Origin of the sequence: Actinoplanes sp. M2I2 (genome assembly GCF_023544445.1) — a bacterium.
Taxonomy (GTDB): domain Bacteria; phylum Actinomycetota; class Actinomycetes; order Mycobacteriales; family Micromonosporaceae; genus Actinoplanes.
In genome coordinates, this window is the sequence record NZ_JALPVJ010000001.1 from 166,316 (window position 1) to 222,199 (window position 55,884).

At 71.4% G+C, this 55,884-nt stretch carries 54 protein-coding genes and 1 pseudogene (2 of these 55 only partly in view); 33 read left to right on the forward strand and 22 right to left on the reverse strand.

The genetic code is table 11. From position 1 onward, the window contains the following. The 3 genes in view from HJC40_RS00870 to HJC40_RS00880 are tightly spaced (at most 52 nt apart) and all read left to right on the forward strand, a layout consistent with a single transcriptional unit that may run on beyond the window. Window positions 1–448, forward strand: the 3' portion of a protein-coding gene (locus tag HJC40_RS00870; RefSeq protein WP_308200834.1) for a replication initiator. The gene continues 140 nt to the left of window position 1, outside the view; 448 of the gene's 588 nt are visible here — the last part of the coding sequence; its start codon lies beyond the left edge, outside the window; the stop codon is at window positions 446–448. A gap of 52 nt (window positions 449–500) precedes the next feature. Further along, window positions 501–689 carry a helix-turn-helix domain-containing protein gene (locus HJC40_RS00875; RefSeq protein WP_249997660.1) on the forward strand — a complete coding sequence of 63 codons (189 nt, stop codon included), beginning with the start codon at window positions 501–503 and terminating at the stop codon, window positions 687–689. Between the two features lie 2 nt (window positions 690–691). Beyond that, window positions 692–1,945 carry a site-specific integrase gene (locus HJC40_RS00880; RefSeq protein ID WP_249997661.1) on the forward strand — a complete coding sequence of 418 codons (1,254 nt, stop codon included), beginning with the start codon at window positions 692–694 and terminating at the stop codon, window positions 1,943–1,945. Between the two features lie 99 nt (window positions 1,946–2,044). Here the strand turns inward: HJC40_RS00880 and HJC40_RS00885 are convergent, their stop codons facing one another. The 5 genes from HJC40_RS00885 to HJC40_RS00905 form a co-directional block, all read right to left on the reverse strand. Beyond that, window positions 2,045–2,692, reverse strand: a complete 648-nt coding sequence (locus tag HJC40_RS00885) for a uridine kinase (RefSeq protein ID WP_249997662.1) — start codon at window positions 2,690–2,692, stop codon at window positions 2,045–2,047. Window positions 2,693–2,721: 29 nt separating this feature from the next. Next, complete coding sequence (locus tag HJC40_RS00890; protein WP_249998199.1) at window positions 2,722–3,633, reverse strand: threonine/serine dehydratase; 912 nt, start codon at window positions 3,631–3,633, stop codon at window positions 2,722–2,724. Window positions 3,634–3,645: 12 nt separating this feature from the next. Beyond that, on the reverse strand, window positions 3,646–4,704 hold the full coding sequence (locus HJC40_RS00895; RefSeq protein ID WP_249997663.1) for a type I glyceraldehyde-3-phosphate dehydrogenase: 1,059 nt from the start codon (window positions 4,702–4,704) through the stop codon (window positions 3,646–3,648). Window positions 4,705–5,091: 387 nt separating this feature from the next. Then, window positions 5,092–5,520 carry a MarR family transcriptional regulator gene (locus HJC40_RS00900; protein WP_249997664.1) on the reverse strand — a complete coding sequence of 143 codons (429 nt, stop codon included), beginning with the start codon at window positions 5,518–5,520 and terminating at the stop codon, window positions 5,092–5,094. Between the two features lie 68 nt (window positions 5,521–5,588). Continuing rightward, a complete protein-coding gene (locus HJC40_RS00905) occupies window positions 5,589–6,818 on the reverse strand; it encodes an MFS transporter (protein ID WP_249997665.1) in 1,230 nt (409 codons plus the stop codon). Window positions 6,819–6,884: 66 nt separating this feature from the next. Here HJC40_RS00905 and HJC40_RS00910 point away from each other — a divergent pair, with 66 nt between their 5' ends. The 3 genes from HJC40_RS00910 to HJC40_RS00920 all read left to right on the forward strand — a co-directional run bounded on the left by HJC40_RS00910 (window position 6,885) and on the right by HJC40_RS00920 (window position 9,638). Further along, window positions 6,885–7,775 (forward strand): LysR family transcriptional regulator, encoded by an 891-nt coding sequence (locus HJC40_RS00910; protein WP_249997666.1) that lies wholly within the window; start codon window positions 6,885–6,887, stop codon window positions 7,773–7,775. Between the two features lie 68 nt (window positions 7,776–7,843). Further along, on the forward strand, window positions 7,844–8,977 hold the full coding sequence (locus HJC40_RS00915; protein ID WP_249997667.1) for an ABC transporter permease: 1,134 nt from the start codon (window positions 7,844–7,846) through the stop codon (window positions 8,975–8,977). A gap of 76 nt (window positions 8,978–9,053) precedes the next feature. Next, window positions 9,054–9,638 carry a M15 family metallopeptidase gene (locus HJC40_RS00920; protein WP_249997668.1) on the forward strand — a complete coding sequence of 195 codons (585 nt, stop codon included), beginning with the start codon at window positions 9,054–9,056 and terminating at the stop codon, window positions 9,636–9,638. Between the two features lie 19 nt (window positions 9,639–9,657). Here the strand turns inward: HJC40_RS00920 and HJC40_RS00925 are convergent, their stop codons facing one another. Further along, a complete protein-coding gene (locus HJC40_RS00925; protein ID WP_249997669.1) occupies window positions 9,658–10,455 on the reverse strand; it encodes a class I SAM-dependent methyltransferase in 798 nt (265 codons plus the stop codon). Window positions 10,456–10,567: 112 nt separating this feature from the next. On the opposite strand from HJC40_RS00925, the gene HJC40_RS00930 reads away from it, so the two are divergent. The 4 genes from HJC40_RS00930 to HJC40_RS00945 all read left to right on the forward strand — a co-directional run bounded on the left by HJC40_RS00930 (window position 10,568) and on the right by HJC40_RS00945 (window position 15,554). Further along, window positions 10,568–11,590 carry an aspartate-semialdehyde dehydrogenase gene (locus tag HJC40_RS00930; RefSeq protein WP_249997670.1) on the forward strand — a complete coding sequence of 341 codons (1,023 nt, stop codon included), beginning with the start codon at window positions 10,568–10,570 and terminating at the stop codon, window positions 11,588–11,590. 138 nt (window positions 11,591–11,728) lie between these two features. Next, window positions 11,729–11,932 (forward strand): hypothetical protein, encoded by a 204-nt coding sequence (locus HJC40_RS00935; RefSeq protein WP_249997671.1) that lies wholly within the window; start codon window positions 11,729–11,731, stop codon window positions 11,930–11,932. Between the two features lie 134 nt (window positions 11,933–12,066). Then, window positions 12,067–14,049: a hypothetical protein gene (locus HJC40_RS00940; RefSeq protein ID WP_249997672.1), complete on the forward strand. Its 1,983-nt coding sequence runs from the start codon at window positions 12,067–12,069 to the stop codon at window positions 14,047–14,049. A gap of 86 nt (window positions 14,050–14,135) precedes the next feature. After that, window positions 14,136–15,554: an RNB domain-containing ribonuclease gene (locus HJC40_RS00945; protein WP_249997673.1), complete on the forward strand. Its 1,419-nt coding sequence runs from the start codon at window positions 14,136–14,138 to the stop codon at window positions 15,552–15,554. A 28-nt stretch (window positions 15,555–15,582) separates the two neighbouring features. Here the strand turns inward: HJC40_RS00945 and panB are convergent, their stop codons facing one another. Next, the gene (panB, locus tag HJC40_RS00950; RefSeq protein WP_249997674.1) at window positions 15,583–16,413 is read right to left on the reverse strand and encodes a 3-methyl-2-oxobutanoate hydroxymethyltransferase; all 831 of its coding nucleotides are present in this window, start codon (window positions 16,411–16,413) and stop codon (window positions 15,583–15,585) included. A 215-nt stretch (window positions 16,414–16,628) separates the two neighbouring features. Between panB and HJC40_RS00955 the strand changes: the two genes are divergently transcribed. The 3 genes and pseudogenes from HJC40_RS00955 to HJC40_RS00965 all read left to right on the forward strand — a co-directional run. Further along, complete coding sequence (locus HJC40_RS00955; protein WP_249997675.1) at window positions 16,629–17,981, forward strand: glutamine synthetase family protein; 1,353 nt, start codon at window positions 16,629–16,631, stop codon at window positions 17,979–17,981. Between the two features lie 95 nt (window positions 17,982–18,076). Continuing rightward, complete coding sequence (locus HJC40_RS00960) at window positions 18,077–18,502, forward strand: DUF350 domain-containing protein (RefSeq protein ID WP_249997676.1); 426 nt, start codon at window positions 18,077–18,079, stop codon at window positions 18,500–18,502. A gap of 63 nt (window positions 18,503–18,565) precedes the next feature. After that, a pseudogene (locus HJC40_RS00965) lies at window positions 18,566–18,916 on the forward strand (GNAT family N-acetyltransferase); the annotation flags it as partial. Here HJC40_RS00965 and HJC40_RS46520 read toward each other — a convergent pair. After that, a complete protein-coding gene (locus tag HJC40_RS46520) occupies window positions 18,903–19,829 on the reverse strand; it encodes a DMT family transporter (protein ID WP_374271041.1) in 927 nt (308 codons plus the stop codon). The pseudogene HJC40_RS00965 and the gene HJC40_RS46520 overlap by 14 nt on opposite strands. 28 nt (window positions 19,830–19,857) lie before the next feature. Here HJC40_RS46520 and HJC40_RS45025 point away from each other — a divergent pair, with 28 nt between their 5' ends. Genes HJC40_RS45025 through HJC40_RS00980 form a run of 4 tightly spaced genes read left to right on the forward strand, consistent with a single transcriptional unit; the run spans window position 19,858 to window position 24,036 of the window. Beyond that, entirely contained in the window at window positions 19,858–19,989 is a 132-nt protein-coding gene (locus tag HJC40_RS45025; RefSeq protein WP_284042509.1) for a hypothetical protein, read from the forward strand. Window positions 19,990–19,991: 2 nt separating this feature from the next. Then, a complete protein-coding gene (locus HJC40_RS00970; protein ID WP_249997678.1) occupies window positions 19,992–20,777 on the forward strand; it encodes a type 1 glutamine amidotransferase in 786 nt (261 codons plus the stop codon). 3 nt (window positions 20,778–20,780) lie between these two features. Next, a complete protein-coding gene (locus HJC40_RS00975) occupies window positions 20,781–23,792 on the forward strand; it encodes a bifunctional [glutamine synthetase] adenylyltransferase/[glutamine synthetase]-adenylyl-L-tyrosine phosphorylase (RefSeq protein WP_249997679.1) in 3,012 nt (1,003 codons plus the stop codon). A 49-nt stretch (window positions 23,793–23,841) separates the two neighbouring features. Further along, a complete protein-coding gene (locus HJC40_RS00980; RefSeq protein ID WP_249997680.1) occupies window positions 23,842–24,036 on the forward strand; it encodes a hypothetical protein in 195 nt (64 codons plus the stop codon). A gap of 213 nt (window positions 24,037–24,249) precedes the next feature. Here the strand turns inward: HJC40_RS00980 and HJC40_RS00985 are convergent, their stop codons facing one another. The 3 genes from HJC40_RS00985 to HJC40_RS00995 are packed head-to-tail and all read right to left on the reverse strand — an operon-like array spanning window position 24,250 to window position 25,675. Beyond that, entirely contained in the window at window positions 24,250–24,507 is a 258-nt protein-coding gene (locus HJC40_RS00985; protein WP_249997681.1) for a hypothetical protein, read from the reverse strand. A 41-nt stretch (window positions 24,508–24,548) separates the two neighbouring features. Then, window positions 24,549–25,433, reverse strand: a complete 885-nt coding sequence (locus HJC40_RS00990) for a helix-turn-helix transcriptional regulator (protein WP_249997682.1) — start codon at window positions 25,431–25,433, stop codon at window positions 24,549–24,551. A 17-nt stretch (window positions 25,434–25,450) separates the two neighbouring features. Beyond that, window positions 25,451–25,675 (reverse strand): hypothetical protein, encoded by a 225-nt coding sequence (locus HJC40_RS00995; protein ID WP_249997683.1) that lies wholly within the window; start codon window positions 25,673–25,675, stop codon window positions 25,451–25,453. Between the two features lie 627 nt (window positions 25,676–26,302). Between HJC40_RS00995 and HJC40_RS01000 the strand changes: the two genes are divergently transcribed. After that, complete coding sequence (locus HJC40_RS01000; RefSeq protein WP_249997684.1) at window positions 26,303–26,671, forward strand: hypothetical protein; 369 nt, start codon at window positions 26,303–26,305, stop codon at window positions 26,669–26,671. Window positions 26,672–26,796: 125 nt separating this feature from the next. Here the strand turns inward: HJC40_RS01000 and HJC40_RS01005 are convergent, their stop codons facing one another. Further along, a complete protein-coding gene (locus HJC40_RS01005) occupies window positions 26,797–28,470 on the reverse strand; it encodes a hypothetical protein (protein ID WP_249998200.1) in 1,674 nt (557 codons plus the stop codon). Between the two features lie 140 nt (window positions 28,471–28,610). Here HJC40_RS01005 and mptB point away from each other — a divergent pair, with 140 nt between their 5' ends. Genes mptB through HJC40_RS01020 form a run of 3 tightly spaced genes read left to right on the forward strand, consistent with a single transcriptional unit; the run spans window position 28,611 to window position 33,285 of the window. Beyond that, window positions 28,611–30,050, forward strand: a complete 1,440-nt coding sequence (gene mptB, locus HJC40_RS01010) for a polyprenol phosphomannose-dependent alpha 1,6 mannosyltransferase MptB (protein WP_249997685.1) — start codon at window positions 28,611–28,613, stop codon at window positions 30,048–30,050. Next, on the forward strand, window positions 29,974–31,152 hold the full coding sequence (locus HJC40_RS01015) for a glycosyltransferase 87 family protein (protein ID WP_249997686.1): 1,179 nt from the start codon (window positions 29,974–29,976) through the stop codon (window positions 31,150–31,152). Before mptB ends, HJC40_RS01015 begins: the two co-directional genes overlap by 77 nt. A 9-nt stretch (window positions 31,153–31,161) precedes the next feature. Further along, complete coding sequence (locus HJC40_RS01020; RefSeq protein WP_249997687.1) at window positions 31,162–33,285, forward strand: esterase-like activity of phytase family protein; 2,124 nt, start codon at window positions 31,162–31,164, stop codon at window positions 33,283–33,285. Window positions 33,286–33,307: 22 nt separating this feature from the next. Here HJC40_RS01020 and HJC40_RS01025 read toward each other — a convergent pair whose 3' ends face one another. From HJC40_RS01025 to HJC40_RS01035, 3 genes are all read right to left on the reverse strand, one after another. Beyond that, the gene (locus HJC40_RS01025) at window positions 33,308–36,232 is read right to left on the reverse strand and encodes a BTAD domain-containing putative transcriptional regulator (RefSeq protein ID WP_249997688.1); all 2,925 of its coding nucleotides are present in this window, start codon (window positions 36,230–36,232) and stop codon (window positions 33,308–33,310) included. 153 nt (window positions 36,233–36,385) lie between these two features. Beyond that, entirely contained in the window at window positions 36,386–37,009 is a 624-nt protein-coding gene (locus tag HJC40_RS01030) for a DUF5701 family protein (protein WP_249997689.1), read from the reverse strand. A gap of 164 nt (window positions 37,010–37,173) precedes the next feature. After that, on the reverse strand, window positions 37,174–37,887 hold the full coding sequence (locus HJC40_RS01035; protein ID WP_249997690.1) for a MerR family transcriptional regulator: 714 nt from the start codon (window positions 37,885–37,887) through the stop codon (window positions 37,174–37,176). A 59-nt stretch (window positions 37,888–37,946) separates the two neighbouring features. On the opposite strand from HJC40_RS01035, the gene HJC40_RS01040 reads away from it, so the two are divergent. After that, entirely contained in the window at window positions 37,947–39,116 is a 1,170-nt protein-coding gene (locus HJC40_RS01040) for an erythromycin esterase family protein (protein ID WP_249997691.1), read from the forward strand. Here HJC40_RS01040 and HJC40_RS01045 read toward each other — a convergent pair. Next, window positions 39,101–39,676, reverse strand: a complete 576-nt coding sequence (locus HJC40_RS01045; RefSeq protein WP_249997692.1) for a dihydrofolate reductase family protein — start codon at window positions 39,674–39,676, stop codon at window positions 39,101–39,103. The two genes, HJC40_RS01040 and HJC40_RS01045, sit on opposite strands and share 16 nt — an antisense overlap. A gap of 47 nt (window positions 39,677–39,723) precedes the next feature. On the opposite strand from HJC40_RS01045, the gene HJC40_RS01050 reads away from it, so the two are divergent. From HJC40_RS01050 to HJC40_RS01070, 5 genes are all read left to right on the forward strand, one after another. Then, the gene (locus HJC40_RS01050) at window positions 39,724–40,290 is read left to right on the forward strand and encodes a TetR/AcrR family transcriptional regulator (protein ID WP_249997693.1); all 567 of its coding nucleotides are present in this window, start codon (window positions 39,724–39,726) and stop codon (window positions 40,288–40,290) included. A 119-nt stretch (window positions 40,291–40,409) separates the two neighbouring features. Further along, the gene (locus HJC40_RS01055; RefSeq protein WP_249997694.1) at window positions 40,410–41,108 is read left to right on the forward strand and encodes a hypothetical protein; all 699 of its coding nucleotides are present in this window, start codon (window positions 40,410–40,412) and stop codon (window positions 41,106–41,108) included. Further along, window positions 41,105–42,067 (forward strand): esterase family protein, encoded by a 963-nt coding sequence (locus HJC40_RS01060; protein WP_249997695.1) that lies wholly within the window; start codon window positions 41,105–41,107, stop codon window positions 42,065–42,067. Before HJC40_RS01055 ends, HJC40_RS01060 begins: the two co-directional genes overlap by 4 nt. Window positions 42,068–42,129: 62 nt before the next feature. Continuing rightward, window positions 42,130–42,813 (forward strand): SGNH/GDSL hydrolase family protein, encoded by a 684-nt coding sequence (locus HJC40_RS01065; protein ID WP_249997696.1) that lies wholly within the window; start codon window positions 42,130–42,132, stop codon window positions 42,811–42,813. A gap of 485 nt (window positions 42,814–43,298) precedes the next feature. Then, on the forward strand, window positions 43,299–44,009 hold the full coding sequence (locus HJC40_RS01070) for a DUF427 domain-containing protein (RefSeq protein WP_249997697.1): 711 nt from the start codon (window positions 43,299–43,301) through the stop codon (window positions 44,007–44,009). A 6-nt stretch (window positions 44,010–44,015) separates the two neighbouring features. Here the strand turns inward: HJC40_RS01070 and HJC40_RS01075 are convergent, their stop codons facing one another. Together HJC40_RS01075 and HJC40_RS01080 are read right to left on the reverse strand one after the other, a co-directional pair. Beyond that, complete coding sequence (locus HJC40_RS01075; RefSeq protein WP_249997698.1) at window positions 44,016–44,318, reverse strand: GNAT family N-acetyltransferase; 303 nt, start codon at window positions 44,316–44,318, stop codon at window positions 44,016–44,018. A gap of 4 nt (window positions 44,319–44,322) precedes the next feature. Next, window positions 44,323–44,844 carry an adenylyl-sulfate kinase gene (locus tag HJC40_RS01080; RefSeq protein WP_249997699.1) on the reverse strand — a complete coding sequence of 174 codons (522 nt, stop codon included), beginning with the start codon at window positions 44,842–44,844 and terminating at the stop codon, window positions 44,323–44,325. Between the two features lie 23 nt (window positions 44,845–44,867). Here HJC40_RS01080 and HJC40_RS01085 point away from each other — a divergent pair, with 23 nt between their 5' ends. Further along, complete coding sequence (locus HJC40_RS01085) at window positions 44,868–45,338, forward strand: MSMEG_6728 family protein (RefSeq protein ID WP_249997700.1); 471 nt, start codon at window positions 44,868–44,870, stop codon at window positions 45,336–45,338. Between the two features lie 9 nt (window positions 45,339–45,347). Continuing rightward, on the forward strand, window positions 45,348–45,818 hold the full coding sequence (locus tag HJC40_RS01090; RefSeq protein ID WP_249997701.1) for a phosphoribosyltransferase: 471 nt from the start codon (window positions 45,348–45,350) through the stop codon (window positions 45,816–45,818). Here HJC40_RS01090 and HJC40_RS46525 read toward each other — a convergent pair. Beyond that, on the reverse strand, window positions 45,808–47,796 hold the full coding sequence (locus HJC40_RS46525; protein ID WP_374271042.1) for a DUF222 domain-containing protein: 1,989 nt from the start codon (window positions 47,794–47,796) through the stop codon (window positions 45,808–45,810). The two genes, HJC40_RS01090 and HJC40_RS46525, sit on opposite strands and share 11 nt — an antisense overlap. Before the next feature lie 789 nt (window positions 47,797–48,585). Here HJC40_RS46525 and HJC40_RS01105 point away from each other — a divergent pair. Beyond that, the gene (locus tag HJC40_RS01105; RefSeq protein WP_249997702.1) at window positions 48,586–48,903 is read left to right on the forward strand and encodes a hypothetical protein; all 318 of its coding nucleotides are present in this window, start codon (window positions 48,586–48,588) and stop codon (window positions 48,901–48,903) included. 171 nt (window positions 48,904–49,074) lie between these two features. Here HJC40_RS01105 and glnA read toward each other — a convergent pair whose 3' ends face one another. Beyond that, the gene (gene glnA, locus HJC40_RS01110; protein WP_249997703.1) at window positions 49,075–50,499 is read right to left on the reverse strand and encodes a type I glutamate--ammonia ligase; all 1,425 of its coding nucleotides are present in this window, start codon (window positions 50,497–50,499) and stop codon (window positions 49,075–49,077) included. A gap of 204 nt (window positions 50,500–50,703) precedes the next feature. Here glnA and HJC40_RS01115 point away from each other — a divergent pair, with 204 nt between their 5' ends. After that, on the forward strand, window positions 50,704–51,111 hold the full coding sequence (locus HJC40_RS01115; RefSeq protein WP_249997704.1) for an RDD family protein: 408 nt from the start codon (window positions 50,704–50,706) through the stop codon (window positions 51,109–51,111). A gap of 74 nt (window positions 51,112–51,185) precedes the next feature. On the opposite strand, the gene HJC40_RS01120 is transcribed toward HJC40_RS01115, so the two are convergent. Further along, window positions 51,186–51,875, reverse strand: a complete 690-nt coding sequence (locus tag HJC40_RS01120; protein WP_249997705.1) for a DUF4191 domain-containing protein — start codon at window positions 51,873–51,875, stop codon at window positions 51,186–51,188. Window positions 51,876–52,036: 161 nt separating this feature from the next. Between HJC40_RS01120 and HJC40_RS01125 the strand changes: the two genes are divergently transcribed. Together HJC40_RS01125 and HJC40_RS01130 are read left to right on the forward strand one after the other, a co-directional pair. Then, a complete protein-coding gene (locus HJC40_RS01125; protein WP_249997706.1) occupies window positions 52,037–52,213 on the forward strand; it encodes a hypothetical protein in 177 nt (58 codons plus the stop codon). Between the two features lie 41 nt (window positions 52,214–52,254). Further along, entirely contained in the window at window positions 52,255–55,260 is a 3,006-nt protein-coding gene (locus tag HJC40_RS01130; protein WP_374271043.1) for an AAA family ATPase, read from the forward strand. 27 nt (window positions 55,261–55,287) lie between these two features. Here the strand turns inward: HJC40_RS01130 and HJC40_RS01135 are convergent, their stop codons facing one another. After that, a protein-coding gene (locus tag HJC40_RS01135; RefSeq protein WP_249997708.1) for a class I SAM-dependent methyltransferase crosses the window boundary here: on the reverse strand, window positions 55,288–55,884 show its 3' portion. Its footprint extends 63 nt past the window's final position; 597 of the gene's 660 nt are visible here — the last part of the coding sequence; its start codon lies beyond the right edge, outside the window; the stop codon is at window positions 55,288–55,290.

Below are 55,884 nucleotides of genomic sequence, written 5' to 3' on the forward strand. Positions count from 1 at the left end.
CACCGAACGGCTCGTCGACGCCTGCTGGCGGCTCGCGCACGCCCGATGGCGGTGCCCGGCCGAGCTGTGCCGCCACCACCACACCTGCCCGGCCTGCGTCGAACGGCACGCCGCCGCAGCCTCGGACGAACCCAGCCCGTACGCCCGGCTACGCCAGTGGGCGCACATGCTCGGCTTCGGAGGTCACTTCCTTACCAAGAGCCGCCGGTACTCGATCACGTTCGGCCTGCTCCGCGACAACCGCGTCGTCTACCGCCGCACCCAGAAAGCCGGCCCGGAACAAGCCGATGCGGCTACGGAGCCGACGACGCTGGTGGTCAACTTTCTGCAGTTCGTCGGCGCCGGGTGGCGCACACCTGCTGACGCCATGCTCGCCAACACGTCCGCCGCGATGGCCCGAGAACACGCCGATGCCGCCAGTGAGCACCTGACCGCATTGGCCGCGTGAACGGCCGTCAACCGTCAAGCAAGTCTTGACGCCGAATCGACGGGGAGACGTAATGGCACAACCTGATAAGGAGCCCTGCTGGACGGTCGCTGACGTGGCGGCCTACCTGCGTGTGCCGGAGGAGACGCTGTACGCCTGGCGTAAGCGGCACTACGGCCCGCCCGCGTCCCGGGTCGGCCGCTATCTGCGCTATGAACCGGCCGTTGTTCAGGCCTGGTTCCGGGAACGGCAGGCATCCTGACCATGGGGCATGTCGAGGACCGCTGGTACAAGACGGTGCGGCAGGCAGGCGGCGGCACCCAACGGGTCAAGTCGGCTCGCTTCGGTAAGGGACTGCGCTACCGGGTTCGCTACATCGACCCGGCCGGTCGGGAGCGCAGTGAGTCGTTTCCCGACCGGGCCAAGCGCGACGCTGAAGCGTTCCTGGTTTCGGTCGAGTCGGACAAGCTCCGGGCCTCGTACGTTGACCCGGCGGCCGGACGGATCACGTTCCGGGTCTATGCCGAGGACTGGCTGCGAACCCGGGTATTGGACGAGTCGAGCCGGGAGTCCACGGAGCGCCGAGTCAGGAAGCACCTGTACCCCTTCTTCGGCGACCGGCAGCTCGCCGCGATCAAGCCGGGGCACGTCCGGGAGTGGGATACCAGCATGGTGGGCAGGCTGGCCTCGTCGACCCGGTCGGTCGTGTTCACTCACCTGCGTTCGATCCTGGGGGCGGCGGTCGACGATGAGCGGATCGCCAAGAACCCGTGCTCGGCGCGGTCGGTGAAGCAGCCGCGTCCGTCCGAGCGCCATCCGGTGCCGTGGACCTTGGAGCAGGTGGAAGCCATCCGTGCCGGTCTGCCGGTCCGGTACCGGCCGGTGGTGGACCTCGACGCGGGATGCGGCATGCGGCAGGGCGAGATCCTCGGCGTTGCGGTCGACGACCTCGACTTCGACGGCGGCTGGGTGCGGGTCACTCACCAGATCAAGCGGGTCCGGTCACGGCTGGTCTTCGGGTTGCCCAAGAGTGATCGAGCGCGACGGATCCCGCTGCCGGAGTCAGTCGCCGACGTTCTGCGAGCTCACCTGCGGGACTACCCGGCGGCTCTGGTCACCCTGCCCTGGGAGGACCCGTTCAGCGACGACCGGCGCTCGTACCGGCTGGTCCTGAACACCTCCCGCGGCACGCCGCTCAACCGCAGCTGGTTCGACTCGCAGCTGTGGCATCCGGCCCTCGAGGCGGCGGGCATCGTCCGTAGCCAGGCCACCGGCGTGCACGCGCTGCGGCACTTCTACGCCTCGGCGCTGCTGGACGCGGGCGAGAGCGTCAAGGCCCTGGCGAACTACCTGGGCCACACCGACCCGGGGTTCACGCTGCGGGTCTACACCCACCTGATGCCGGCCAGTGAGGACCGCACCCGCCGGGCGATCGACGCCCTGTTCCGCCGTGGTGGCGAGCATCCTGACGGCCCAGCGACGGCCCAAGGGCCGCAAATCGGACCCTGGGAGGCATGAATGCCCAGCTCAGCGCATACTCGTACGCGAGAATCCGGCGTACAGGCTGACTCGTCCGTCGCCCACCGGTAGTGCCCGGCGTGCTGTCCCCGAGGGTGATCAGCCCGAGACGACGACGGAGGTCTCCGGGTCGTGGGGCAGGGGCGAGGTGGTCGCGACGATGAAGCCGGCCCGCTCCCACGGACGGTCGTCCAGCAGGAAGGGCACCTCCTCGGCCTCCCATTCGTCCCAGTGGAGCAGCGCCTCCGCCTCCGTCCGGCCGGTCTCGGCCAGGTCGCGGACGATCGCGCGCCGCTTGGCCTCGGCGAAGTCGGACTGGACCCAGATCGCGACATCCAGGTGCGGGGTCAGTGAGCGCCGCGAGACGCCGACGCCCTCCAGGATCACGGTCGGCGTCTCGGCCGGCACGTCGATGTGGCCGGGCCGCCCGAGGCGTTCCCAGGCCGGCAGCCGGCAGTGCACCGCCTCGCCGGCCTGCAGCGGCTGCAGGATGCCCTCGATCATCAGGTCGTCCCAGCCGAAGCGGGAATGGTGCCACGCCACGTCGTCGGAGTGCACGACGACCGCGGAGCCCAGCGTGCGGCTCAGCCGGTCGGCCAGCACGGTCTTGCCGCCCCCGCCCCGCCCGTCGACGGCGATGACTCGACGCCGGCCGCGGGGTGGGGCCGAGGTCACCGACCGCGCGAAGACGTCGATCGGCTCCACCCGCCAGGGTCCGGCCGCAGGCTCACCGGGTCCGAGTTCCATGCCGGTCGTATACCCCTCGGCGGGGGCGGTCAGACCAGATCGGACGGGTTGGTGTTCGCGCCGCAGAGCAGGACGACCACGCGCTCGCCGTCGGCCGGCACGTAGGCGCCGGACGTCAGCGCCGCGTAGGCCGCCGCGGTGCCGTGCTCGACGACCTGCCGGTAGTCGTCCCACAGGCGACGGCGAGCGTCCACGATGGCCTGGTCGTCGACGAGCACCGACGGCGTTCCGGCGGAGGCCGCCATCTCGTACGCGATCAGGCCCGCCCGCCGCGCGCCCAGCGAGTCGGCCGCCACCCCCGACACCGGTACGTCGACCGGCTCGCCCGCGGCCAGCGCGGAGTGCAGGGCCGCGGCCGTCACCGGCTCGACCGCGATGACCCGTACGGCCGGCGGCAGGGCCGCGAGCACCCCGGCGATCAACCCGCCGCCGCCGACCGCCACCAGCACGGTGTCGAAGCCCGACGGGAGCTGGTCGAGCAGCTCGAGGCCGAGCGTGCCGTTGCCGGCCACCATGAACGGGTCGTCGTAGGCGTGACAGAAGAGGGCGCCGGACGACTGGGCGCTGACCACGGCGGCCGCGTAGGCCTCGGCGTACTCGTTGCCCACCTGAACGACCCGGGCGCCGAGTTTGCCGAGTTTGGCGACCTTCACCGCCGGCGCCGTCGCCGGCACGAACACCTCGGCCGGGATGCCCAGCTCGCGGGCCGCGTAGGCCGCCGCCAGCCCGGCGTTGCCACCGGAGGCCGCGACGAGGCCGGCGGCGGGGATCGACGGGGCCGCGAGGATCCGGTTGAGCATGCCGCGCGTCTTGAACGAACCGGCGTGCTGCGCGTGCTCCAGCTTGAACCAGAGTCCGCCGTCGGCCCGCAGGAGGGGCGTCCGTCGCACCCGGCCGCCGAGGCGCTCGGCGGCCGCGCGTACGTCGTCAATCTTGACCATCACCGGGCAACTCTAGGCGATGCTCCAGCTCATGGTCCGCGACGTGGCGGGGGTACGTTCGCCCACCAGACGCGCGAGATCGAGTAATCGGTTGGAGAAGCCCCACTCGTTGTCGAACCAGCCGCGCACCTTGACCCCGCCGTCGGCCGTGGTCTGGGTGCCGGACGGGTCGAACAGGCACGACGCCGGGTTGTTCTTCACGTCGATCGACACGGTGGGGTCCGGGTCGTACGCCAGCACGCGGCGCAGCGGCCCGGCAGCCGCCTCGGCCATCGCCCGGTTGACCTCCTCGACGCTGACCGGCCGATCGGTCTGCCCGGACAGTTCGGCCAGCGAGCCGATCGGGGTGGGCACGCAGTAGTAGCTGTAGCGCATCTCGCCGATCTCGGGCAGCGCCACCCGCACCAGGTCGCCGACCACGTAGTTGTGCGGGATGATGCTCTCGCCGGCGGCCCGGCCCAGCCGCGGGTCCTCGCGCGACGTCCCGGTGACCGAGTCCTGCGCCTTCTGCCAGCCCTGGGTGGCCAGCACCACCGACGTGTTGACGCCGTGCAGCCCGAACCGGTCGAGCAGCACCTTGGCCATCACGGTGAGCGCGTTCACGCCGCACGAGCCGGGGGAGACGACGTCGTGCCGCGCCGGGTCGTACGTGGTGTGGTTGGCCCCGTACATCAGGAACGCGTCGGGCTCGTCGGCCGACGCGCTGATCACCACCTTGCGGGCGCCACCGTGGGTGATGTGGGTGCGGGCCAGCGAGCCGGCCCGGAACCGCCCGGTGGCCTCGATGACCACGTCCACCCCGGCGTCGGCCCAGGGAATGCGTTCCGGCCGTTCATGGTGGAACGAGCGGATGGCGTGGTCATTCACCACCAGGTGATCCGCGCGGGCCGTGACGGTTCCGGGAAATGCGCCGCGAATGCTGTCGCGGCGCAGGCCGTAGGCCATTTTCTCGGTTGAGGCAAGGTCGTTCACCGCGGCAATGGATATGCCGAGATCGGGTGATGCCGCGACTATGCGCGCCAGCCCTCGGCCGATCCGCCCGAATCCGTTGATGCCGATCGTGACACTCATGGGTAGGCTCTCCTCGGCCGGTCTGTCATTGCAGTCACGGGCGGCCCGAGCACCGGCGATCGCATCTGCAATCTCGCCGGTTTCAGCATCTCGCCAGTTTCAGCGAGATCGCCGGTTTCAGCGATCTCTGTATCTCGGACACCGTGCGTCACACCCTCGACACTATGAGTCGTGCAACTTGCACGTCAACGCACGAGGCGTCACAGCGCGCCGGGGTCCGGCGGCCCGTGCGGGCATCCATGGTCGTCTTCGTGCCCATCGACCTGCCGTTCCTCTGTAATGGTCGATCCGCGGCCTGCGCCTTTCGGACGAGGCGTGCGTATTTCGGCCAGTCGATATTTCTGCGAAACAATTCGGCCGCCGCCGGGACGGTATTTAAAAATTCGATCAGTGGGCGGCGGCAATCACCCGGGTGAGTGCCGCGTGCAACGTCTCGAGTTCCGCCAGGGGCATGCCCAATCGGGCGACGATCGCCGGCGGGATCTTCTCGGCCTCCGACCGCAACGCCCGGCCCTCGGCGGTCAGCGTCAGGGCCAGGCTGCGTTCGTCGGCGGGATCGCGCTGCCGGTCGACGTACCCGATGGTCTCCAGCCTCTTCAACAACGGCGAGAGGGTGCCCGGATCGAGCTGAAGCAGCCGGCTGAGGTCGCGCACCGACAGCGGCGCGTGCTGCCACAGGGCCAGCATCACCAGGTATTGCGGGTGGGTCAGGCCCATCGGCTCGAGCAGCGGGCGATAGAGGCTCACCACGCTGCGCGAGGCCACCGACAGGGCGAAGCACACCTGGCGTTCCAGTTCGAGGGGGTCATCGGCCACGCTCCCAGCGTAGCCATTTCGTTGGGGCCCCAACGATCACCCCGTACGCGCCCCGGCTCGCCGCACGGTCAGCGGGACCGGCGGCCCAGCAGGGCGATCCCGCCGAGCAGGGCCAGCAGCAGGCCGGTGAACCACAGCATCGAGGTGGTCGACGCCACATACCGGCTGGCCACTCCCAGGCCCAGGACCGGACCGACCAGGCCGAGATAGGCGATCAGGAACAGCCCGGCCAGGCTCTCGCCGCGCTGGTGGGCGGGGGCGCTGGCGGCGATCGTGCCGACCGCCGACTTGAACAGGATGCCCGCGCCCGCGCCGGCGATCGCGCCGCCGACCAGGAAGGCGGGAAGCGACGTGGTCTCCATGCCGGTGGCCAGCACGATCAGCCCGGTGGCCTGAGCGACGAGCCCGCTGACGAACCGGGCGCGCGGGGTCAGTCGTCCGCTGACCGCCTGACTGGCCGCGCCGGCACCGAACACCACGAAGACGGTCACCCCGGCCAGCAGGCGGCTCGGGTGGTGCAGCGCGCCGGCCACGAAGCTCGGCGCCAGCGAGGTGAACAGGCCGAACACGGCGAACGCGGCGAAGGCGGAGGTGGTGGCCACGAGCACGGACCGGCGGGGGCCGGCGATCCGCACGCCCTGCGGCCGGTACTTTGGCCGGTCGGCCGGTGCGACCACCGTCTCGGGTGCGACCGCGACTGCGACCATGCTCAGAGCCAGCAGGACCAGGAAGACCACGTACGGCGTACGCAGGGGAGCGGTCACGAACTGGGCCAGCGCGCCCGCCACGAGGGTGCCGGCGCCCAGCCCGCCCAGGTTGGCGGCCGACGACACGATCTCGAAGCGCATCCCGGTGGCCCGCGGGCGGTGGGCCTTGTGCAGTTCCAGCAGGTACGCCGTGGCGGTGGCGGTCAGCATGCCGACCCCCAGCCCGGTGAGGAACCGGGCGGCGATCAGGCCCGGCAGCGCCGTCCACGTGAGGAAGAGCACCCCCGCCAGGATCTCCAGAGCCAGCGACGCCTGCAGCACCCGGCGCCGGCCGAGCCAGTCGGAGACGTGCCCGGCCAGCAGCAGGCTCGTGATCACACCGATGGCGTAGACGGCGAAGACGACCGTGACGGTGAGCGCGGAAAAACCGTCCACCCGCTGGTAGAGCGGGTAGAGCGGGGTCGGCACCGTCGAGAAGGCGAGCGCGACGAGATAGACGGCGGCGATGAGCCAGAAGCCACGGCCGTGCCGCGACGATCCCTCCTCGGCGGGGGAGGGGCTCGCCGGACGGTGCTGGGTCAAGACGGTCATGCCTTGAGAGTGCGCCGCGCAAGCATCAGCACCAACGATGATTGATGCTGACTACAATCACGTCTCGTGCTGGAGCTCCGCCACTTCGAGTACTTCGTCGCCGTCGCCGAGGAACGCAACTTCACCCGCGCCGCGGCCCGCCTGCACGTCGTCCAGTCCGGCGTCTCGGCCGTGATCAAGGCCATGGAGCGGGAGCTCGGCGCGCGCCTGCTCGACCGCACCTCCAAGCGGGTCGAGCTGACCGACGCCGGCGAGGCGCTGCTGCCCCGGGCGCGGGCCGCGCTGGACGCCGCCCGGGAGGCCCGCGACGCGGTCGACGAGGTGCGCGGAGGGCTGCGCGGCACGGTCCGCATCGGCACGCTGACCTCGGTCGGCCTCATCGACGTGCCGGCTCTGCTGGGTGCGTTCCACCGGGTCCACCCGCACGTCGGCCTGCGGCTGCACGTGTCGCCGCGCGGCTCCGACGGGCTGCTCGACTGGCTGGTCGACGGCACGCTCGACCTGGCCGTCGTCTCGGCGCCGGGCCGTCCGCCGCCCGGCATCCGGGTACGCCCGGTCGGATCCCGCCGTCTCGAGCTGGTGCTGCCCGAGGGTCATCGGCTGGCCGGCGCGGCCGAGGTGCGCGTGGCCGACCTGGCCGGCGAGTCGTTCGTCGACTTCCCGGCCGGCTACGGCAACCGCACCGTCACCGACAAGGCGTTCGCCGACGCCGGGGTGCAGCGCCATGTGGCCATCGAGGTCACCGACATCGCCAGCGGCGCGAGCTTCGTCCGCGAGGGGCTCGGGGTGGCGATCCTGCCGCCCTTCGTGGTGCCCGACGACCGTACGGGTCTGGTGATCAAGAACGTGACCGGCGCCGACCTGGAGTGGCCTCTCGGGCTCGCGGTCTCCGCCCTGCGGAGGCCCAGCGCGGCGGCCCGGGCCCTTCTCGCCCTCATCGACGAGAAGGTCGGTTAGACCGAAACGCTCCCATGAATGCCTTTCGTCCGTAAAGCTTTCGGGAGGACGGCCGTAAAGGGGGAGCGGTGGCAGAGCAACAACCGGCCGAGTCGGTGCTGCGGTTCCGGCGGTTCGCGCTGGCCGTCTGCGTGATCGGCGTGCTCGTCCAGCTCGGTCTGACCGCGTACTACCTCGGCATGGGGCACAAGGCGCAACCACGCGACGTGCCGGTCGGGCTGGTGTCGCCGGCCGCCGACCGCACCGAGGTGGTCAGCCTGCTGACCCGGCAGGGCTACTTCAAGGTCACCGACTACGCCACGGCCGACGACCTCGAGATCGCGATCAAACGCCGGGACGTGTACGGCGGGGTCGACATCACCGGCACCCAGCCCCACCTCTACGTGGCCTCGGCCGCCGGCCCGGCCGCCGCCAACCTGCTGCGCACCACGTTCACCTCGGTCGTGCAGCAGCAGACCGCGGCGACGCTGGCCCAGCTGGCCGAGTCGGGCAGCCGCATCACGGTCGCCCGGGCCCAGCAGCTGAACGCGCCGCCGCCGATCACCGACGTGGTGCCGTTGCCCGACGACGACGTCAACGGCGTCTCGCTCGGTTTCATCACCCAGGCGCTCGCCCTCGGCGGCACGGTCGCCTCGATGGGCCTCGGACGTCTCATCCCGCGCACCCGCCGCTCCTGGCGCCGCGGCATCGCGCACGTCAGCACGCTCATCGTCTACGCCGTGGCCTCGGCCGCCGTCGTCATCTGGTCGATGGGCTGGTTCAGCGTGGGCATCACGGCCGACCGCGGTGAGATGCTCGCCATCTTCTCGCTGATCTCCCTGGCCATCACCGCCTCCACCGCCGGCGCGGTCGCCCTCTTCGGCCCGCCCGGCGCGGTGATCGGCGCGCTGTACTTCACGCTCGGCACCGTGATCTCGGGCGCGAGCATCCTGCCCGAGTTCCTGCCCGACTTCGGCCGGATCCTCGGGGCCAACCTGCCGACCGGCGCCGGCGTGCAGGCGGTGCGCGACAACCTCTACTTCCCGGCCGCCGAGATCCACCACCACCTGATCGTGCTGGCCCTCTACGCCGGCATCGGCGCCGTCGTCGTGCTCGTCACCAACATGCTGCCCAACCGCCGCAACCGGACCTCCGAGGTCGAGCTCGACCTGGCCCACCGCCTCGAGGGCGCCGAGCGCCGCGAACCGGTGAACCTCTCGTAGGGCTCCACCGAAACAGGCGCCGAGGCCCTCAGGTTTTCGCGCGGGTGCCGAACAGGAGTTCGTGGGGATCGAGAACGTGAGCTCGCGCATCGCGGACATCCAGAGCCGCATGATCGCGCTGCAGACCCAGCAGACCGGCCGCAACGTGCAGGCGCAACCGGCGAAGGCGGCGTCCGGCCCGGGCGGCGACTTCGCGGACTACCTGAAGGACGCCGTGAACGCGGCGCCGACCGCCAACAAGTCGTACTCGCTGAACAGCAAGGGCATCCCGACCGACCTGGCCGCCTACGGCAACGGCCGGATCCCGGCCAGCGCGCTGGAACCGGTCGGCAACACCCGGCACAAGCTGTGGGCGCCGGCGGCCCAGTCGCTCAACCAGATGATCGGCGACGCCAAGAAGGACGGCGTGCACATCGGCATCACCGACTCCTACCGCCCGTACGCCGAGCAGGTCGATCTCGCCCGGCGCAAGGGCCTGTACTCCCAGGGCGGGCTGGCGGCCAAGCCCGGCACCAGCGAGCACGGCTGGGGCATGGCCACCGACCTCGACCTCAACGCGAAGGCGCTGTCCTGGATGAAGCAGAACGGCGAGAAGTACGGCTTCGTGATGAACGTGCCGCGGGAGAACTGGCACTGGGCCTACAAGCCCAAGTCCGTCTGAGCGCGCGTGGGTTGAATGGTCAGACGCGGGCGATCAGCTCGCCGTGGAGCAGGGACATCCAGCCGTCGGGATCGGCCGCCCAGCGCTGCCACGCCGCCGAGATCCGCGTGAGGTCGGCCCGGGTCGCGGCGCCGGTGCGCTCGGCCGTCGCGGCCATGTCCGACTGCAGGATCCGGTCGGCCCACAGGCCGCCCCACCACGAGCGGTCGGACTCGGTGGCGAAGCACCAGGTGCTCGACGATGCCGACACGTCGGTCAAGCCGGCCTCGTGGGCCCAGGCCAGCAGGCGCCGGCCGGCGTCCGGCTCGCCGCCGTTGCCGCGGGCCACCCGCTCGTAGAGGGCCAGCCACTCGTCGAGCTCGGGCAGTCGCGGATACCAGGCGAAGGCCGCGTAGTCGCTGTCGCGCACCGCGATCAGCCCGCCCGGCCGGGCGACCCGGCGCATCTCGCGCAGCGCGGCCACCGGGTCGGCGACATGCTGCAGCACCTGATGGGCGTGCACGACGTCGAAGGTGTCGTCGGGGAAGTCGAGCCGGTGCACGTCGCCGACGGCGAAGTCGACGTTGGTCAGGCCGCGCCGGGTGATCTCGGCCCGGGCCAGACCCAGCGCGTTCTCGGTCATCTCCAGGGCGGTGACCCGCGCCGGGGTGACGAGGCTCGCGAAGTCGCCGGTGATCGTGCCGGGGCCGCAGCCGATGTCGAGCACCGTCACGCCGGAGGAAAGATGCGGCAGGAGGTACTCCGCCGAATTCTCTGCGGTGCGCCACCGGTGCGAGCGCAAGACCGATTCATGATGACCATGGGTGTACGTCGTCATGGCGTCGACGGTAAGCCTGGTGTCTCCTCATGTGGGACAACAATCTCACGATGTGAACCAGCCGTCGGTAAGTGATTTCTCGCTACGCAGATCAAGCCGTACTTTTGAGGTCATGAGGATCGGCATTGTGGGCGCGACGGGACAGGTGGGCGGCGTCATGCGGCGCATCCTGGCCGAGCGGGCCCTTCCCGTTGAGCAGCTCCGTTTTTTCGCGTCCGCCCGCAGCGCGGGTCGCACTCTTCCGTGGGGCGACGGCGAGGTGACAGTCGAGGACGCGTCCACCGCTGACTACAGCGGCCTCGACATCGTCCTGTTCTCGGCCGGCAAGGGCAGCTCCAAGGAGCTCGCCCCGCGCGTGGCCGAGGCCGGCGCCGTGGTCATCGACAACTCCTCGGCCTGGCGGATGGACCCCGACGTCCCGCTGGTCGTCAGCGAGGTCAACCCCGACGCCGCCCGCAACCGGCCCAAGGGCATCATCGCCAACCCCAACTGCACCACCATGGCCGCGATGCCGGTGCTGCGCCCGCTGCACGACGAGGCCGGGCTGGTCGCCCTGGTCGCCACCACCTACCAGGCCGTCTCGGGCGCCGGGCTGGCCGGCGTGAGCGAGCTCGACGAGCAGATCAAGAAGGTCGCCGACGGCGCCGCCGGGCTTGCCTTCGACGGGTCCGCCGTGGAGTTCCCGGCCCCCCGATCGTTCGCCAAGCCGATCGCCTTCAACGTGCTGCCGCTGGCCGGCTCGATCGTCGACGACGGCCGCGACGAGACCGACGAGGAGCAGAAGCTGCGCAACGAGAGTCGCAAGATCCTCGATCTGCCGTCCCTGCTCGTGTCGGGCACCTGCGTACGCGTCCCGGTCTTCACCGGCCACTCGCTGCAGATCAACGCCCGCTTCGCCCGGCCCCTGTCGCCCGCCCGGGCCCGCGAGCTGCTCGCCGCGGCGCCCGGTGTCGAGCTGTCCGATGTGCCGACGCCGCTCGAGGCGGCCGGCCGCGACCCGTCCTTCGTGGGCCGCATCCGGGCCGACGAGACGGTCGAGCACGGTCTCGCGTTCTTCGTCTCGAACGACAACCTGCGCAAGGGCGCGGCGCTCAACGCCGTCCAGGTCGCCGAGCTGGTCGCCGCCGAGTTGTAGATCTCCATAGTTGATGACCGCCCCGGCCGCACGGCCGGGGCGGTTTTTGTGCTCTTGCCCTCATGCTCCAATGTGGAAATCTAGGACTTTTTGCCCGAATCGGTGGCGGATGGTCGGTTTGAGGTGCAGAGTGATTGCATGAGCGACAGTGGGCCCGGCGGCGGCTACTTCTGGTGCCTCCGCCACCATCGAGTCGAGAGTGGCGACGACGTCTGTCCGGCCCAATATCGTCTCGGCCCCTACGCCACGGCCGACGAAGCTTCGCGTGCCCTCGAGACCGTCGAGAAGCGCAACGCGAACTGGGACGCCGAGGATGCCCGCTGGAACGGGGAGGTCAGCTGACTGTGGCGCCGGCCCTCTGAGTCCACGCCGCCTCCAGCTTCGCTATCGATCGTTCTTGTACTGAACGTCGCAGTCTCCGTGCGGAGACGAGCCCGCAGCCATTCGCGCAGTCATTCGCAAGGAGGAACACCCAGATGGCCGCTGCCAAAAAGGCCCCCCGCTCTGTCACCAGGGCGGACAAAAGCCGTATTTCGCGTACGCCCGCCGGCGAGGCGGCGACGGCGCCGGCGCCGGTGACCGGGACGTCGGCGCGGGCCGCCGCCAAGCCCGTCACCAAGGCGGCCAAGCCCGTCACCAAGGCGGCCAAGCCGGTCGCCAGGACCGCCAAGCCCGTCACCAAGAACGCCGACCCGGTCATCAAGACTGCCGGTCCGGTCACCAGGACCGCCGCTCGGATCGCCGCCAAGCCGGTCACGAAGACCGCCGCCAAGCCGGTCACGGAGTCGGCCGCCCGGGCCGCGGCCAAGCCGGTCACGAAGACGGCCACCCGGATCGCCGCCAAGCCGGTGACCAAGACCGCCGCGCGGGCGGCCGCCAAGCCGAGCGCCCGCCGTCCGGTGACTCCACGACGGACAGCCGCGGCCGCCGAGCCGGGCCCGGCGATGACGACGGCGATCATCGGCACGACGGAGACGGACGCCCCGGCTCCCCAGCAGACTCCCGCCAAGACGGCGGCGACCAAGGCGGGTTCGATGACCACTGCCGGCAAGACGGCGAGCGCGAAGAAGCCGGCCCGCCCGGCTGCGACGAAGACGACCGCGACCAAGGCGACCGCCGCGACGCCCAAGAGCGCCGCGACGAAGACGGCTGCGACAAAGTCGGCTGCGACGAAGACGGCTGCGACAAAGACGGCTGCGACGAAATCCGCGGCCGCGACGAAGGCCACGACGGCGGCCAAGGCTGCTGCGGCGGCCACTGCCGGCGCCCGGAACGCGACGGCGTCGGCCAACAAGGCCGCGGCTTCGACCGCCAAGGCCGGATACAGCCGCAGCGCCACGGCCTCCGCTAACAAGGCGGCCGTCACCACCGGCAAGTCGGGGGCCAACCGGAATGCCGCCGCGGTCGCCGACCGGGCCGCGGCCACCGCCGCCAACCGGGCCGCGGCCACCGCCGCCAAGGCCGGAGCCAAGGCGACCGCCGCGGCGAAGAAGGCCACGGCGACCGCCACCAAGACCGCGGCCAAGAAGGCACCCGCCACCAAGGCCGCCACCAAGTCCACCGGCGCCAAGGCGACTCCTGCGAAGGCGACTGCCACCAAGTCGACCGCTACCAAGGCGACCGCCACCAAGGCGACCGCCGCCAAGAAGGCGCCCGCGGCGAAGGCAGCCACGGCCGCGAAGACGGCGGCGGCCAAGGCGACGGCGGCGACGAAGACGGCCGCGACCAAGGCGACCGCCGCCGCGAAGTCGGTCGCGAAGTCGGCCGCGATCAAGGTCGCGGCGAAGAAGGCCCCGGCTTCCCGGACGGCCGCGAAGAAGGCTCCGGCGAGCAAGGCCGCCCCGCGGAAGGCGCCCGCCACCAAGGCCGTCGCCGCCGGCTCGATCAAGGCTCCGACGGCGAAGGCCGCGTCCACCACCAAGGCGACGGCGGCGGCCAGCAAGACTGCCGCGACCAAGACCGCGGCCAGGACGACTGCCACCAAGCCGGCCGCGGAGAAGGCGGCCGTACCGGCCAAGAAGACCGCGACCAAGGCGACGACGGCGTCCCCGCGCAAGACAACGGCGCCGAAGACGCTCGGGCGTACGCCGGTCGAAGCCGCCCCCGCCCGCCCGGCGGCCGGCCTCCGTTCGACGACCGGTCCGCGCTCGGCGGTCGCCAAGGTGGCCGGGCTGAGCCCGGTCGCGGCCCGCGGCGGCAACAAGCCCACGGCCACGCCGACGGGAAAGCGGAGCACCGCCAACGAGTCCGGCGCGACCCGGGGCGGGGCCGCGCGGTCGGCCAACGCCCCCCGGGCCGGCGCCACCGCGAAGAACTCGTCGACCAACGCGTCGCGGGTCGCCAAGGCGACCACGGCGGCCGCCGCCCGGCAGGCGGCGCTGGGCAACACCCCGGCCGCGGACATGATGGACGCCACCCCGGCCCCGGCCCGCAAGACGACCGGACGCCGCAGCCGCTGACATCACGGCACCCGAAGGGCCGCGCCGTCCGGCGCGGCCCTTCGTGCTTCCCAGCCGGCCGGGGCCGTAGCTGGTAGGAATGACCCGTGCCGATCAGACGTGTGCGAGCGCCGCAAATCGACTTCGCCGCGTTGAGGCGCGAGCTGGGACTGCCGGCGGAGTTCCCGCCCGAGGCGCTGGCCGAGGCCGAGGCCGCGGCGGCCGGGCCGCTCCCGCCGGTGGCCGACCGCACCGACGTGCCGTTCGTGACGATCGACCCGGCCACGTCGAGAGACCTCGACCAGGCCATGCACCTGAGCCGGCTGCCCGGCGGCGGCTACCGGGTGCTGTATGCGATCGCCGATGTCGCCTCCTACGTGCGGCCGGGTGGCGCGCTCGAGGCCGAGACGTGGGTGCGCGGGCAGACGATCTACCTGCCCGACGGCCGGATCCCGTTGCACCCGCCGGTGCTCAGCGAGGACGCGGTCAGTCTGTTCCCGGACGTCGAGCGGGCGGCCGTGGTGTGGACCATCGATCTCGACGCCGACGGCGACACCATGTCGGTCGGGCTCGAGCGGGCACGGGTCCGCAGCCGGGCCAAGCTCAGCTACGAGGCTGTCCAGCAGCAGGTGGACGCGGGCACGACGCCCGAGCCGCTGGCCCTGCTGCCCGAGCTGGGCGGGCTGCTCGCGGCCCGGGCCACCGATCGGGGAGCGGTCAATCTGCCGCTGCCCGAGCAGGAGGTCGAGGAGCACGGGGGTGGCTGGCGTCTCGTGCTGCGGGCGCCCCTGGCGATCGAGGAGCACAACGCCCAGATCTCGCTGCTCACCGGCATGGCGGCGGCCGATCTCATGCTGCGCGGCGGGGTGGGCCTGCTGCGCACGATGCCCGCGCCCAGACCCGACGCGATCGCCAAGCTGCAGGGCGCCGCGAAGTCACTGGGCGTGCTGTGGCCGTCCGGGGCGCCGGTGGGCACGGTCGTGGCCGCGGTCGATCCGGCAAGCCCGCGCGGGGCCGCGTTCCTCGATCAGGCGGCCGATCTGTTGCGCGGTGCGGCCTACACGCCGTTCGACGGGACGCCGCCCGAGCAGACCGGGCACGGCGGGGTCGGGGCGCCGTACGCGCATGTCACCGCGCCGCTGCGGCGGCTGGCCGACCGCTATGCGACCGAGGTGTGCCTGGCCGTCGCGGCGGGCACGGCGATCCCGGAGTGGGCGCGGGCCGCCCTGCCGAGGCTGCCCAAGGCGATGTCCGAGTCCGACCGGCTGGCCGGCGCGGCCAACCGGGGCGCGATCGACCTGGCCGAGGCCGTGCTGCTGCACGACCGGGTCGGCGAGCACTTCGAGGCCGGCGTGCTCGACCTCGATGAGCCGTCGAAGAAGCGCCCGGCCGGCGGCACGGTCGCGATCGACGAGCCCGCGGTCCGGGCGCGCTGCCTGGGTGCGCTGCCCTTGGGTGTACGCATCCAGGCGCGCCTGATCGAGGCCGACCCGGTCACCCGCAAGGTGCTGTTCGAGCAGGCCTGAGGCCGGCCGGGCGGCCTCGCGGGAACGGTCAGAACGTGTGCTCGGCCGACGGGAACTCGCCGCCGCGGACCTCGGCCGAGAACTGCTGGGCGGCCGACGCGAGCGCACCGGCCAGGTCGGCGTACTGCTTGACGAAGCGCGGCATGCGGCCCGTGCGCAGACCGGCCATGTCCTGCCAGACGAGCACCTGGGCGTCGGTGTCGGGACCGGCGCCGATGCCCACCGTGGGGATCGACAGCTCCTTGGTGACGGTCTTGGCCACCTCGCCCGGCACCATCTCGAGAACCACCGCGAACGCCCCCGCCGCGGCGACCGCGCGAGCGTCGGCCAGCACCTCGGCGCCGTCCTGCTCGCGGCCCTGCACGCGATAGCCGCCGAGCGTGTGCTCGCTCTGCGGCGTGAAGCCGACGTGGCCCATGACCGGGATGCCGGCGCCGGTGAGCGCCTCGATCTGGGCCGCGACCCGGCGGCCGCCCTCGAGCTTGACGGCGTGCGCGCCGCTCTCCTTCATGAACCGGACGGCGGTCCGCAGGGCCTGGGTCGGGCCCTCCTCGTAGCTGCCGAACGGCAGGTCGGCCACGATCAGCGCCGTCCGGGTGGCCCGGACGACCGCGCGGACCAGCGGCAGCAGCTCGTCGACGGTGATCGGCAGGGTGCTCTCGTGACCGAACACGTTGTTGGCCGCCGAATCGCCGACCAGCAGCACCGGTACGCCGTTCTGATCGAAGATCGAGGCCGTGTACTGGTCGTAGGAGGTCAGCATCGGCCACCGGTCGCCACGGCTCTTGGCGGCGATGAGGTCACGGGTGCGGACCCGCCGGGTGGGCGGGCCACCGTACAGGGCCGGGATGTCCGACATGGCTCTTCTCCTTCCCTCGAGGCCGCGGAAGTGCGGTCCCCGGGTATGCAGAAATCGTCGCACTCCGGCCCGCGCGGCGGTCAGGGGTGAGTGGAGGTTGTCACAACCCCGCATATCGCGACCCGGGGCGTCCCGGCAGGCCCGGGCCAGCGTAATCTCGGCGTAATCGAGTCAGGTCAGACTGGCTCGTCAGGGCATTACTACGAGGGGTGAACGTGGACCGACAGCAGGAATTCGTGCTCCGGACTCTCGAGGAGCGCGACATCCGTTTTGTCCGGCTCTGGTTCACCGACGTGCTCGGCACGCTCAAGAGCGTGTCGGTCGCCCCGGCCGAGCTGGAGTCCGCCTTCGAGGAGGGCATCGGCATCGACGGCTCGGCGATCGAGGGCTTCGCCCGGGTGTACGAGTCCGACATGGTGGCCATGCCCGACCCGACGACCTTCCAGGTGTTCCCGTTCGAGGGTGGCGCCAGCGGCGAGAGCGCGCGGATGTTCTGCGACATCCTGCTGCCCGACGGCAACGCGGCCTGGGCCGACCCGCGTCACGTGCTGCGCCGGGCGCTGGCCCGGGCGGCGGAGAAGGGCTTCACCTTCTACACCCACCCCGAGGTCGAGTTCTTCCTCGTGCAGGACGGCCCGCTCGACGGCTCGGTGCCCATCCCGGTCGACACGGGCGGCTACTTCGACCACACCACCCACTCGGTGGCCCGCGACTTCCGCCGCCAGGCCGTGCTGGCCCTCGAGCGCATCGGCATCTCGGTCGAGTTCAGCCACCACGAGGTCGCGCCCGGTCAGCAGGAGATCGACCTGCGCTACGCCGACGCGTTGACCACGGCCGACAACATCATGACCTTCCGGCACGTGGTCAAGGAGGTGGCGCTGTCGCAGCACGTGCGGGCCACGTTCATGCCCAAGCCCTACACCGACCAGCCCGGCAGCGGCATGCACACGCACCTGTCGCTGTTCGAGGGCGAGCGCAACGCGTTCTTCGACGGCGACGACCCGATGAAGCTGTCCAAGACCGCACGCTCGTTCATCGCCGGCCTCCTGGTGCACGCCCGCGAGTACACCGCGGTGACCAACCAGTACGTGAACTCGTACAAGCGGCTCTTCCCGCTCCAGCTGCCGAATGTGGTCACCGAGTCGCCGGCCTTCGTCAGCTGGGGCCACCTCAACCGCTCCGCGCTGGTCCGGGTGCCCGCGTTCGGCAAGCCCAACTCGGCCCGCGTCGAGGTCCGCTCGATCGACTCGGCCACCAACCCGTACCTGGCCTTCGCCGTCATGCTCGGGGCCGGCCTCAAGGGCATCGAGGAGGGCTACGAGCTGCCTCCGGGCGCCGAGGACGACGTGTGGTCGCTGTCGCCGGCCGAGCGCAAGGCCGCCGGCTACGAGGCGCTCCCGGAGAACCTGTCCGAGGCCATCGACGTCATGAGCAAGTCCGAGCTGGTCGCCGAGGTGCTCGGCGAGCACGTCTTCGACTTCTTCCTGCGCAACAAGACGGCCGAGTGGGAGCAGTACCGTCGCGAGGTGACGCCGTACGAGCGGCAGCGTTACCTGGGCGCGCTGTAGAACGAGGTTTCCCGGCGGCTTTTCGCTGCGGGAATGCACAGACGTAGCTACTGTCTTGTACGGTCTCTCCTGACGTCGCGTGACAAGGAGAGGCCGTGCTTGAAGATCTGCTCGAGGGCGCTGGGCGCAGCATCGTATTCGGACTCGTCGGCATCGGGTTGATGGCCGTCGGCTACCTGCTCATCGACGTGCTGACCCCCGGCAAGCTGCGCGACCTCATCTTCGTGGAGCGCAACCCCAACGCGTCGCTGCTGCTCGCGGCCAACCAGCTCGGCATCTCGGCGATCGTCTTCACCGCGATCTTCACGTCGTACGACTCGTTCGGCCAGGGCCTGGCCTCGACGGTTCTGTTCGGCCTGATCGGCATCGTCATCATGGGCGCGGCGTTCCTGGTGCTCGACTGGATGACCCCCGGCAAGCTCGGCGACGTCATCTGCACCCCCGAACGCCACGGCGGCGCCCTGGTCAGCGCGGCCTCCCACTTCGGCGCCGCGCTCATAGTGTGCGCCTGCATCGCCTGACGCCCGCATCCGGCGACCATGGTGGCCCCGCCACGGGTGGGGCCGCTGCGGCAGAATGGCGCGATGGCCCCCGACCCGAAGATCGAGCTGGTCCCGGTCACCGCTGAGAACTGGCGCGACTGCGCCGCGCTGACCGTGCACGGCGAGCAGCAGCGGTTCGTCAGTGCCGTCACCTACTACCTCTGCCTGTGTGCCTACGGCGACACCTGGCACCCGCTGGCCGCCACCGAGGACGGCGAGGTCGTCGGGTTCGTCATGTGGGGCGTCGACGACGACCGCAGCGCCTGGATCGGCGGGCTGGTCGTGGACGGCCGCCGCCAGCGGCAGGGCATCGGCCACGCGATCGTGCGGCAGTTGCGCGAGCGCCTGATCGCCGAACCGGGCACGCCCAACGTGGCGCTCAGCTACGCCGCCGACAACATCGCGGCCCGGCGCCTGTATCGGACGCTCGGCTTCCGTGAGACGGGCGAGACCGAGGGGACGGAACTGGTGGCTCGCTGGACCCGGCCCGAATCAGCGTGACCCCGCCACTGGCCAGCGTCACCAGACCCAGCGCGGCGATCTCCACCGGGCCGAGCCGCTGATCCAGCACGATCAGGCCGGCGATCGCCGCCGCGGCCGGGTTGAGGCTGGCCAGGATGCCGAAGACCCGGGTCGGCAGCCGGCGCAGGACGCTCAGTTCCAGGACGTACGGCAAAACGGTCTGCAGCAACGCCACCGCGCCCGCGCCGAGCAGCAGCGCGGGCCGCTCGACCACCGCGCCCGCGCCCCCGGCGCCGAACGGCAGGGCGACCAGAGCCGCCACCGTCAGCGAGACCGGCAGCCCGCCGGCCCCGGGCACCAGCCCGCCCAGCCGGGCCGTGAGCAGGATGTAGCCGGCCCCGCAGATCCCGGCCAGCCCGGCGAGCACCAGACCGCCGAGGGGCACCGCCGCGCCGGGGTGCCACCACAGCAGCGCGACCCCGGCGCCGGCCAGCAACGCCCACAACAGGTCGAGCAGCCGTCGGGTCTGCACGAGCGAGACCGTGAGCGGGCCCAGGAACGACACGGTCACGACCACGCCCAGCGGCACCGTGCGCAGCGCCAGCGCCGACAGCAGGTTGAGCCCCGCGACCGCGACACCGAGCAGACCCGCGGCCCGCCACGCCGCCCGCGGCCAGCTCCGCACGCGGGGCCGGGTCACGACGGCCAGCACCAGGGCCGCGATCGACACGCGCAGCAGCACGACGCCGGTCGCGCCGAGATCGTCGAAGAGCGTGCGCCCGACCGCCTGCCCGAACTGGATCGAGGCCACGGACACCAGCACCAGCAGGGGTGCGCCGGACATGTCGTACCCCCGGTCTACGTTGCCTCCCGTGGACGCTATCGACCCGATCAACGAGGTCAACCTCGTCGTACGCCGTTCCGGTGATCCCACTTCGCCGGGCACGGCGGTCCACACCGAGCCGCCGATGCGTTTCCCGTCCCCTGAAGGGTTAGCCTCGTGAGCGTGGCGACTGCACTTGTCATCGAGAACGACCCGTCCGACGACCCGCGCCGGCTGGGCGAGTGGCTGACCGAGGCGGGGCTCGAGCTCACCGTCCTGCGGCCGCACGCCGGTGACGAGATCCCCGAGACCCTCGACGGCTACGTCGCGCTCATAGTCATGGGGGGCGACCAGGCGGCGTATTCCGACGCCGAGGGGCTGCCCGGCGCGCCGTGGTTCCCCTCGCTGGAGGGGCTGCTGCGCAAGGCGGTACGCCACCGCGTGCCCACGCTCGGCGTCTGCCTCGGCGGTCAGCTGCTCGCCAGCGCCCACGGCGGTCTGGTCGAGCGCAGCACGAGCGGCCCCGAGATCGGTCCGGGCCTGGTCGGCAAGCGCGACGCCGCCGACACCGACCCCCTCTTCAAATGGGTGCCGCTGCTGCCCGACGTCATCCAGTGGCACCGCGACGAGATCACCGAGCTGCCGCTCAAGGCGGTGCTGCTGGCCGCCTCCAGCCGCTACCCCCATCAGGCCTTCCGCATCGGCGACCGCGCCTGGGGCATCCAGTTCCACATCGAGTGCGACGTCGAGATGATCGAGCAGTGGGCGGTCAGCGACCGGGCCGCCATCGACGAGCTGGGCTACGACCCCGAGGCGGTCGTCTACGCCACAGCCGAGCTGCTGCCCGACGTCGAAGAGGTGTGGCAGCCGTTCGCCGCCCGATTCGCCGCGCTGGCCCTGGGCACTCTGCCCGACGCCGACATACCCGACGCCGGCACCGGCCGCACCCTCCCGCTGCTGGGGCACTGACCCGTGACCCGGCCCAGCCGGCTCGCCCGGTACGGATTCGCCGACAACGGGGCCCGCGCCTCCGATCTGCTCGGCCCGACCGGGTTGCGGTTGTGGGACGCGGAGTCGCAGGCGCCCACCAGCGCCGACGCCGCCGATCTGCTCAGTACGCTGTCCCGCGCGGCCGATCCCAACCTGGCTCTGCGCCAGTTCCACCGGCTGGTCGAGGCGGCCGCCAGGGCCGCCGCGCGCGGCAACGGCGGCCCGGTGACCGGTCCGGGCGGCGAGATCACGACGAACGAGGCCACCGAGGAGCTGTTCGGCGCCCTGGCCGGGGACGCGGGCCTGCGCCGCCGGCTGGTCGCGGTGCTGGGCGCCTCGTCCGCGCTGGGCGATCACCTGGTGGCCAACCCGGACGACTGGCGGGTGCTCGGCACCGGCAAGACCGGGCTGCCGCCCAACGCCGACGGGCATCTCGAGGTCGAGGGCGACGAGCCGAGCGTGCCGGCGCTGCGCCGGGCCTACCGCATCTCGCTGCTGCGCATCGCCGCGGCCGATCTCACCGGCGGCCGCGGGCTCGAACCGACCATGGCGGCGCTCTCCCGCCTGGCCGACGAGACGCTCGCCGCCGCGTACGCCATCGCGGTCGCGGGTCTGCCGGCCGGCACGGCCGAGCCGAGCCTGGCCGTGGTCGCGATGGGCAAGTGCGGGGGCAACGAGCTCAACTACGTCTCGGACGTCGACGTCATCTTCGTGGCCGACTCCGACGACGACCTGAACTCCGGCACCGTCGTCGCGGCCCGGCTCATCGAGATCTGCGGCATGGTCGCCTGGCCGGTCGACGCGGCCCTGCGGCCCGAGGGCAGCCGTGGCCCGCTGGTCCGCACGCTCGCCAGCCACCAGGCCTACTACCGTCGCTGGGCGCGCACCTGGGAGTTCCAGGCGCTGCTCAAGGCCCGCCCGGCCGCGGGCGATCTGGGGCTGGGCCGGCGCTGGATCGACGACCTGGCTCCGCTGGTGTGGCATGCCGCCGAGCGGCCCGAGGCGGTCCCCGACGTCCGCGACATGCGCCGCAAGATCATCGAGAACGTGCCGCCCGGGCTGGTCGACCGCGAGATCAAGCGGGGTCCCGGCGGGCTGCGCGACATCGAGTTCGCCGTCCAGCTGCTGCAGCTCGTGCACGGCCGCATCGACGAGACGCTGCGCGCGCCGGGCACCATCCCGGCGCTGCGCGCGCTGGTCACCGGCGGCTATGTCGGCCGCGACGACGGGGAGACGTTGCTGCGCGGCTACCGCTTCCTGCGGGGAGTCGAGCACCGCCTGCAACTTCAGCAACTCCGGCGTACGCATACCGTGCCCGACGATCCGGCCGCCCAGCGCTGGCTGGCCGCCGCCCTCGGCTACACGGCTCTGCCCGGCCGTGACGCCGTCGAGGCGTTCCGCTCCGACTGGGTGGGCCACGCCGCCCAGGTCCGTCGCCTGCATATCAAGTTGCTCTACCAGCCGCTGCTCGAGGCCGTGGCCCGGGTGCCGGCCGAGGCGCTGCGGATGACCACCGAGTCGGCCGGCCGCCGGCTCGAGGTCCTGGGCTTCGCCGACCCGGCCGGGGCGCTGCGCCACCTGCAGGCGCTCACCGGCGGCGTCACCCGCACGTCGGCGATCCAGCGCACCCTGCTGCCGATGCTGCTGCAGGAGTTCGCCGACGCGCCCGAGCCCGACCGCGGCCTGCTCAACTACCGCCACGTCTCCGACAAGCTGGGCAGCACGCCGTGGTATCTGCGCCTGCTGCGCGACGGCGGCCCGGTCGCCCGCCGGCTGGCCCGGGTGCTCAGCCTGTCCCGGTACGCGACCGACCTGCTCACCCGCGACCCCGAGGCGCTGCGCCTGCTGGCCAACGACACCGAGCTGCAGCCCCGCTCGCGCGAGTCGCTGCTCGACGGCTTCGTGGCCGCCGCCGACCGCTACACCGAAGATCCCGCAAAGGCGATCGCCGCCGTCCGAGCCCGTCGCCGCCGCGAGCTGTTCCGCCTGGCCTGCGCCGACATCCTCAGCCGGGCCGGCGAGCTGGCGCCGGCCCAGCCGCTCGACGTCGACGCGATCGGCATCGCGCTCTCCGACGTCACCGACGCGACGCTGAACGCCGCCCTGAGCGTGGCCCGGCGCGCCCATCCCGGCCCCGACGGACTGCGTTTCGCGATCATCGGCATGGGACGTCTCGGCGGTTACGAGATGAGCTATCCGTCCGACGCCGACGTCCTGTTCGTCTACGACCCCGCCCCCGGCGTGCCCGAGAGCGAGTCGAGCACGGCCGCCCGGGTGATCGCCGAGGAGATGCGGCGGGCCCTGACCGCGCCGGCCCCCGACCCCGAGCTCGGCATCGACGCCGACCTGCGCCCCGAGGGCCGGCAGGGCCCCCTGGTCCGCAGCCTGGCTGCCTACCAGCAGTACTACGCCCGCTGGTCGCGCGTCTGGGAGGCCCAGGCGCTGCTCCGCGCCCGTTTCGTCTGCGGCGACGCCGACCTGGGCCGCCGGTTCGAGGAACTGGCCGACAAGATCCGCTATCCCGAGGGCGGCCTCACCCGCGAGCAGGTCGTCGAGATCCGCCGCATCAAGGCCCGCGTCGAAGTCGAGCGCCTACCCCGCAACGCCGACCCGCAGACCCACACCAAGCTCGGCCGCGGCGGCCTCTCGGACGTGGAGTGGGCCATCCAACTGCTCCAGTTGCGGCACGCCTACGCGGTCCCCGGCCTGCGACGCACCCGCACGCTCGAAGCCCTCGACGCGGCGCTCAAGGCCAAGCTGATCGACAAGGTCGACGCGGCCGCGATGACCGCCGGCTGGACCCTGGCCGCCCAGGTGCGCAACGCGCTGACCCTGGTCCGCGGCCGCCCGACCGACCAACTGCCCCGCCACGGCGTCGAGCTGGCCGGCACGGTGCAACTTCTCGGCGGCGACGACCCGGGCGAGTTCGTCGACCGCTACCTGAGGCTGACCCGCCGCTCCCGGGCGGCGATGGAGCGGGTGCTCGAGTCATAAAGTCCCGCACCGGTGGGTATGTCCCTGACGAACCCCAGGGAGGTCACCAATGTTGTTCAACCTTGTCCGCCGCTACGCCATCATGGCGATCGCTGTCCCGCTCGCCGCAGCCGGCGCCCGCAAACTGAGCGAAACGCTCGAAGCCAAGCGAGGCCCCAGCCGCAGCACCCGGCTCCTGCGCCAGGGCGCCGACTTCGTCACCGGCCTGCGAGGCCAGAAGAAAAAGCGCCGCTTCGGCTGGTGACGCCGTAACCGCACGCTGCGGATGGGGCGAGTGCTGACTGCCTCCCGAACGTCCGGGCGGCAGCAGCAGCCACCCGGACGGCAGCGCACCGCGGAGCGTCCGGGTGCTGGGTGCTGGGTGCTGGGTGCTGAGCTGATTGAGGGCGCCCATGGCTGATCGCATTTCGACCGACGACATCGTGGCCCTGTGCTGCCTTGCCGGAGGCGAGTGCGCTCAGTGCTCGTCGAGCAGTTCCCTGGCCGCCGCCAGGAGAACGTCGCGGGGAATCTCGACGAGGTTCTCACCTGCGGGCAGCTCGACTCCGGCGGTTGCGGCGTCAACCGCATAGCCTTGGACCACCAGTGATGTCCGGTTCGTCCGATAGACGGCCGGACAGGTCCCGCTTCCGCAGGCTTTGCCGACAAGTGCTTCGACGCGCAGATCAACAGCGGCCGTCTCAGCGGTAGTGAGGTGGTCGTCATGGGTCGCCATGTCACCCAAGGTACGGAGAGAAGTGCCATCGCTACAACGGGTCAGGCGGCGGCGTCCGTTCGCATGGTGCGATACATATCTTGATATCTGTCCAATATGGGACTGATATGGGTGGTCGCGATCTCTTCAAGAGCGTCGAAGACGACCCTGTGCTGCCGGACCGCCTTGCGTCCGGCTCGCGAGACCAGACTGCTGTTGATCAAATCCGTCATCACGTGTTTGTCGCCCATGAGCTCGAAGCCGCTCAGGGGCGGAATGGGCCATCGAGCGTTGAGCGGAATAATACGCATTGACACATTGGGCAAGGTGGCGAGTTCCCGCAGGCGACCGATCTGACTGGCCATGTCGAGCGGCTTGCAGACCACATTGCAAAGCACGGTCTCGGCGATGACGAAGTGGAACTGGCGGTCGGTCTCGTAGAGCGCCATGCTCCGGGCCTGCCGCGCTGCGACCGCCTCCTGCACGGCGTGATCGGACCCGGCGGACGTCCGGTCGCCGACCTCGAAGCGGATGGCCTGCAGGATGGCCCGCGCGTATTCGCTGGTCTGCAGGAGTCCGGGCACCACGGCGTGCTGGAAGACGCGCACTTCATGTGCCGGCGCCTCGAGCGATCTGACGAATTCCTGGCGGTTCCACAGGTTCGGTTCAACGCTCTGCCAGTCCACGAACTGCTCGTCCGAGTGCTCCGCGAGCGACGCCAGCCGGTCGACCTCGTCGGGCGGAAGGTCGAGCCCTTCGGCGAGCAGCCGGACCACTTGCGGATCGGGAGTGGAGACTCCCGTCTCCAGGCGGGAAATCTTGGCCTGGCTCATACCGACCTTGTCGCCCAGGACCTGGCCGGAGATCTTCTTGCGCTTGCGCCAGCGGGCAAGCGCGGCGCCGACGGTTTCGCCGGCGCTCTTGGGAGGGGTGGGCGAGTCGGACATCTCCGCTCGCCCCCCTTCTAACTGGCCGCCTTGGCCGCAGCGATGAGGATGTCCTTCGGGATCATCACGAGTTGCTCGCCCGCGGGCAGATTGATCCCGGCGTCCTCAGCAGTGACGATATATCCCTGTACCACGACGGATTCTTCGTCCGCGCCGTACACGGTCGGGCACGTGCCGGTGCCGCAATCTGAGGCATACATAGTGAGGCGCAGCTTTGCGCCCGGTTTCGGTAAGTTTGTCACGTACGCGGACTATACATGACTCGTCAAGGCTCTATGCGTGTATCCCGCATAGAGACCATGCAACCACACGGTGGAGTGAACCGAAACCCCACGCGCCACATCGTGAACAGTCTGAAGACGAATTCACGTACGCGCATCACTCTTGCCAAGCGCTGCATAACCCTGGATATTCAAACACAGAGGGTCACGTAGGAATGACTGCAGGCGCAGGCATCAACTTCGCTCTGTGATCATTTCGCCGAGCGACGTCGAGGTCGGGCCCTTGGCAGTGCATATGCGGCCTGATGTGGAGGTCGATCACATGCTCCCGTCCGTACCCACCCCACCGACGAGCAACGACGGCTTCCTCGATGCGGTACGTGTTGGTTCTTCGATCGATGTGCCTCTTGCTCGCCACACCGTCCGTCCTGTAGCCCGGCGTGTCACGCGGTTCCTGCGCCGGGTCCCTTCGCCGCCGGCGCTCCCGTCCGAGCCGCCACGGCGCCGGCACTCTCTCCGGTCGCGGTCGTCGCGGCCCTCGTCCTGGTGGCCGCGGCAGCGGTCAGCGGCCCCTGAGTGGTCGCTCTTCCCGAGCCGTCCGGGTCCGCGCCCGGGCGACCCCGCCCTCGTCAAGGACCGGAGACCTCGATGACTATGTCTTTGCTGGCCGGGATCGTCGCGCTGATCGTGCTGCTGATCGTCCTCAGCGAGATCCTCGCGGCCGTGCTTCCGCTGATCATCATCCTGACGTGCGTACCCGCGCGGGATCGTGACGGGCTTGCCCGTGTGCTCGCGGCCATCGACTCCTCGCGCCGGCTGCGGATCTGGTCGGCGCTCCGTCTCGCCGTGACGCTGCGCCGCCAGGAGATCGAGCACGCGCGCGTCTCTCGTGATCCGTGTCAGAACCCGTACGCGCATCTGAACGCGTACTTCGCCGACCTGCCCGGCGACGCGCCGCTGAACCAGCCACACCGCCGCGTGGAACCGGTCAGCCCGCCCGCCCGGTCCGGCGAATGATCACTCGCTGACACGGCGAGGTCCGTAGCGGAGCGGCCGGGCCGTCGACCCGCACCTGGCAGCACACCGCACCGCGTCTTCACTGAACTGAACCGTGTCCTTGCTGGACCGTGTTCTTGGACCGGCTAGCCCGGACTGGTCACGGTATAACGACCGGAGCCGGGCACACGCATGGTCGTCCAGTCGCCCTGGCGTTCGAGCGTCGCACCGTTGTCGGCTGTCAGCCAGCGGCTCCAACGGAGTCGCAGTGCCACAGTGCCGGCGGCCGCGGCGTCGACCGTGAGCGATGCGGCGTCCTGGCGTACCAGCCGGGCGGGCGGAGAGACGATCGGGCGAGCGCCGGTGACCCGGTAGAGCTGCCAGTCATCGTTGCGCCAGATCCGCGTCAGGTACGGGAGACCGGCGGTGACCAGCTCGGCTTCGGGGCGGCCGGACCAGGTCAGCTCGGTGTCGGGGACGGCGACGAACTGGACGGCCAGCTCGTCCAGCCAGAGGCGGTAGCTGTCCGCGGTCAGGGCGACGCCGGTGCCGCGGGCGCCGGGGATCTCGGTGAAGAACAGCGGGTTGCGGTCGATGTCGGCCTGCCGCAGCCAGCCCCGAGCCAGCGGCACGTCGCCCAGGTGGGCCGCCTCCCAGTAGTCGCGGGTGGAGGGGATCTCGACCCGGCCGGTCAGGTCTTCCTGGGCCAGCCGGTCCAGCAGCGGGTGGAAGTAGGCCGGGTCGGCTGTCGGATTGCCGATGTCGCGGACGTCGCCGATGACCACCGGCGGCTGCCACCAGCACGCCGCGATGAGCAGTGCCAGCACTGCCCAACCGGGCAGCGGCCGGGCTGGGCGGGCCGGGCGCTCCCGAGGCGGCGGCAGAGAGGGCGCCCCGCCTGAGGAGGAGCTGGCCGCGGTCGATGGTGCGGCACCCGAGGGCGATGTGACCGATGGCGATGTGACCGATGGCGAGGCGGTCGATGGCGAGGCGGTCGATGGCGAGGCGGTCGATGGCGAGGCGGTTGATGGTGAGGCGGTGGTAGTGCGCCGTGGGAAGACCGTGAGGCTGGGCCAGGCGGCGTAGGCGGCCAGGAGCGGGAGCGTGAACATCACGGCCAGCCGGGTGGCGTTCAGGCCCACGGGAGTGTGGATCAGGGCCGCGGCCAGCACGCCGGCCGAGGAGAGCAGCGCGCCGATGCGTACCGGGCGCCGGGGGACCAGGGCGGCGACGACCAGGCCGGCGACCACGGCCCGCACGGTGTCGGTGCGGCTGATGTTCATCCAGCCGCCGTCGCCGAACAGCAGGGCGGTCAGGGCCAGGGGAACAGCGGCGGGCACGGCCAGCAGCAGGCCGGGGCGGATCCGGCCGGACAGCAGCAGGGCGGCGCCGGCCAGGCCGAGGAAGAGGGCGGCCACCGGGCTGGTCGCGCCGGCCACGAGGGCCAGGGGGGCCGCGAGCCAGACGCGGCGCGGGCCGGCGGTCAGGGCGACCAGCGCGGCCAGGCCCAGACAGACCCCTAGGCCGTACGTCACCCGGCCGCTCACCAGGTTGCCGGCCAGGCACGCCGTGCCGACCACGGCGCCGAGCAGGGGGCGGGGCGCGGCGGTGCGGCGCAGCAGGACGGCCAGGAGCACGGCGGCGGCCAGGAGGGACAGTGCTCCGGTCACGCGTACGCCGAGCAGGGCCATCACAGGCTGTGAGATCAGGCTGTAGCCGAGCTGGTCGACGCCGGCGTACCACCGCAGGTCCATCGGGGTGTAGCCGTGCCCGGCGAAGAAACCGGCCCGGGCCTCCTGGGCCGCGAGGTCGGAGCCCATCGGCGGGAGCAGCAGATAGACGGCGCCGAGCACCGCCGCGAGCCCGGCGGTGAACCACTCCAGCCGGTGCCGAGCCCACACGGCAACAGACCCTACCGGTACGGCCGGGGGTTGCAGCGTGTCACGGTAGGGTGCTCGCCATGTCCCGCCCCGCCGTCGTCCGCAGTACGGGCCTGGCCGGCAGCCTGCTGCTCGCGGTGGCCGCGTGGCTGGGCGGCGCGACGAACCCGTGGGAACCGACCATGAAGCCGGGCACGGTCTTCGCCGGCCAGGACGGTGTGCTGCTGCCGGTCGCGTGGCTGCTCGGCACGGGGCTGCTGATCACGGCCTGGCTGGCCGGCGTGCGCCTGATGTCGGCGAGTGGTCCTTCGGCGCGCTGGGCCTATGTGACGGCCGGCCTGTGGATGCTGCCGCTGCTCGCGTTCCTGCCGCTGGGCAGCTACGACGCCTACTCCTACGCCTGTCAGGGCTGGCAGCAGAGTGCGGGCCTGGACCCGTACGCGGGTGGGGTCGATCTGCTGGGTTGTCCCTGGGCCGATGCGGTCGCGCCGACCTGGCGTGCCGCCCCGGCCCCGTATGGTCCGCTGTTCCTCGTGCTCGCCGGTGTCGCGGCCGCGCTGAGCGACGGTTCGCTGATGGGCACCCTCGCCGGGCTGCGGGTGATCGCGGTGCTCGGGGTGGCGCTGATCGCCGTCGCGCTGCCGGTGCTGGCCCGCCGGGGCAACGTCCCGCTCGCTCGTGCGGTCTGGCTGGTGCTGGCCTGCCCGCTGGTGCCGATCCACCTGATCTCCGGCGCCCACAACGACGCCCTCATGGTGGGTCTGATGGTCGCCGGGCTGGCGCTCGCGATCAGGAAGGTGGGGTGGGCGGCGGGCGTGCTCCTCGGCCTGGCCGTCGCGGTGAAGGCCACCGCCGTGGTGGTCGTCCCGTTCGCCCTGCTCCTGCTCGTCGATCGCCGGCCGACCGGCGGGACGGCAGCGCGAGGGGACACGGTCAAACAGATCGCGATGCTGGCCGGCGGCCTGGTCGTCGCGCTGGCCGCCTGTTCCCTGGTCAGCGGCCGCGGCTTCGGCTGGGTGACGGCGCTCAGCGGCAGCGGCGTCTCGGTGCAGTGGACCTCGCCGCCCACGGCGGTCGGCATCGCCATCGGTCTGATCGGGCCGGATGCCGTGCCGGTCACCCGGATCATCGGCATCGCCGTGCTCGCCGTGGTGCTGGTGGTCCTCTGGTGGCGGGCCCGCGACCACGACCCGCTGCTGTACGCCGGTTACGCCCTGGCGGCCACGGTGCTGCTGGCCCCGGTCTTCCACCCCTGGTATGCGCTCTGGCCGCTCGCCGTCCTCGCCGCCACTCTGCACGCCCACCTGCGATGGCTCGTCGTGCCGTGCGCCGTGGCGGCGGCCCTCTGCCTGCCCGACGGCTACAACCTGGCCCTGGCCGTGAAGACTCAGGGCGCGGTGGCCATGACGGGCCTGATCCTCTACCTGACCTGGAAAGCACTCCATGAAGCGAAAAATCGGACTGGTCACGGCGGCCGCGGCGGTCACCCTGCTGATCGTCTATCTGGCCGAGACGCGTAACGGATACTTCGACTCCAAGGTCTACTACGGCGCGATCCAGTACTGGTTCCGCGGAGACGGCGGCATGGTCTACGACTGGCTGCGGCCCGGGACCCCGTACGGCTTCACCTATCCGCCGTTCGCCGGGCTGGTCATGGCCCCGATGGCGTTCCTGCCGTTCGGGCTCGTCGTGGTGGTCGCGATCGTCGCCACGGTGCTCACCACCGCGCTGCTCACCTGGTGGTTCGCCGGTCCGCTGATCCGCCGCCGCGGGTGGCCCGTCTGGTTCGCGTACGCCCTGGCCGTGTGCCTGGCCATCTCGTTCGAGCCGGTCCGCGAGACGATCACGTTCGGTCAGGTCAACACGCTGCTGCTCACGCTCGTGGCCGGCGATCTGCTGCTCGGGTTGTCCCGGGGGCGCAAGTGGGCCGGTGTCGGGATCGGCCTGGCCACCGCGATCAAGCTCACGCCGGGCATCTTCATCGTCTATCTGCTGGTCACCCGGCGCTGGCGGGCCGCCGCGACGGCGAGTGGCACCGCCGCCGGGGCCACCCTGCTCGCCGCCGCGATCTTCCCGGACGAGTCCCGCGAGTTCTGGACGTCGGCGCTGTGGGACACCAACCGGGTCGGCGTGCTGTCCTTTCTGTCCAACCAGTCGGAGCGCGGATTCCTGGCCCGCCTGCCCATCCCGCAGGTCGAGTCCCGGGTCTGGATCGTCTGTGTGCTGCTCACGCTGGCCTTCTGGGCCTGGCGCGTCGCCCGGGTCCCGGACGACATCATGGGTGGACTGGCGCTGACCGGCATCGTCGGCTGCCTGGTCAGCCCGGTGACCTGGATCCACCACTGTGTCTGGCTGCTCCCGGCGATCGTCCGCTGCGTCGACGCGGGCCTGGCCGGCACCGGCCGGCGGCCGCTGCATCCCGGGCCGCTGTATCTCGGTGTCGCCGCCTATCTGCTGATGACGAGCAGGCTCACCTGGCTCTGGGAGAAGCGCCCCCGGCCGCCGCTGGAGCTGATCGGCGGCAACCTCTATGTCTGGTTCAGCCTGGCCCTGCTGATCTGGACACCCATCGGCACCCGTCGTTCAGCCGACGTCCACGAGCCGGACAAGATCCTCACGTAGTCAGGGCCCATGTCAAAACGCCGTGCCACCTCGGCACTCGCCCTTGCCGGCCTAGCCGCCACCCTGACCGCGGCACCGGCGTCGGCGCATCCCTCGCACACCGACGAGTTCCGCCGCCTGGCCACCTTCCCGGCCTATCTGAACTCCTCGATCGACGACACGGCCGCCGCCGAGATCTCCACCGTGACCGAGGACGGCCGTACGGTGGTCTACACCGACAGCCCCGGCCGGCGCCTCGGCTTCGTCGACATCACCGACCCCGCCCGGCCCGCGGCGGCCGGCACCCTGGCCCTCGACGGCGAGCCCACCTCGGTGGCGCACCTGGGGCACCTGCTGCTCGCGGGCGTCAACACGCGGGAGAGCTTCACCGATCCGTCGGGCAAGCTCGTGGTGATCGACGACCGCAGCCGCCGGGTCGTGCGCGAGATCGACCTGGGCGGCCAGCCCGACTCGGTCGCGGTGGCGCCCAGCGGCCGGTACATCGCTGTGGCGATCGAGAACGAGCGTGACGAGGACGTCGACGACGGCGCGATCCCGCAGCTGCCGGCCGGTTATCTCTCGGTGATCGACACCCGTACCTGGACCGCCGCCAAGGTGGACCTGACCGGGCTAGCCGCGGTCGCGCCGACGGACCCCGAGCCCGAGTACGTCAGCGTCAACTCCCGCGACGAGGCGGTCGTCTCGCTGCAGGAGAACAACCACCTCGCGGTCGTGTCGCTGAAGTCGAAGAAGGTCGTCCGGCACTTCCCGGCCGGCGCGGTCACCGTGTCCGGTGTGGACACCAAGGACGACGACACGATCACGCTGGACGGCACGATCACCGCCAAGCGGGAGCCGGACGGCGTCGCCTGGATCAGCGACGACCTGTTCGCCACGGCCAACGAGGGCGACTACGAGGGCGGCTCGCGCGGCTGGACGATCTTCTCGCGCGACGGCCGGGTGGTGTGGGACGCCGGCAACTCGCTCGAGCACCTCGCCGTCGAGCACGGTCTCTACCCGGACAAGCGCTCGGACGCCAAGGGCATCGAGCCGGAGAACGTGGCCTTCGCCCGGATCGGCCGGACGCCCTACGTCTTCGTCAACTCGGAGCGCGGCAACTTCACCGCCGTCTACGACGTGTCGAACCCCCGCAAGCCGCAGTTCCAGCAGTTGCTGCCGACCACGAACGGCCCCGAGGGAGTCGTCGCGGTGCCGTCGCGCGGGCTGCTCGTGGTCTCGAGCGAGGAGGAGATCCCGGACGCGAACATCCGCGGCTCGGTGCAGATCTACGGCCTCGGCCACGGCCGGTTCCCGTCGATCGTCTCGGACGACCTGATCCCGTTCGGCACGCTGTCGGCCCTCTCCGCGGTGCCGGGCAAGCGTTCCCAGCTGGTGTCGGTGACCGATTCGGCGTACACCCCGACCCGGATCCTGACGATCGACACCGCGCGGCGCCCGGCCCGGATCGAGCGGCAGCTCACCGTCACCAAGGACGGCAAGCCGGCCGGTTACGACGCCGAGGGCCTCGTGGCCCGGGCCGGAGGCGGCTACTGGCTTGCGAGCGAGGGCTCCGCCGACACCCCCAACCTTCTCGTACGCCTCGACGCGCGCGGCGCGGTGCGCCAGGAGATCCCGCTGCCGGCCGACATCGCCGCGGCCGTCACCACGAACGGCTTCGAGGGGGTCGCCGAGTCCGGCCACGCCGTGTGGGTCGCCGTTCAGCGCCCGCTCAAGACCGACCCGGCCGGCGTCGTCCGGATCGGCCGCTACGACCTCGGGACCGGCGCCTGGTCGTGGCTGCTGTACCCGCTGGACACCGCGCCGCTGGGCTGGACCGGACTGTCCGAGCTGGTCGCGGTCGACGCGAACACGTTCGCGGTGATCGAGCGCGACAACCAGCGCGGCCCGCAGGCGTCCATCAAGAAGGTCTACAAGTTCGACGTGCCGGCCACCTGGACGGGCACCCCGGCCGTCACCAAGAAGCTCGTCAAGGACCTGCTGCCGGCGCTGAAGGCGGACAACGGCTGGGTGCAGGACAAGGTCGAAGGCCTCGCGGTCGGCGGGGACGGCCAGACCTACGCCGTCACCGACAACGACGCCCTCGACGACGCCACCGGCGAGACCGTCCTGCTGCGGCTCGGCCGGCTCCTCTAGATCATCCGAGAAGACCGGTAGATCATCCGAGAAGACCGGGCGCGTCGGCCACCGTGGTGCCGGCCGCCCGGCGGTATGCCTGCTCGAAGCCCGCGTCGCCCAGGGTGGCGCGGGCTTCGGCCGTGATGCGGGCGACGTCGGGAACCGAACGGTCGCGATAGCCGCGCACCTCGTCGGCGGCGCCCAGCAGAAAGGCCGCCCGGCCGGCGTCGCCCTCGCGCAGGACCAGATCGGCCGCGCCGACCAGGGTCAGCGCGACCACCGGCGAGTCCCGTGACCCGGTCGCCATCCGGACGGCCGCCAGGTGCTTGACCCGGGCCGTGTCCAGGTCGCCGGTCGCGGCGCTGATCAGGCCCTGGGTGTGCAGGGCCATCGCCTGGAACTGGGGGACCACCGCGGGGTGGCGCAACCGGGCCAGCGCCGCGTCCATGCTGCGCCGCGCCTCCTCCAGATCACCCTCCATCCGGGCGAACGTGGCGTGGCCGTACGCCACCGAGGCCAGCACCTCGGGCAGCGCGACCTCCTCGGCGGCCACCCGGGCCTGCTTGAGCACCGTGCGCGCCTCGGCCACCTCGCCCGCCATCCACAGCTGATGGGCGAGCTTCACCTCCATCTGCGGCAGGTCCTCGCGCACCCCCACCTCGCGGACCAGGGCGATCGCCTCCCGCTGCCGGTCCACCGCCGTCGCGAAGTCACCCCGCGCCGCGGCCAGATCGCCCAGCAGGCTGACCGCGAACCCCATGCCCCACCGCTCGCCGATCGCCCGGAAGCCGGCCAGGGCCTCGCGCATCTCGGCCTCGGCGACCTCGGCGCTCTGCCCGAAGTTGAGCCGCAACTGCGACACGAACATCTTGGCCACGGCTCGCAACCACGGCTCCGGGTCGTCGAACAGCGGCTCGGCCAGCCGGAACCCGGACTCCGGCCCGCTCGGGTCGTCGAACATCGCGGCCAGCGGCGGGATCAGCCGCAACGCCGGGTGCGCCGAGCCCAGACCGGCGCTGCGCTGCTGAGCCAGCGCGAACTCGGCCTGCACCCGATCGACCGGCAGGCCGCCCTCCAGCCCGTTGATCGCCGCGTAGGTGTGGGTCAGCGCGAGATCCTCGGGACGGACGTCGCCCGGCATCGACGACACCTCGGCGGCCAGCGCAGCCCCCTCCGACCGGTGCCCGCTCAGCCACCAGTACCAGCCCAGCCGGGCCACGAACGCGGCCCCGGTCGCCCGGTCGCCCGCCTCGATCGCGGCGCGCACCGAGGCGTGCAGATTGTCGTGCTCCGTGGCCAGCCGGGCCAGCCACACCAGTTGGTCGGGGCCGCGCAACCGCGGGTCGGCCCGGCCGGCCAGTTCCAGCAGCCAGCCGGCCAGCCGCAGCCGCTGCGCGTCGGACTCGCCGGCCTCGGCCAGCCGCTCCAACCCGTACTCGCGGATCGTCTCCAGCATGCGGTAGCGCCCGTCCCGGCCGAGCGCGAGCAGGGACTTGTCGGCCAGGGCGGCCAGCGCGTCGACGTCGGTGCCGCAGACCTGTTCGACCGCGGCGACGTCGGCGCCTCCCTTGAACAGCGCGAACCGGCGCCACAGCTGCCGCTCCGGCTCGTCGAGCAGATCCCAGCTCCAGTCGACCACCGCGCGCAGCGTCTGATGGCGGGGGAGCGCCGTGCGGCTGCCCCCGGTCAGCAGGCGGAACCGGTCGGCCAGGCGGTCGGCGAGCACGGCCACGGGCAGCGTGCGCAGGCGGGCGGCGGCCAGCTCGATGGCGAGCGGCATGCCGTCCAGCGCGCGGCAGATCCGGACCACGGCCTCGACGTTCTGCCCGGTCAGCGTGAAGCCCGCGGCGCGGTCGACCAGAAGGCGTACGGAAGGAAACCCGGAAGCGGTCGACACGTCCGCGTCCACCGGCGGGAGAGCCAGCGGCTCGACCGGGTGAAGCTGCTCGCCCGGGATGCCCAGCGGTTCACGGCTCGTCGTCAGCACGCGCAGCCCCGGCGCGGCCCGCAGCAGCTCGTCGGCGACCCGCGCGGCCGCGTCGATCAGGTGCTCACAGTTGTCCAGGATGAGCAGCATCGTGCGGCCCGCCAGCACCTCCCGCAGCCGGGCCAGCTCGCTGCTCCTCTTCGGACGGTCGAGCATCGCCTGGCCGCGCAGGTTGAGCGCGGTCAGAATGGCCTGCGGCACCTCGGCCGGGTCGGTGACCGGGGCCAGCTCGACGCGCCAGACGTCCTCGCTCAGGCCCGCGCCGACCTCCACGGAAAGGCGGGTCTTGCCGCTGCCGCCGGGCCCGATGAGGCTCACCAGGCGATGGCCGGCCAGCAGCGCGCGAACGGCCCGGACGTCCCGTTCCCGGCCCACGAAACTGCTCAGCTCGGTCGGCAGGTTGCCGCTCGGCCTGGTGCGCAGCAACTCGAGATGCAGGCCCTGCAACTCGGCGGACGGGTCGGCGCCGAGCTCGTCGGCCAGCCGGCGCCGTGTCTGCTCGAAGACCTCCAGCGCACGGCCCGGGTTGCCGTTCGCCCGCAGCGCGCGCATGAGCAGCCCGGCCAGCTGCTCGTCCAGCGGGTGCTGGGTGACCAGACCTTCCAAGGCCGGCACGGCCTCCGCGCCGGCGAGGCTGCGCTTCATCGCGGCGAGGCGGAGCTCGTGCAGCCGCGCGGCCTCGGCCCGGGCCGCGTCGGGAAAGTCGAGGTCGCCACGCCACCGGGTGAGCGCCGCCGCCGGATCGGACTCGGCCAGCCGGGTGAAGACATGCGCGTCGATCTGCTCCGCATCGATGACCAGGCGGTATCCGGACGAGGCGGCCTCGACCACCAACCCCGCCTTCCGCAGCCGGGAGACCAGGGCCTGCAACGCGTTGCCGGCGGCGGCCGGCGGTTCGTCACCCCAGACACCGTCGATCAGCCGGTCGGCCGAGATCACCCGCCCCGGTTCGAGAGCGAGCAATATCAGCAGGGGCACGCAGCCGCGCACCCGACACCGGCACGACCTCACCGGCCCGGCCGCGCAGCTCCAACGGCCCGAGCACGGCGATCTCCACCCGTCCGATTCTGCCCGCCCTGCGCGACCGGTGCGATCCGCTTCGTTTTCTCTTGGCGCGGTGCCGGAGTCACGTCATCGGTCGAGTGGGGCGCGGTGGCGGGCGGAGGCGAAGCCGAGCCAGGTGTGCCGGTTGCCGGCCCAGCACCATCCGATCTTGGGTGCCTTGCGTCGGGCGGGGCCGTCGTGTCCGGTGCCGCCGCTGATCCAGATGGCGGGGGTCCGGGCGTCGAGGGTGTCCCCGGTGGGTTTGCGGGAGCCGATGGTCATGAAGCAATGGTTGGGTTCGAGCACCTTCGGTTCCTGCAGGAGCCAGCTGATGCCCTCGTTGACGGTGAGTGGCGTCCGTCCACGTTCGAGGATGGCGGGCAGCGCCTCGTTGGGGCTCCAGTTGCGCAGGTCGTCGCCGCGGTCGGGTTCGTGGATGAGGTAGAGCGGGCGGTCGGGCAGGGTCAGGCCGGCGATGGGGACGAACTGCTCCAGGTCGACCAGGTCGTCGACGACGAAGCCGGGCTTGTCGTGGCGGCGCAGCAGGGGCGCCAGGTGACGGGCGGTGGCCAGCGTGGGGTGCACGGCCAGCACGCTGTGGGGTTCGTCCGGCAGAGCGGCGACGTAGGTGGCGAGCTCCGCCGGGCTGCGGCCCGTGACGCCGGCGAGGCCGGCTTCGAGCAGGCGGTCCAGTTGACGGATCAGGCTCATGGGCTCTCCTGGTGACACATCGGGCGGCGTGGGGACACGAGCGTCGGCTGAACCGCTCGGACCACCGGCGCAACTAACTCCGTATACCTCACGGAGATGGGGGCGGTTAATACCGTACACCTTACGGAGTAACTTGGCACCCGGCCGGGCGAGTCATCGTCGTGTCAGTGCCTCTCGGGCTGGCCCGGGCTCAGGTAGGCGTCCAGGGCGGCCGCGCCGGCGAGCAGAGCCCGGCCCCGTGCCGTGAGGCGGTCCTGCCAGTCGGCCAGTGTCGAGGCGAGCGGGGCCACGCCGCCGGCGCTGCGGACCTGGGTGATCAGCGGGGCGATCTGCTCGAGGCGGTAGCCGCCGCGCCGCAACTGGTGGACGAGCTGGGCGTCGCGCACGTCGGCCGCGCGGTAGACCCGATAGCCGGTCCGTGGGTCACGAGGCGGCTCGACCAGGCCGGCCCGTTCCCATTTGCGCAGCGTGGCCGGGCGCAGGCCGAGGCGCCGGGCCAGCGGGCCGACGAACGTGTCGCCCCTTTCCGGTCGTACGGGAATCAGGTCTTGCAGCGCGGTTTCGACGGCCCGCAGGGTGCGGCGGTCGTCGAGAAGCTGGGCATGGCTCTCGTCGATGAGCTGCAGCGCCTCGCCGGTCGCGCCCCGGTTGACCGCCGCCATGATGGCTGCGGCTGTCCCGTGGCCGTGGCCGGGCACGAGGGCGAGAAACGCGGTTAGCGCCTGTTCGTGGCGCGGCGTGTAGGAGCGGTAGCCGTACTCGGTGCGGTCGGCCGGCGGCAGGATGCCGGCCGCCTCGTAGTTCCGGACCGCCTGCGTCGACAGGCCATGCGCCCGCGCGAGATCGACCGGACGGAGTGTTTGAGGCTTTCGGTCCACAGGCCTGCCGATGTCGCGGAAAAGTTTCAATCGTTGGTTCAACGATACAGTTCAAAGGCATGACTGTTGCTGTCGACGATGTGATGCGGTTGCTCCCGGGCCGGCCCCAGCTGCTCGCGCTCGGTGAGCCCACCCACGGTGAGCACGTGCTGCTCGAGGTGCGCAACGACCTGTTCCGGCAGCTCGTCGAGCGGGCCGGCTACCGGACGATCGCGATCGAGACCGACTGCCTGCGGGGCCTGATCGTGGACGACTACGTCACGTCGGGCGTGGGCACCCTCGACGAGGCCATGGAGCGCGGCTTCAGCCACGAGTGGGGCGCCTTCGAGGGCAACCGCGATCTCGTACGGTGGATGCGCGCGCACAACGAAGGCCGGCCGCCGGCCGCGCGGGTGCGGTTCGCCGGTTTCGACGGTCCGCTCGAGATCACCGCCGCCGCGAGTCCCCGCCCGGTCCTGACCGCGCTGCACGCCCACCTGGCCGAGCGGGTCGCCGCCGACCTGCTGCCGTGCACCGCGGAGACCCTCGACCGCCTGCTCGGCGATGACGATCGCTGGACCGAGCCGGCCGCCATGATGGACCCGTCCCGCTCCGCCGGGCGGTCACCCGAGGCCCGGGAGTTGCGGTTGCTGGCCGACGATCTGGTGGCCCTGCTGGACATGCACGATCCGCGCGAGGGCCAGCAGCGGGCCCGCCTGCTGGGCCGGACCGCCACCGGTCTGCTGCGGTACCACTTCTGGATGGCCGATCGGTCGCCCGGCCGTCTGGCCTGGCTGCTCGGCGTACGGGATTCGATGATGGCGGCCAACCTGCTGGCGCTCACCGATCGCGGCCCCACCCTGGTCTTTGCCCACAACGGACACCTGCAGCGTGAGCGCAGCAGCATGCGGATGGGCGGCAGCCCGGTGGAGTGGTGGAGCGCCGGAGCGATCGCCGGCGCCCGGCTGCGCGACGACTACGCGTTCCTGGCCACGGCCGTCGGCACCATCCGCCATCACGGAGTGGAGATTCCACCCCCGGACACCCTCGAAGGCCACCTGTACGCCGTCTCGGACGATCGCTTCGTCGTCGGCCCTCACCGCCTGGCCGCCCTCCTCGGCGCGGGCCGGCCCTCGGCGCGGGTTTCCCCCTGGTACGGCTACGCCCCGCTGGACCCGGCCCACCTGACCGGCATCGACGGGATCGTGTTCGTCAAGGACCTCGACCAGGTCGCTCACCCGGCCCGGTAGCGCAGCACGACCACGCCGCTCGCGCCGAGCGGCGTGGCGTCGATCAGGGTCAGCCGCTCCGGGTCGAAGGGCCCTGCGGTCAGCTTGATGCCGTCGCCGGCCAAAACCGGGTTGAGCTTGATGACGTACTCGTCGATCTCGGAACGCACCGCGCCGGCCAGCGCGCCGCCGCCGCAGAGCCAGATGTCGCGGCCCGGCCGTTGCTTGAGCTCGCGCACGTAGCCGACCGGTTCCCCGGTCACGACAGTCACCGCCGGGTCGATGGCCGGGTCGACCGTACGGGAGAAGACGATCTGCTCCAGATGGGCGTACGGACTGGTGATGCCGGCCCGCAACGCCGGTTCGTAGGTGCCCCGGCCCATCAGCACGGTGTCGAAGGCCTGGTGGGGCGCGGTGATGCCGAGGGCTTCGGGCAGCGCGGTGGGCAGCGTCTCCGGGTAGTGCGCGTGGATGTAGGCGGTCAGTTCCTCGCTGAGCGCTCCGAAGAAGGCGAAGTCGCCGTCCGGCGCGGCGATGAACCCGTCGACCGTCGCGGCCACGTAGTAGATGAGCTTTCGCATGGCGCTCAAACTACAACAGCTGTAGTGGTTGGGCTAGTCTTTCCGACGTGGTCAAGAACCCTGAGCGCCGCCGTCTGCTGGCCGACGCGGGTCTGCGGGTGCTCGCCGAGTCGGGCGCCCGCGGGCTCACCCATCGCGCGGTCGACACCGAGGCCGGCCTGCCCACCGGCACGGCTTCCAACTACTTCCGTACGCGTGACGCCCTGCTCGGCGCGCTGGGTGAGCGCGTCCTGGAACGCTTCGCGCCCGATTCGGCTGTCGTCCAGCGGCTGGCCGCCCGCCCGGCCGGCCGGGAGCTGTTCGTCGACTACCTGCGCTACATCCTGGAGCGCACGACGGCGCATCCCGAACTGACCCGGGCGCTGATCGAGCTGCGCCTGGAGGCTGCCCGCCGTCCCGGTCTGGCCGAGATCCTCGGCGCCACGCTGAGCGCCGGCTACCGCGACGACGTCGCCTTCCACGCCACCACCGGCCTGCCCGGCGGCGCTCTCGAGATCGCCCTGCTGCACTACGCGATGGACGGCCTGCTCCTCGACCTGCTGACCACGTCGATCGGCGCCGACGTGACCCCGGACGACGCCCTGACCGCTTTCGTCGACCGACTGGTGGGCTGAGGCTTTCGTCCCGGGGTGCGAGCCACGACACAGTCGCGTTTGTGCAGCTCAACAGGCACCGAGCTAGTGCACAGGAAACCCGCAAGGGAGTTCACAGCCGACGCTTAGACGATGACGGCATGACGCTCACCGGCGTACCGCTGATCCTGCTCACGGCGTCCGCGACCGCCGCGGCCGGCGCGGCTGTCGGCTGGGTGTGGCCGCGGGGCGGGCGGCTGCAGCCTTTCACCCGCGTCGCCGGGGTGCTGGTCGTCGAGGCGCTGGTCGTGCTGACCGCGGGGCTGGTCGTCAACCGGCACGAGCAGTTCTATCCGTCCTGGCAGGCGTTGCAGGGCGACACCGGCACGGCCACGGTGGCCGATCGTCGGCACGCGGGCCTGCTCGACGATCGCGTGCGGTCCGACCGGTTGACCTGGCGACCTCAGGGGCTGGCCGCGTGGCGCCTGGCCCGGCCGCCGACGGTGACGCTGCCGCCGGACTACCGTGAACGGCCCGGCGTGGCCTTCCCCGTGGTGCTCGCGTTCGCCGGGCCCGGCGGCCCGGGTGCGCCTCCCCGCCGTACGCCGGAAGCGGTGACCGTGACGATCGCGCCCACCGCCGGCACCACCGCCGCCGCCCTGAGCAGCCTGCCCGACCGGCTCAGCCACGACCTGCGGGTCACCACCGCAGGCTGGGACGTCGTGGGCCGCCAGCCGCTCGCCGCGGCCTTCGTCACCGGGCAACCGGCCGGGGCAGCCGTGCTCGACCAGCCGGTCACCGCCCTGCCACCCGCCCTCACCGCCCCGCTCCGTCTGCCACCGGCCGGAACGCCGTCATGACCACGGCCCTGACCCTCGCCGCCGTGCTGGCGACCGCCACGCTGCTCGCCCTCGGCTGGAACCGGACCCGGGCGATCAGCCGCTCCGCCCTGGTCGTCACCTCGCTGCTCAGCGTCGTCGCCGCGGTGGCCGTCCAGGTCAACCGGCTGACCGAGGCCTACCCGACGGAGACCCAGGCCGCCTCGACGACCTCCGACCCCGACGGCAGTCGGATGCTCACCGTGATGGTCACCGGCCCGGCCAGCGGCCTGACCCTGCCGATGTACGTCTACCTGCCCGCCGCCTACCGCAGCGGCAGCGCCCGCTTCCCGGTGATCGAGGCGCTGCACGGCTATCCGGGCACGCCCCTGACCTGGCTCCGCAAGCTGAACGTGCAGTCCTATCTGGACCACGAGATCACCGCCGGCCGGATGGCGCCGACGGTCGTCCTTTTCCCCTATCAGACCCCCGAGCGCCTGCTCGACACCGAGTGCACCAACCTGCGCGCCGGCCCCCGGGCCGAGACGTTCCTGACCGTCGACGTGCCCGCCTTCGCCCGCGCCCACTATCGCGTACGCCCCGACCGGGCCGCCTGGGGCCTGACCGGCTATTCGGCGGGCGCGTTCTGCGCGATCAACCTGGTGCTGCGCCACCCCCGCCAGTACGCAGCCGCCGCAAGCCTGTCCGGCTACGCCGAACCGGGCATCGACGTCGGCGACGGCTCCCAGAACACCACCAACAACTCCGGCTGGCGCCTGCGCCACCTGCCCCAGCCCGCGGTCGGGCTCTGGCTGGGCTGGGCCGGCGACGACAAGCAGTCGGCCGCCGACTCGCGCCGGCTGGCGGCCGAGTGCCACCGCCCGGTGTCCCTGACCACCGCGGTGGTGGCGCACGGCGGCCACAGCAGCGCGGTGTGGCGGCAGATGGAAGCGCCCGCCTTCGACTGGCTCTCCGCCCACCTGGCCCGGCCCCTCTCGTGAGGCGCCTGGCATCGCTGGTCCTGCCGCTGTCGGCCTCCCGCCGATGTGGCCCGGACACTGTCGTGAGGCGCCTGGCCGTGCTGGTCGCGGTGCTGCTGCTGGGTGGCTGCGCCGCCGCAGCTCCGTCGTCGTCGCCGGCACGGCCGCCGGAGGTCCTCACGCTCGGCGATTCGGTGGCGGCCGGTTCGGCCTGCGGTTGTTCGCCGTTCCCGGCCCTGTACGCCCGGGCCCAGCACGCCACCGACGTCAACCTGGCCCGGTCCGGCGCCACCGCAGCCGACGTCCGTGCCGCCGTGCCCGCCGAGCGCAGCCAGGTGGCCTCGGCGGCCGAGGTGGTCATCATGATCGGCGCCAACGACATGGCCGCGGTCTTCGGCCACCCGGCGCAGTACGCCACCGTCGCGGCCGGCGTCGACGACGACGTGACGGCCACGGTCACCGCGATCGAGCAACTCCACCGGGTCCCGGTGATCCTGCTCGGCTACTGGAATGTCGTGCAGGACGGGCAGGTCGGCGCGGCGCAATACGGAGCCGACGGCGTGCGCGACGCGGCCCGCGCGACCGCCCTCGTCAACCAGGCCCTCCGAGACGCCGCCACCCGAACGGGCGCGACCTTCGTACCGACCGAGCCGGCCTTCCACGGCGACGACGGATCCCACGATCCGACAGGCCTGCTGGCGCCGGACGGCGACCACCCCAACGCGGCCGGCCAGGCGGCAATCGCGGCGCTTCTCCCGCCCCTGTGACAGCCGCCGACCGCCGTCGGCAGGTGTCGTTGACTACACCGGTACCCGTCGTGGCTGGGCACCGGCGGCTGCCGTCGTTGGCTGGGGAACCGGCCGTTGTCGTTGCCTGCGCCGGCGGCCTTCTTCGCCTGGGCACCGGCGGCCGTCGTCTTCCGCTGAGCACCGCCGTTGTCGGTTAGACGTCGGCGGCCGTCGTGACTAGACACCGGGCGCCGTCGTCGTCGGTTGTGTGCCAGCGGCCGTTGTTGGCTGGGGCTGGCCGTCGTTGTTGGTGGGTGCCGGCGGTCGTCGTCGCTGGTTGAACGTCGGTTGTTGCCGTTGTTGGCTGGGGCTGGCCGTCGTTGTTGGTGGGTGCCGGCGGTCGTCGTCGCTGGTTGAACGTCGGTTGTTGCCGTTGTTGGCTGGCACGAGCCGTCTTCGTCGTCGGCGGGGTGCCGGCCGTCGTTGGCTGGGCAGGAGGGTGCCGTGGGGTGTATGCCGGAGTCATGAACGAGTTCCGGCCGCCCGCGGCCATCGTCGAGCCGACGCCGCGCCGCATCCGGGTGCGCCTCGGCTCCACCGTCGTCGCCGACAGCAGTCGCGCCCTTCTGCTCGACGAGATCAGCGAGCGCGGCTTCCCGACCTACTTCCTCCCGTACGAGGACGTGCGCCCGGGAGTTCTGGCCGACGGGGCCGAGGGCCGCTGGTCGGTGGTCGCGGGCGGTCGGCGGGCCGACGGCGGGGCCTGGACCGACGACCGGTTCAACCAGCTCAAGGATCACGTCACGTTCTCGTGGGAGACCCTCGAGTGGTACGAGGAGGACGAGCAGATCTTCGTCCACGCCCGCTCGCCTCGTCACCGGGTCGACACGCTGCACAGCTCGCGACGTGTGCAGGTGCTGATCGACGGCGAGGAGGTGGCCAACAGCGCTCGCCCGGTGCTGCTCTTCGAGACCCACCTGCCGACGCGCTACTACCTGCCGTTCGCCGATGTGCGCACCGACCGGCTGAGCGCGAGCGAGACGGTGACGCGGTGCCCGTACAAGGGCGTGGCCCGATACTGGTCGCATCCGGGGCTGGCCGACGCGGCGTGGAGCTACCCCGACCCGGTGGCCGAGATCCCGAAGATCCGTGATCTGGTCTGCTTCTACAACGAGCGGGTCGACATCGTGCTCGACGGCGTGCCGCAGGATCGGCCGGTCACGCCGTTCTCCTGAGGGCGGCTACTTCACGCGCCGGTGCGAGCGGGCGACGATCTTGTCGTACTCCTTGTGCTCCTCCAGCCACGAGCTGAGGAACGGGCAGATCGGCACCACCACACGACCCTTGGCCAGCGCGTCCTCCATGGCCGCGCGAGCCAGCAGGCCACCGGTGCCATGACCCTCGTACGCGGTCTCGACCTTGGTATGCGTGTACGCGATGACGTTGCCGGTCACCTGATAGGTGATCACCCCGGCCAGCGTCCCGTCGTCGTCGCGCGCCTCGAAGCGGTCCTTCTCCGGCACGTCGGTAACCGAAATCGTCACCCCGTCATCCAATCACGTGCGCCGCGGACAGCACGGACGCGGCCACCTGCGGAATTGTCTCGGTCGTCACGTCGACGACGACGTCCTCGACCCCGGCCGCGTCCAGGATCCGGTCGAGCTCGCCGGAACGGTGCAAGTGCCAGGACAGCCCCTCCGGATCGTCCGCGTGACGGCGCCGGAGGCGGGCGTGGACGGCCGGCAGAGCCACGCGGAGGCGGCACACCGACAACGGCAGGCCCAGCGCGTCCTGGTAGGACTGCCGCTCGGTCCGACTCTCGATCACCCCGGCGAGAACGATGCGCCGAGCGCCGGCGTCGACGAAGTTGCCGGTGACCGCACGCAGGTTGCGCACCGTGAGGGCACCGTTGAAGCGATCACCCGGCGGTGACGGCCAGCATCGTCGCAGCCAGTCCACGTCGATCACCGCGTTCGGAATCTCACGGGCGGTGAGCAGATCACCGACGGCCTCCGCGGTCGACGTCTTGCCCGAGCCCACCGTTCCGGTGACGAGCAAGGCGGTGGCCACGGCCAGACACTACCGTCGGGCCGGTGCAGACTTTTCTTCCGTACGCGGACTTCCTCGCCTCGGCCCGGGCACTCGACCAGAAACGGCTGGGCAAGCAACGCGTCGAGACCGTGCAGGTGCTACGCGGCTTGATCACTCCCGGGTACGGCTGGCGCCACCACCCCGCCGTGAAGATGTGGCGCGGTTACGAGGAGGGGCTGATCCGCTACGGCTTGGATGTCGCCGGCGTCTGGACCGCGACCGGGCGGGCCGACACCACCGTGGCGACGCTGCTGGCCGACTGGGGCCAGGGCACCGAGATCCGTACGCGGGAAGCTCTCGCCGAGGCCGGCGAGCTGCCGCCGTGGCTGGGCGAGGCGGAGGTGCACCGCAGCCACCAGTCGGCGCTGCTGCGCAAGGACCCCGACTTCTACCGGCCGTTGTTCGGCCCCGACGTGCCCGACGACCTGCCGTACGTGTGGCCGGTCTCGGACCGACCCGGCCGCGACCTCTAGGGTGACGAGATGGCCGACCGTAAGAACCTGACCTGGGCAGATTTCGGCCGGGCGGGCCGCGAGCTGGCGGTGGCCATCGCCCGTGACGGCTACCGGCCCGACCTGGTGCTGACGGTCGCCCGCGGCGGGCTGTTCCTGGCCGGTTCGCTGAGTTACGCCCTCGACGTCAAGGCGATGTACCTGGTCAACGTCGAGTTCTACACCGGCGTCGACGCACGGCTGGAGATGCCTGTGCTGCTCCCGCCGGCGCCCCAGCCCGCCGACCTGAACGGCGCCCGGGTACTGATCGTCGACGACGTGGCCGACACCGGAGCGACGCTCCAGCTGGTCCGCGACTTCTGCGCTCCGCACGTGGCCGACACCCGCGTGGCAGTCGTCTACGAGAAGCCACAGTCGACCGTCACCTGCGAGTACGTGTGGTCCCGCACCGACAAGTGGATCAACTTCCCGTGGTCCTCCGAGCCGCCGGTCACCCACTGACGCCCACCGCCCCGGAGGGAACGGATTTTGCGCTTCCCGGTGCTGTTGGCGTCTTCGTGCCGAGCGGATCTGGACGTCCTCGAAGCGATGCGGGCCGGTGATAGAGGTTGCGCCGCGGTCGTCGCAGTGGGTCGACGGTCGGCGGTGGGTAGAAGTCCGGGCACTGGTCGGGACCGAGGCGGATCTGCCAGCCGCCACCCGGGTGGTGGACGAGGCGATGGTGATGGCGGCAGAGCAGCACCAGGTTGTCCAGGCTGGTGGGACCGCCGTTGCTCCAGGCGGTGAGGTGATGGGCGTCGGTCCAGCGCGGCGGCCGATCACAGTCGGGGAAAGCGCAGCCCCGGTCGCGCACGTGCAGGGCGCGGCGCAGCGGGCCGGTGGCTAGTCGGCGGGCACGCCCGGTGTCCAGGATCTGCCCGGCCCCGCCGAGGACGAACGGCAGGATCCGGGCGTCACAGGCCAGCCGACGCATCGCGGCGGCCGACAGGCGCTGCCCGGTATCGGTGGTCCCGATCCCCAGAGTTCCAATCCCCAGAGTTCCAATCCCCAGAGTTCCAATCCCTAGGGTTCCAATCCCTAGGGTTCCAATCCCTAGGGTTCCAATCCCTAGGGTTCCGGTGCTCAGCGTTCCGGTGCGCAGAACGTCTGCGTTCGGGGCGTCTACGGTCAAGGCGCCCGCGGTCAGGGCGTCTGCGTTCGGAGCGTCTGCCAGGGCGTCCGCGCTCAGGGCGTCCGCGGTCCGGTTTCCGGTACTCAGAGTCCCGACGCTCAGCGTGCCGACACTCGGGGTGCCGACGCCTGGGGTGCCGACGTGTGGGGTTCCGATGTGCGGGATACCGGTGCCTATGTGCGGGGTGTGGGTGTCTGGGGTGCCTATGTGCGGGGTGCGGGTGTCTGGGGTGCCCATGTGCGGGGTGCGGGTGTCCGGGGTGCCCATGTGCGGGATGCGGGTGCTCGAGATGCCGGTGCTCGAAGTGTCGGTGTTCGAGACGCCGACGAACTGGATGCCGGTGACCGGGAGTCGGGTGAGCAGGTCGTAGGCGACGGTGACGGCCAGCTGGGGTGGTTCGCCGCCGTCGGTGGGCAGCTCGCCGGTGCGCAGGGCCAGCCGGCAGATGTCGATCAGGGCGTCGGCGCGGCGGTGCTCTGCCGTGCGGTCGTCGCCCGGAGTCGGGGTGCACAGTGGGTGCAGGGCGGCGTGCATGAGGGCGGCGTCTTCGGTGCCGAGCAGGCCGGAGAGCCGCACCAGCCCGTCGACCGGCAACGACAACGTCAGGCCGCGCCGACGGTAGGCGCGGGCCTCCTGACGGGCCAGGGCTGCTTCGTCGGCGCGCTCGGCCAGCTCCGGGGCGACGTAGGCCAGGATCCGTTCGCCCACCCGGCGTAGCTGGTAGGCCGGTAGCCGCTCGGCCATGCCGATCATCGTGGTCCGGGCCAGCTCGACCAGGCGCGATACCTGGCGTTCACCTAGCTCGCCGCCACGGCCATCGCCGTGGCGTTGGCAGCCGTCGTGACTGTCGCGGTCGCCGTCGCAGTGGGGATGGCAGTCCTGGCCATCGCCGCCGTGGTGCTCGCTGTGGGCCTCGCTGTCGCTGTGGTGGGCGAGGTCTTCGGAAAGGGCGTCGAGGGTCGCACCGATCACGGTGGACTGGCGCAGGTTGAGGCGGCCGTCCAGGACCGCCGTCTCGACGGCCGGATGCCGGCTCAGCGCGGCGGCCTGACCGGCCAACTCGCGTGCCGGTTGCGGATCGATCAACAGCAGACTGCGGAGCCAACTTGCGGTGTTGCGGTGGCCTTGCGCGGCGGGCAGACCGCGGGCGTCGGTCTGCTGCACCAGCCGCGCCTGCAAAGCGGCGGCACATTGCTCAACACGATGCGCCGCTTTCAGGCACGCTGTCAGCTCATCATCGCCGAGCGGCCACAACGGAGCCGCGGCCAGTTTCGCCGCGTCCTCGCTCAGCTGTCGCACGTCTGCCATCACGGGACCATGGTCGAGCAGGCGTACGACACTTTCTGGGCCGGGCAGGCCACCGGGGAGATCGACGTTCACCATCTGAAGCCGATCACCAACGCGGTTCGCTTCTCTGAGACAGCACTCAGTCTGGTAGATCTTCGTGCACCCCTCAGCCCAGCGGAGTCATCGGTACCGAAGCGCCTGACTAAGCACCTACGTCGGACTACCTTGCCCGGGCAGACGCAGTCTGGCTGCCTCCCCGTGTGCGATGAGCAAGGGCTTCGGCATCCCAGAACCGCCGGGACCGCCGCGCTTCGTGCGGTCCGGGCGCGTAGACCGGCCTCCGAAGGCGCTGTCTGGCTACAGCGTCGGAGATCCTGCCTGCTGGAGGCGCACCAATACCGAGTTTTGGCTCGTCTGTCTACGGTTCGATCGAGGGGTGCGGTCCACGTGGATCTGCAGCTATGGTCTCGCCGTGGCGCTACGCAGACTGTCGGTCCGCAGCCGGCGCATTCTGGCCTTGGCAGCGGGTTGCTCTGCTGTGGCCATCGCTGGGGGACGGCTCCTTCTCCTGCCCGACGAGAGCGCTTGGGATTTCGTGCTACTGCTCCTTCAAGGGGTGGCCATATTGACGGCCTGGCTCGCATGGCGTTCGCTCACGCCACCTCGCGCCTCGCGGGGAGTAGACATGGACGCGAAGCGCCTGCATTGGTGACATAGCGCTGGAGCAAGCAGATCGCTCTTGCGGAAGCCCTCGGTCCCCCATCACCGGGAAGGTCCCGAGGGCTTCGCTGCGTTCCGCCGAGGTTGCCCATGCGTGGCCGGATCGACGCCGAAGGCGCGGCGGTCGGATTGCTCGCGCCGACGATGCTGCGGGTGGTGGAAAGCTACCTGAAGTCGATCTTCTCAGCAGCGGTGCGCGATCAGCTGATCGCTAGTTCGCCCTGCGTCGGTGTCAGGATTTCAGCGATCGATCGCGACAACCGAGTGATACCGCCGCCGGAGCAGCTGCCGCTTCTCGCCCAACCGATGCCGACCCGGCTGTCAGCTGCCGTGTATGTGGCTGCCGGATGCGGGCTGCGGCTGGGGGAGCTGTTCGGTGGGAACGGAGGAGATCACGTGCACGAGTGACCGGATGCGCTGGACTGGGCGCGATCGCTGGTCGACGGTGCCCTGGGGAAAGCCGAAAGCGGCGGCCACACCGGCTGGGAGCCAGGCGTGACCGCCGCTTCGCGGTTTGTCGTCTACTTAGCGCGGTAACGCTGCTGTCAGAAAAACCGCAGGTCAGCGCGCTAAATCAAGTCAGACGTTGTAGTACATCTCGAACTCGTGCGGGGTCGGGCGGAGGCGGACCGGGTCGATCTCGTTGGTGCGCTTCCAGTCGATCCAGGTGGAGATCAGGTCGTCGGTGAAGACGCCGCCGGCGGTCAGGAACTCGTTGTCGGCCTCGAGGCTGTTGAGCACGGCGTCGAGCGAGCCGGGCACCTGCTTGACGCTGCCCCACTCCTCGGGCGGCAGGTCGTACAGGTCCTTGTCGATCGGGGCCGGCGGCTCGATCTTGTTCTTGATGCCGTCCAGGCCGGCCATCATCTGGGCCGAGAACGCCAGGTACGGGTTCGACGACGGGTCGGGCACGCGGAACTCGACGCGCTTGGCCTTCGGGTTGCTGCCGGTCACCGGGATGCGGGTGCAGGCCGAGCGGTTGCGCTGCGAGTAGACCAGGTTGACCGGGGCCTCGTAGCCGGGCACCAGGCGACGGTACGAGTTGACCGTCGGGTTGGTGAAGGCCAGCAGGCTGGGCGCGTGGTGCAGCAGGCCGCCGATGTACCAGCGGGCCGTGTCGGACAGGCCCGCGTAGCCGGTCTCGTCGTAGAACAGCGGCTCGCCGTTCATCCACAGGCTCTGGTGGGTGTGCATGCCCGAGCCGTTGTCGCCGAACAGCGGCTTCGGCATGAACGTCGCGGTCTTGCCGTGCTCCCAGGCAGTGTTCTTGATGATGTACTTGAACATCTGCATCTGGTCGCCGGCGTGCAGCAGCGTCGAGAACTTGTAGTTGATCTCGCCCTGGCCGGCGGTGCCGACCTCGTGGTGCGAACGCTCGACGGTGAAGCCGACGTCGATCAGGCGGCGCACCATGGCGTCGCGCAGGTCGCTGTAGTGGTCGAGCGGCGCGACGGGGAAGTAGCCGCCCTTGTACGCGGTCTTGTAGCCGCGGTTGCCGCCCTCCTCCTCCTTGCCGGAGTTCCAGGCGCCCTCGACCGAGTCGATGTAGTAGAAGGCCTGGTTCGCCGCGGTGGAGTGGCGGATCGAGTCGAAGATGTAGAACTCCGCCTCGGCGCCGAAGTAGGCGGTGTCGGCGATGCCGCTGGACGCCAGGTAGGTCTCGGCCTTCTTGGCCACGTTCCGCGGGTCACGCGAGTACGCCTCGCGGGTGAACGGGTCGTGGATGAAGAAGTTCAGCGCCAGCGTCTTCTGGATCCGGAACGGGTCGATGAAGGCCGTGCTCACGTCCGGCAGCAGCATCATGTCGGACTCGTGGATGGCCTGGAACCCGCGGATCGAGGATCCGTCGAAGGCGAGGCCGTCGGTCACGACGCTGTCGTCGAACGACTCGACCGGCATGTTGAAGTGCTGCATCACACCGGGCAGGTCACAGAACCGCACGTCGACGAACTTGACGTCCTCGTCTTTGAGGTATCGCAGCAATTCCTCGGGATTGGCGAACAACACGTCCTCCTGGCACAGGATTTCGATACCGGGGCGGCGTGGTTCCGCCGCGTGGCTGGGCTGGTCGCGACGCTATGGGGCGGGAGTTGCCCAGGCGTATCCCTATTGTTTCCGTCATGTTACGGAGTCTGTGGGAGGCTGCCGACGGTCGATGACCGGCCTCAGTGAGGCTACCGCGAAACCCGCCGAGGTTAGGCTGGTTGCATGGTTTCGGCAGGCAAGACCCCTTCCGGTACGCGCGGCGCGCTCGACCTGTCCGGCATCAGGCCGGCGTCGTTCGGCCGGCGGTTCGGCGCGCTGCTGGTCGACTGGGCGCTCGCCACGGTCGTCGCGACCCTGCTCGTCGACGACCTGCGCACCAACCCGTGGCCTCAGCTGGGCGTCTTCGTCGTGGTCCACGCGTTCTTCGTCGGCCTGTTCGGACAGACGGCGGGCATGGCGCTGGCCCGCATCCGGTGCGTCTCCATGGTGGACGGCGGCGCGATCGGCCTGCCCCGGGCGATCGTCCGCGCGGTGCTCCTGGCGCTGGTCATCCCGCCGGCGATCAGCGACGGCGACGGGCGGGGGCTGCACGACCGGGCCGCCCGTTCGATCATGGTCCAGCCGTCCTGACCCGGACCGTGCGGCATGCCCAGCCGTGTGATGTGCCCAGCCGTGTGATGTGCCCAGCTGTGCGGCGTACCTAGCTAGCGCGGGCGCTGCTGGCGGAACGCGCCCTTGCTGGGGCGCATGTTCTTGGGGATCGCGCCCTTGGGCATCTGGGGCCGGGCCATCAGCGCGCCCAGGCGCTTGTCGAGCGAGTTGACGTCCTTGCCGGTGAGGTTGCGCGGCAGCCGCATCATCGTCGAGCGCAGCTTGCGTACGGGAAGCTGGCCCTCCTCGGTGCCGATCACGTAGTCGTACAGCGGGGCGTTGCCGATGACCTTGGAGAGGCGGCGCTTCTCCTGGCCGAGCAGGCCGCGGACGCGCTGCGGGTTGCCCTCGGCCAGCAGGATGACGCCGGGCCGGCCGACCACCACGTGCACCATGTCGTACTGCGTCGTCGAAGCAGCCGCCGGGCGCACCCGCCAGTCGCCGCGCATGTTCTCCATCAGCGACGCGGCCGCCCCGGGCTGGCCCTCGGCCGCGTTCATCATCGCGGCGTTCGACCGCAGGTTGAGCACGATCACGGCGGCCAGGAGGGTGACCATGATGCCGATCGGCAGATAGATCCAGCCGGCGAGCAGGACGAGCACGACGGTGATCGCGAGCGGGATGAGCACCGCGGCGGCGAGCAGCGGGACGAACCACTTGTCCTGCTTCGCCGTGAACGAGAACACCTGACCGATCTGCTTCAGGCGCGTGCCGAACGACACCTTCTCCTGCTCTTTTGCCATAACTCGAAAGTGTAGTGGGGCGGGTCCTTACTTACGCACCGGTGGTCCTCCCTACCGGTAAGGAGTCAGGGCCCGCCGGGCATGGGGCAGCTTCCCCATGCCCGGCGGGGGCCTTCCGGCGAAGAGTTCTTCTCAGCGAACTCGACCGGAAGGACACCGAGATGTTCCCCTACAACGACCCCCATACCGTGCTCGACCTGCACCGCCAACGCACCGCCGAGCTGATCGGCCAGGCCGCCTCCGCGCGCCGGGCGCGGGAGGCCGGCTCGGCCCGGGCCACCCGCTTCGGCCGGTGGCCCCGCCGATCCCGCCGGGCCCGGGCCGCGGTGGCGGCGTGACGGGCGGATTCGGGCCGGAAAACCTGTCGCACCCCCATGGCATGCTCCAACTCATGACGGTGCATGGGCAGAGCGAGGTGCTCGTCGGCCGCGAGGCCGACCTCGCCGTGCTGCGCGATGCGCTGAAACGGGCCCGCCACGCCGAGCCGTCGACCGTGCTGGTCGGCGGCGAGGCCGGGGTGGGCAAGACCCGCCTGGTCGAGGAGTTCCGCCACGGTCTGACCGGCGAGCCCGTCCGGGTGCTGGCCGGCCAGTGTCTCGAGCTCGGCGAGGAGGGGCTGCCCTTCGCCCCGTTCGCGGGCGCGCTGCGCGAGCTGGTGCGGGCCGAGGGTGTCGCCGCGCTCGACGGCCACGAGCGCGAGCTCGCCCGCCTGCTGCCCGAGCTGGGCCCGCCGCCCGAGGCCGACGCCCGACGCGGCCTGCTCTTCGAGGCGGTGGCCACGCTGCTGGGGCGCCGGCCGCTGGTCCTGTTCATCGAGGATCTCCACTGGTCCGACCGCTCCACCCGAGACCTGATCGCCTTCCTGGTGCGCGCCGCCCGGCTGCCCCAGCTGCTGCTGGTCATCACCTACCGCACCGACGAGCTGCACCGCGGCCATCCGTTGCGGCCGTTCCTGGCCGAGCTCGATCGGGTACGCGGCGTGCGGCGCCTCGAGCTCGACCGGCTCGACCGCGAGGGCACCGCCGAGATGCTGACCCACCTGCTCGGCGCCGAGCCCGGCGCCCGCGTCGTCGACATGATCACCGAGCGGTCCCAGGGCAACCCGTTCTTCATCGAGCAGTTCGCCGGCTCGGCCTTCGGCGAGATCCCGGCCAACCTGCGTGACCTGCTGCTCTCCCGGGCCGACCAGTTGCCCGAGCCGGCTCAACGGGTGCTGCGGATGGCCGCGGTGGGAGGCACCCGGTTCAGCCACGAGCTGCTCGCCCGGGTCGCCGGCCTGGAGGAGGCGGCTCTCGAGTCGGCGCTGCGGGTCATCGTCGCGGCCCAGCTGATCACGGTGGTCGACGCCGACGAGGGCTACGAGTTCCGCCACGCTCTGGTCCGTGAGGCCGTCCACGACGACCTGCTTCCCGGCGAGCACGCCCGGCTGCACGGCCGCTACGCGCGGGCCGTCGAGGCCGAGCCCCATCTGGTCCCGCTGGGGCGGGCGGCGGCCGAGATCGCCCATCACTGGCATGCGGCCCGCGACCATCCGCGCGCGCTCATCACGGCCAAGATCGCGGCCGACGAGGCGAGAGGCCGCTACGCGTACGGGGAACAGGCGCGCCTGCTCGACCGCGTGCTCCAGCTCTGGGAGGACGTGCCCGACGCCGAGACCCTGCTCGGCATCGACCACCTCGACCTGCTCGAGGAGTCGGCACTGGCCGCGAACGATTCCGGCGAACACGTCCGCGCGCTCAGCCTCACCCGGGCGGCCCTGTGCGACATCGACGAGGAGGCCCAGCCTCTGCGCGCTGGTCGCCTGCTCGTGCGGCGGGCCAAGCTGCTGCGCGCGGCGGGCCGATCCGACGGCCAGACCGAGTGCGACGAGGCCTTCCGCCTGCTCAGCAAGGCGCCGCGCGGCTCCGACCGGCTCCGTCTGCTGGCCGAGGTGGCCCATCAGCTCGCCGGCATCGACGCCGAACGCGCCGCCGAGGTCGCCCGCGTCGCGATGGCCGACGCCTCCGAGCAGAACGATCTCGCCGCGCTGGTGACCGCCGAGGTGGCCTTCGGATCGGCCTGCGCCGGCCGCCTGCTCCCGACCGACGCCCTGCCGGTCATGCGCGACGCTGTTGCCCGGGCGCGTGCGGCGGGTGACCTGCCCGCCCTCACCCGCGGCCTGGTCAACGTCTCCGACGCGCTGTTCGAGCTGGGCCGCTACGAGGAGTCCGCCTCCGCCGCGGCCGAGGGCCTGCCCGACGCGGGCCGCATCGGCGTCGGCCGCACCACCGGCGTCTATCTGCTGGCCAACCACGCCGAGGCGCTGATCGCCCTGGGCCGCTGGGACGAGGCCGACGCTCGCCTGGCCGAGGCCGCCCGCCTCGACCCGCCCGAGACGCTGGCCCTGCCCTGGCTGCGCCTGCGCGCCCGCATCCGCCTGGCTCGCGGCCGCGAGGACGCCGAGTCCCTGGTCAACCGTTCGCTCGACTTCCTCTGCCGCCCCTATCTCAGCATCGAGAGCCGCCTGGCCACGCTCGACGTGCGCATCCTGGCCGCCTTGGACGACGCCGACCCGGCCGCCGCGCTCGAGGCCGCCCGAGCCGCCCTGGCCGAGCCCAAACTGACCGCGCGGCCCCGCTACACCTGGCCCATCCTGGCCCACGCGGCCCGAGCCGCCGCCCGCGCCGCCGACCCCGAGTTGTCCGGGGCCGTCGCCGCCGTGGCCGCCGGACTGCCACAGCGCTACCCCGCCGAAATCGCGTTCGCGGCGCAGGTCCGGGCCTACCTCCAGGGCGGGGAAGCGTGCTGGCGCGAGGCCGTCGAGGCGTGGCGCGCCGACGGGCATCGCTACGAGCTCGCCGCCGCCCTCCTCGGTCTGGCCGAGGCCCAAGCCACCGCCCGCACGGCCATCCGCTCGGACGCCGCTGCCCGGATTGCCGGTCCTGGTGGGGCGGCGCGCTCGGACGCTGCCCGGATTGCCGGTTCCGGTGGCGTCGCTCGCACCGTCGCCGATCCGGCCGATGCTGCGGTGGGTGGCGGGGCTGGTTTTGTCGCGGGACGGACCGGTGTCACGTCTGATCTGGCTGGGTCGATCGCCGAGGCGGTTGCTGTCGCTTCGGCTTTGGGCGCGGTTCCGCTGGTCGAGGCGGCCGACACGTTGGCGCGGCGGCTCGGCATCCGTGCGTCGGCGCCGGGCGGTGAGCGCGACGAGCTGTTGACCGCTCGGGAGCGTGAGGTCCTTCGCCTGGTCGCCGAGGGCCACAGCAACGGCCGCATCGCGACTGACCTCTACATCTCGCCCAAGACCGCGAGCGTGCACGTTTCCCGCATCATCGCCAAGCTGGAGGTGACCAATCGGGGCGAGGCTGCCGCGGTGGCCCGCCGCCTGGGTCTGCTCGCGGACTGAAGTGGACCTGGCTGCCGGTGATCGGGGTCATCGGGGTGTGGCGGTCGCTTGGAGGATGTGGCCGTTCGGGGTGACCTTGGCGGTCAGGTGCCAGCCGAGCGGGGCTACGGCGGCGGTCAGGTCGGTGGGGGACCAGAAGTGCTTGACGATGCGGAACTCGCGGCCGTCGTTGAGGACGCGCTGCTGTACGTGGCCGGGCAGCTCGGCGGTGTGGTGGCTGTCGAGCAGGAAGGCGCGGCCGCCGGGGCGCAGGGCTGAGGCGACCTTCGACCAGAACGGGGCGAAGTGGTCTGCCGGGACGTGGGACAACCAGTAGCCGAAGAAGACCACGTCGAACGCGGCCGGTGGTGGCGTCCAGCCGAAGATGTCGGCTTGGTGGTAACGCACGTGGGGGCCGAGGTCGCGGGCCTGGTTGAGGTCCATCACGGCGGGGGAGGCGTCCACGGCCAGCACGGTGGTGGCGTGGCGGGCCAGGTGGCGGGTCCAGAGGCCGGTGCCGCAGGCGAACTCGAGCACGTTCCCGGCCGGCCGGAAATCGTCGAGCGCTTGCTCCGCCGTGGCCACGTCGGCGAACCAGCGTCGCTCCTCGTCGGGCTCCAGCGCGTAGCGGCCCTGGCGGTACCA

Coding starts and splice junctions, on each gene's coding strand:
- HJC40_RS00875 (WP_249997660.1), top strand. CDS start 501: ATGGCACAACCTGATAAGGAGCCCTGCTGGACGGTCGCTGACGTGGCG.
- HJC40_RS00880 (WP_249997661.1), top strand. CDS start 692: ATGGGGCATGTCGAGGACCGCTGGTACAAGACGGTGCGGCAGGCAGGC.
- HJC40_RS00885 (WP_249997662.1), bottom strand. CDS start 2,692: ATGGAACTCGGACCCGGTGAGCCTGCGGCCGGACCCTGGCGGGTGGAG.
- HJC40_RS00890 (WP_249998199.1), bottom strand. CDS start 3,633: ATGGTCAAGATTGACGACGTACGCGCGGCCGCCGAGCGCCTCGGCGGC.
- HJC40_RS00895 (WP_249997663.1), bottom strand. CDS start 4,704: ATGAGTGTCACGATCGGCATCAACGGATTCGGGCGGATCGGCCGAGGG.
- HJC40_RS00905 (WP_249997665.1), bottom strand. CDS start 6,818: ATGACCGTCTTGACCCAGCACCGTCCGGCGAGCCCCTCCCCCGCCGAG.
- HJC40_RS00925 (WP_249997669.1), bottom strand. CDS start 10,455: ATGACGACGTACACCCATGGTCATCATGAATCGGTCTTGCGCTCGCAC.
- HJC40_RS00930 (WP_249997670.1), top strand. CDS start 10,568: ATGAGGATCGGCATTGTGGGCGCGACGGGACAGGTGGGCGGCGTCATG.
- HJC40_RS00935 (WP_249997671.1), top strand. CDS start 11,729: ATGAGCGACAGTGGGCCCGGCGGCGGCTACTTCTGGTGCCTCCGCCAC.
- HJC40_RS00940 (WP_249997672.1), top strand. CDS start 12,067: ATGGCCGCTGCCAAAAAGGCCCCCCGCTCTGTCACCAGGGCGGACAAA.
- panB (WP_249997674.1), bottom strand. CDS start 16,413: ATGTCGGACATCCCGGCCCTGTACGGTGGCCCGCCCACCCGGCGGGTC.
- HJC40_RS46520 (WP_374271041.1), bottom strand. CDS start 19,829: ATGTCCGGCGCACCCCTGCTGGTGCTGGTGTCCGTGGCCTCGATCCAG.
- HJC40_RS00980 (WP_249997680.1), top strand. CDS start 23,842: ATGTTGTTCAACCTTGTCCGCCGCTACGCCATCATGGCGATCGCTGTC.
- HJC40_RS00985 (WP_249997681.1), bottom strand. CDS start 24,507: ATGGCGACCCATGACGACCACCTCACTACCGCTGAGACGGCCGCTGTT.
- HJC40_RS00990 (WP_249997682.1), bottom strand. CDS start 25,433: ATGTCCGACTCGCCCACCCCTCCCAAGAGCGCCGGCGAAACCGTCGGC.
- HJC40_RS01000 (WP_249997684.1), top strand. CDS start 26,303: ATGACTATGTCTTTGCTGGCCGGGATCGTCGCGCTGATCGTGCTGCTG.
- HJC40_RS01005 (WP_249998200.1), bottom strand. CDS start 28,470: ATGGGCTCCGACCTCGCGGCCCAGGAGGCCCGGGCCGGTTTCTTCGCC.
- mptB (WP_249997685.1), top strand. CDS start 28,611: ATGTCCCGCCCCGCCGTCGTCCGCAGTACGGGCCTGGCCGGCAGCCTG.
- HJC40_RS01015 (WP_249997686.1), top strand. CDS start 29,974: ATGAAGCGAAAAATCGGACTGGTCACGGCGGCCGCGGCGGTCACCCTG.
- HJC40_RS01020 (WP_249997687.1), top strand. CDS start 31,162: ATGTCAAAACGCCGTGCCACCTCGGCACTCGCCCTTGCCGGCCTAGCC.
- HJC40_RS01030 (WP_249997689.1), bottom strand. CDS start 37,009: ATGAGCCTGATCCGTCAACTGGACCGCCTGCTCGAAGCCGGCCTCGCC.
- HJC40_RS01040 (WP_249997691.1), top strand. CDS start 37,947: ATGACTGTTGCTGTCGACGATGTGATGCGGTTGCTCCCGGGCCGGCCC.
- HJC40_RS01045 (WP_249997692.1), bottom strand. CDS start 39,676: ATGCGAAAGCTCATCTACTACGTGGCCGCGACGGTCGACGGGTTCATC.
- HJC40_RS01055 (WP_249997694.1), top strand. CDS start 40,410: ATGACGCTCACCGGCGTACCGCTGATCCTGCTCACGGCGTCCGCGACC.
- HJC40_RS01060 (WP_249997695.1), top strand. CDS start 41,105: ATGACCACGGCCCTGACCCTCGCCGCCGTGCTGGCGACCGCCACGCTG.
- HJC40_RS01070 (WP_249997697.1), top strand. CDS start 43,299: ATGAACGAGTTCCGGCCGCCCGCGGCCATCGTCGAGCCGACGCCGCGC.
- HJC40_RS01090 (WP_249997701.1), top strand. CDS start 45,348: ATGGCCGACCGTAAGAACCTGACCTGGGCAGATTTCGGCCGGGCGGGC.
- HJC40_RS46525 (WP_374271042.1), bottom strand. CDS start 47,796: ATGGCAGACGTGCGACAGCTGAGCGAGGACGCGGCGAAACTGGCCGCG.
- HJC40_RS01105 (WP_249997702.1), top strand. CDS start 48,586: ATGCGTGGCCGGATCGACGCCGAAGGCGCGGCGGTCGGATTGCTCGCG.
- HJC40_RS01115 (WP_249997704.1), top strand. CDS start 50,704: ATGGTTTCGGCAGGCAAGACCCCTTCCGGTACGCGCGGCGCGCTCGAC.
- HJC40_RS01120 (WP_249997705.1), bottom strand. CDS start 51,875: ATGGCAAAAGAGCAGGAGAAGGTGTCGTTCGGCACGCGCCTGAAGCAG.
- HJC40_RS01125 (WP_249997706.1), top strand. CDS start 52,037: ATGTTCCCCTACAACGACCCCCATACCGTGCTCGACCTGCACCGCCAA.
- HJC40_RS01130 (WP_374271043.1), top strand. CDS start 52,255: ATGCTCCAACTCATGACGGTGCATGGGCAGAGCGAGGTGCTCGTCGGC.